Genomic DNA, 56,770 nt, shown 5'->3' on the forward strand with positions numbered 1-56,770 from the left:
AGTTCTCGCAAGCCTTCGCCACGCCCACGCGAGCGGCTGCCAATGCCACAGCACCAATGCGCAACTCACGCAGCACAAGACTGACGCTGAATGGGCTACGTTCAACATGTGTTCCCTGGCTGCTTACTCATCACCTGCATGGACCTCTCATGAAACTCGCTGTCATTCATGTCAACGCCGAGAAGTACTCGGGCCTCTACACCCAACTGATCGACGCTAACTTCCGTCGCGTCAAGGCCGACACCACCGAATTGCGGCATCTGTACGTGCAGCGGCTGCGTCGTGCTACCGACACCGTGTTTGCTTATCCAACGCTGCTCAACAAATTGGATGTGCTCGAACAGGTCGCCGTTGCGCGCGAAGAGGGCGCTGATGCTGTTTTGGTGGCGTGCTCTGGTGATCCAGGGGTGGCCGAAGCGCGGACGTTGCTGGACGTGCCGGTAGTCGGACCAATGGAGGCTGCGCTGCACCTGGCCGCGAACTACGGACGCAAGGTAGGCATAGTTACCGTGCAGGACCGCACGTGGGTGGAATACTGCGAGGCGCTGACGGACGCCAGCGGCTTGGCTGGCCGGCTCGCGGGCGTTCGCTCGATCAGCATCCCATCCAGCCAAGCCTTCACTGACGGATTCACGCAGCCGCAGTCCATCGCCACCGAGGTCGCGGCGCAAGCGCGCAAGCTCGTTGAGGAAGATGGTGCCAACGCTATCGTCATCGGCAGTGCCGGACTCAGTGTGATGTCCAGCGCTGCCGGACTGGCGGCGGTGCCAGAAACGGGTGTGCCGATCTTCGACTGCCTGAGCGCTGGCCTGAAGGTGGCCGAGCTGCGTGCGGCACTGCAGCAGCGTCTGGGTGTGCCACCGTACAGCCGAATCGGATGGGGCGAGCGCCTTCCTGACGGCGACATTGCCAGGTTGCGCAAGCTCTTCGGTCTGAGTACCGGCACAGCCGGCACGGCCTGAGGTGGGCGCTCTCAACAATTGGATCCGGAGTACGCATGTCCACCCTCCCCATCACCTCCTTGCTTGACGAAGACGAGCTCGCCCTTCAGCACGCGGTGCGTCGCTTCATGCTGCAGGAGGTCGAGCCGTTATCAGAAAAAATGGAGCGTGAGGGGCAGCCGCCGCGCGAGCTGTTCCGCAAGCTGGGCGACATGGGCTTTCTGGGCTCGTTCCTGCCCGAGGAATACGGCGGCGGCGGCATGTCGATCGCCACGCGCGCGATCATCAGCGAGGAGACTGCCCGCGTGAACGCGGGACTGGATATCTCGCTCTTTGCTGACATCGTCCTCTTCGCTCGCGCGGTAGCCGCCTACGGCACGCATGAGCAGAAGCTGAAGTACCTAGTGCCTGTGCTGACGGGAGAGAAGGTCGGCTCGATGGCCATCACAGAGACCAAGGGGGGGTCGAACGCACTGGGGGCGCGAACCACGGCGCGTCCGGTAGGTCAGGACTGGGTCATCAACGGAACCAAGACCTTTATCACCAATGCTCCCATCGCCGACTTCATTCTCGTTCTGACTCGCACCAGCGGCGCTGAGCGTGAGCTGGAAGGCGGCACCTGGTTCATTGTTGAACGAGGCACGCCAGGCATGGAGACAGGCAAGCCCTTCGACAAGCTGGGTATGCGCAGTTCGCCCACCTCGGAGGTGTTTCTGCAAGACGCGCGGGTCGGCGCCGAACAGGTGCTGGGCGAAGTAGGCCAAGGCTTCCATTATCTGCTGCGCTCACTGGACGTGGAGCGCGTCCTCGAAGGTGCATCCACCATCGGCATCGCTCAGGCTTGCCTGGACGTCGCCGCCAAGTATGCACTTGAGCGGGAGGTGTTCGGCAAGCGGATCTCGCAGTACCAACTGATTCAGGAAAAGATCGCTGCCATGGAGTCCGGGATCGAGCTGTCGCGCACGATGCTGGTTCGTCTGCTGCGTGCCATTGACCGGGGCGAAAAGGTGACCCGCGAGGCGGCGATCCTCAAGCTGTATTCCTCGCAAATGACCGTGCAGGCCGCCAGTGACTCGGTGCAGATCCTGGGCGGTTACGGTTACGTGGAAGACAACAAGGTCGCCCGCTTCTTCCGTGACGCCAAGCATCACGAAATCGGCGCCGGCACCACCGAGATCCAGAAGATCATCATTTCGCGCGAGGCACTGCGCCGCTATGGCTGATGCCACGCATGCCTTGTTCAGGCTGCGCACCCCCCAGGGCGTTCCGGCCGCCTCGCTTCGGGATGTCCTGGAGCCGCAGCGGCAGACATATCCGACACGCGTGGCGCTGTTCGAGGAGGCGCAGCCACTCACCTATGGCCAGCTGGCCGGCGGGGTGGCCGGCGTGGCCCAGGCGCTGCTGGCCGGTGGCATCGTCGCCGGCGACCGCGTTGCCATGCTGATGCCAAACGGCGCAGCCTTTCTCGAATGCTTCTTCGGCATCACCGCCGTCGGCGCCATCGTGGTGCCGCTGAACACTCGGCTACACCCCAATGAGCATGCCGGCCTGCTGCGCGACTGCCGGCCGCGTCTGCTCGTTGCCCACGGCGATTATCAGGAATCAATCGACGCGGTCCGCGCCGCCTTGCCTCAAGTGAGCGTGGTGGTGCATGGTGCGGCGCCGGCGTGCATGGCGTTGCGGCAGTATGAGCAGTGGCGAGTTGCGGATGCCACGTTGCCGCCAGTCTTCGTGGACGCTGCGCAGCCCGCGGCGCTGCTCTACACCAGCGGCACCACGTCCTCGCCGAAGGGCGTGGTGCTCACGCACGGCAACTACCTGTCCATGATCGCCCAGTTGCTCGATGAGCTACACCTGACACCGGACAGCGTCAACCTGCAACTGAGTCCGCTGTACCACGCGGCCTCGATCCACACGCTGATGCATCTGGCCGTAGGCGGCGCCACGGTACTGCAGTCGCGCTTCGAGCCGGCGCAGGTGATGGCAGCTGTGGAGCGCCACCGCGTCACCTATTTCTTCGCGGTGCCAACCATGCTCTACCAGTTGCTCGACCACCCGGACCGCGAGCACTACGACCTCAGCTCGCTGCGCTGCATCTCGTACGGTGCTGCCGCCATCACCGGCGCACGGTTGGAGCAGGCGCAGGTCTTCTTCGGCAACAAGCTACTGCACGCCTACGGCATGACGGAGACGACCTCGCATGCGTCGGTGCTGGGGCCCGACGGTCATCAGGTGGCGCAAGGCTCCATCGGGCGCGGCTTGGCTGGCGTGGCATTGCGCGTAGTTGATGACGAGGACCGTGACGTTGCACCGGGCGAAGTCGGCGAGATACTGGTGCGTGGCCCCAACGTCATGCACGGGTATTGGGAACGCCCGGAGGAAACGGCTAGGGCGCTGGCCGGCGGCTGGATGCACACCGGCGACCTGGCCCGCGTCGATCCACGCGGCTACCTGTTCATCGTCGACCGCAAGAAAGACATGATCATCAGCGGAGGCGTCAACGTCTACCCGCGCGAAGCCGAGGAAGTGCTGGCCCGCCATCCCGCTGTGGCCGAGGTTGCTGTCTATGGCGTGGCCGACCAGCTGTGGGGTGAGGCGCTGGCCGCCACAGTAGTGCTCAAACCCGGTGCCCAGGCCAATCCGTCGGAGCTGATCGAATTTGCCCGCGGCCAGCTGGCCGGCTTCAAACTGCCCAAGCAGGTGCAGATGGCTGGTGAATTGCCCAAGACTGGTAGCGGCAAGGTGCAAAAGACTGTGCTGCGCCTGCGCCACGCGGCCACCCCCCGTCCTGAGAAGCTGTGAACGAAGCGAAATTCGCCGGGGGAATGCCGCGCCGGCGTATTCATCGAGGTTCGGGTAAGCAGATGTCGCGTTTGCAGCCGGCTCACGGCTTCGCATCGGTCACGGCCGGTCTGGGCGGTTCCGTTGTCGGCCTATGGGGCGGCATCGCGAGGCGTCATTCCCCTTCATATCGCGAACGCGAAGTTCAGGGATCGCATGCGCATGAGGTTGTGTGCCAGGGCATGCCACAGCGCGACGGCGCGCGCCTTGCGCAACCCACGCACGTTGAGCTGCTGCAATCCTTGCCTTCGCAGCTGGGCATTGACGTATTCAACTGTGGCGCCACGCTGGACGTACAGGTCCTTGCCCCAAGCAGTTCACATCAGCTATCGCCACTGGACCTGCGCCGGGGTGTTGTCTGGTGTGGGCTGCAGACAGTCGATGGCGGGATTGCGGCTCCTGGGCGGCGGCACGACCGGCTGCGTGCCGCGCTCGGTGAGTTCGTTGATGGCTTCGGGTGTGGTGAAACCTCCATCGGCCTGCCAGTGACCGGGAGTGCAGTCGTAGCGTTGCCGGAGTGCTTCGTGCATTGGAGCCATGAGTTCCATATCGCTGCCGGTGTTGACCACTTCCACACAGGAAATGAGGTGCGTCTCGGCGTCCACGGTCAGTTGCACGTTGTATGCAGGCCGGAAGCCTCGATCGCCCATCTTCATGACGCGCGCTTCGGCGTCCGTGGTACTCACCCTCGGTTCGGCGGGCGCCTTGGGTTTGCTGCTGCCAGCGCCGGAACCGTCGTCCTTCTTGCCGCGCCGCTTGGACGGGTTGGGTTGCTTGGCGGGCTTGATCTTCTTCATGACGTCCAGCGCGTTGACCAAGCGCTGCTGCCGATCCCGGGCGGCGCGCTCGCGGGCAGCTTGCTTGCGCCGCGTACTCGCCCCCGCGTCTTCTTCCAGCTCCTGCTTAAGAGCCTGAACCTGCCCCTCCGCCTGCGCGTGCAGTCGTGCGAGCTTGTCCTGCCTGCGGAAGCTGGCAGCCTTGTTCGAAGCGCGCACACGCATGCCGTCCTGGGAGACGATGTCCAGCTTGACCAGTTGCTAGTCCATCAGGGAGAGGATCGGTGCCGTCGGATGCGCATCGAGCCAGGCTTCCTGGCTGGTGCGAAAGTCCGACAGGCTATGGTGATTGACGCCCACGCCCACGCCCACGCCCACGCAGATGCAGATGCAGATGCAGCGGTAGGCGTCGTCTCGCTCGCACAGGCGAGGGAACTCACGAGCCGAGCCGACGCCCTCGATGGTGGTCAGCAGCCACAGCCCCACCAGCATGGCCGGGTCCATCGCCGGAGAGCCGCGGCCTCCCTGGACCGATTTGATTCGCGCGCACAACGGCTCAAGGTCCAGCGCCTGCACGAATGCCCAGACGCTGCGTCCCGGGTGATCCGTCGCCAACAGCGTGTCCAGATCGACGGCGCGCAATTCGATCCGATCGCCCTTCGGCGTCATAAAGCGAGCAGGAACTGGCATTGCAGCGGGTACTTCCCGTGGCGCACTCGCCGGCAGTTCCCCTCATCGAACAGGCCCACGCCCTTGTTCACCTGTCGAACCTTTGGTGCGGGCGCTCATCGCCTATCAACGGTTCAGCCGGCCATTTCGTTCAGAGGTTCCGAGTCCTCGAGCGTTCACTCCATTCAACCCACGGTATAGGCATGGGCATTTCCACCACTACCTCCTCCCCTGGCCCAGGTTCGTCGCCGCTGGGCGTGCTGGTCGTAGGTGCCAGCGGCGCGCTGGGCCAGGCCATCTGTGATCGGCTGGCCGACGACGGTTACCACCTGCTGGTCACCTACCGTAACAACTCTGCGGCTACCGAAGCGCTTCAACCGCGCTTGGCAGACCGCGTCACGGTTTCGACCGTGCAACTGGACTTGACCGACGAGGACTCGGTGGCGGCCGCGCGCGGATTCGTCGAGACGCGGGGCATGCCCTTGCACGGAGTGGTGTTTGCCTCTGGCGTGAATATCGAGCAGCCTTGGGTTGCCGACGCCTCGATGGCACAGTGGCGTGCTGTCGTTGAAACAGAACTGCTCGGTTTTGCCGCTCTGGCGCATCATTTCATCCCCCTACTTCGGGCAGCGGGCGGTGGTGCGGTCGTTTGCGTGTCTACCTTCGCCAACTATGCCCATCAACTGGGCGATGCGCTGTCGAGTGTACCCAAGGCTGGTGTCGAATCCCTGATGCGTTCGATTGCTCTGGAGTATGGCCGTTATGGCGTGCGTGCCAACGCCGTAGCGCCGGGCATCATCAACGCCGGCTTGGGTGCCGAGTTCCAGCGCAAGTTCCACACCCCTGAGGCCTGGGAGGGCATCCGCAAGAAGGTACCCATGCGCCGCTTCGGCGAGGCGGACGATATCGCCCGGGCGGTACGGTTCCTGATTTCCCCCGACTCTGGCTACATCACCGGCAATACGCTGATTGTCGATGGGGGCATGCATTTGTAGGCGCGTCGATCGCATCCCTCGATGTAGGGGTGACAACTGTTCCTATCCAGCGCAAGGCGGCCGGAGTGACGCGGCCGATCGCCAGCGCCCAATTTTCGAGGAGCCAAGAATCATGAGAATCCTGAATGCGTTGGTTGCCGTAGCCGTAACCGGCGCGCTGCCATTTGCCGCCGTTGGTCAGACCGCGGCAAACGCGCCGCTGAAGATCGGCGTGATGACTGACCTCAGCAGCCTGTACAGCCCGATTGGCGGCAAGGGCTCAGGCGTGGCAACGCGCATGGCTGTCGAGGATTTTGGCGGAAAGGTGCTTGGTCGCCCCATTGAGGTGGTGGTGGGCGACCATCAGAACAAGGTCGATGTCGCAACTGCGCTGGCCAAGCGCTGGGTAGATGTTGATGGTGTAAGAGCGTTCTCGGACGTGGCGGCTTCGTCCACCGCGATCGCGGTGCAGGCACAGGAACGCGATCGGCAGAAGGCGGTGGTGCTGATCTCAGGCGGCGGCGCGCGCCCGCTCGCCGATGAAGAGTGCTCGCCGGTGGGCACGCTATGGAGCTGGAACACCTACTCGGTGGGATCTTCGACCGCTAGGGCCCTTGTGGAGCGGGGAGCGAAGAAGTGGTTCTTCATCACCGCGGACTATGCGTTCGGGCATTCGCTGGAGAAGGCGGTTGGTGATGTCGTCAAAGCTTCGGGCGGCACGGTCGTCGGCTCCGTGCGACACCCGCTCAACTCGCCGGATTTTTCATCCTACCTGCTGCGGGCGCAAAGCTCCGGTGCCGATGTCATCGCGCTGGCCAATGCTGGCGGTGACATGATCAATGGCGTCAAGCAGGCGGGCGAGTTCGGCATCACTGAATCGGGCAAGAAACTGGCCACGTTGCTGACCTTTATTACAGATATCCACGGTATCGGCCTGAAGCAGGCCCAGGGCCTGACGTTGACGACTTCCTTCTACTGGAACCGTACGCCGGAGACGCGCGCTTGGTCTCAGCGCTTCTTCAAGCAGCAGGGTGCCATGCCGACGATGGTCCAGGCCAGCACCTATTCCAGTGTGCTTCACTACCTCAAAGCCGTGCAGGCTGCCGGCACCGATGAACCCAAGGCAGTGATGGCCAAGATGCGCGAGCTGCGCGTAAATGACAAGGTTTTCGCCGAGAACGGCTGGATCCGGGAGGACGGCATCATGATGCACGACTTCTACCTGGCGCAGGTGAAGAAGCCGGCCGAGTCCAAAGAGCCTTGGGATTATTACGACATCGTTGCAACGATACCGGCGGAAAAGGCTTTCTGGCCTTTGTCGGAGTCCAAATGCAAGATGGTCAAGAAGTGACTACGCTGGAGCAGACGATGGGGCTGAAGGAGATGTTCAGCCTGGGCGGCCAGGTAGCACTGGTCACCGGGGGGTCGCGCGGGCTGGGCCTGCAGATCGCCGAAGGCTTGGGCGAAATGGGGGCACGCGTAGCCATCACCGCTCGTCGTGCGGACGAACTGGACCGGGCGGTGGCCCACTTGGCCGAGTGCGGCGTGGAGGCATTTCCTGTGCGGTCCGACCTCTCTGCACCCGGCGCGGCCGGGCCTCTAGTAGATCAGGTGCTGGCGCACTTCGGCCGCATCGACATTTTGGTAAACAACGCAGGCGCGACATGGGGGGCGCCGGCCGAGGACTACCCGGCGGATGCCTGGCGTAAGGTGATGGGGTTGAACATGGATGCCGTGTTCTTTCTGACCCAGGAAGTGGGGCGGCGAGAGTTCATCCCGCGCCGCGCCGGAAAGGTTCTCAATGTCGGCTCCATCACAGGATTGGGCGGCAATCCGCCTGGACAGCAGATGTACACGATTGCCTATAACACCAGCAAGGGGGCGCTGCTGAACTTCACGCGGACCCTGGCTGCCGAATGGGGGCGTTACGGCATCAACGTCAATGCGGTCTGCCCGGGCTTCTTCTCGACCAAGATGACGCGGCAAACAGTTGATCGTCACGGGGAGGAAATGGTGGCGGCTACGCCGCTGGGGCGGTTAGGTGGCGACGAAGATCTCAAGGGCGCCGCAGCGTTCCTGGTCTCCGACGCTGCGCGCCATATCACCGGTCAGTTCTTGGCAGTCGATGGGGGTGTCAGCGCCTGCTGATGCTGCTTCTCAGAGCACGAAGATGGGTAGCGTGCCTCTTTTGGAAAGAGAGAGTAAGGATGAGTAAACAAGGTCAGGCCGTGGCCTTAGTCACTGGTGGGGCGGGCGCCCTTGGTGCCGTCACCGGTGCCACACTTGCCCGGCGCGGTGATGCTGTGTACCTGCTGGATGCGGATGGTGCACGCGCTGAGGCTGTCGCATCAAAGATGGCGCGCCAGGGACTGAGCGTGAGGGGACGTGCATTGGATGTCACGCGTGCCGAGGACTGCAACGCGGTGATGGCCGAGATCGCAGCGGAACATGGAGCCATCGACACGCTGGTCAACATGGCGGGTGTGGTACGCAATGCGGCTTTCAGCCGTATCACCGATGAAGATTTCGACTTGACGTTCAAGACGCACGTGTCCGGCACGATGCACTGCATGAGAGCAGTTGGCGCCGTGATGCGTGATCGGCAGTACGGCCGTATTGTCAATATCAGCTCGATCGCGTCGCTCGGCTCTGTCGGTGGCGCAGCCTATGGTGCGGCCAAAGGAGCGATCGAGGCCATGTCGCGTACCGCCGCAATCGAATGGGCAACGCGCGGGATTACCGTCAACTGTGTGGCGCCCGGCCTGATTGCTGCCGGCATGACATTAGGCGTGCCCAAGGAGTTCCAAGACGCAGGGATCGCCAGGACCCCGATGAAGCGCAACGGTGCTGCGGAGGAGGTTGCTCATGCGATCGCGTTCTTCGCTTCACGAGAGGCGAGTTTCATCACGGGACAAACGTTGTTTGTTTGTGGCGGAATATCGATCGGATTTTGACGCCGTTATAAACAAAGCACCAATACAAAACCGAGTTTCAGTCACGCCAACACGCTGTTCACGCGGCGTCGAACGTGTCTGCGGGAAGCCAGGGCAGCGGCCGCGCCAGAACCGGCGCTGCTGCCGGTGCGGCTCGAGCCGCAGGAGACGCCTATCACAGCGGGCGGGCTCATTGAGCCGAGATCGCGGAAGCGAAGCTGCGCCGTGAACCTGGAAGACATTTGAATTCTTGGCCAGATCGAGGCCGACTGTCGTAATCTGCATGGTGGACGCTCCTTCCGGTACGAGTGGTCGATGACACGTTCACTCTGGCACATCAATGCCGTCATCGGCGGCGCCCATCCCATTTTTTACATTCCATGACGGCCACGAGATTGATTGACGCAAGGCACCGGTTGGCCCGTCACGGCACGTCGACAATGTCCTGGTCCGGATCGTCGTGCGGCCGGGCTGGGTGGGGCGAGCGAAGCGGCTCGCCGTGCACCGGGACCGCCCGCGCGAGAAATTCGATGACGGCGTTGGCGAAGATGTCGTTGCGATCGCCGGCCACCATATGGGCCGCCCCGGTGACGCTGATGTATTCCGCTGTCGGGCACAGCTTCAGGAAAGCCTGCGCGCCTTGTTCGCTCAGCAGGTCCGACAGACCGCCGCGCACCAGCAGGGTCGGCAGGTCCAGATTCGCCGCGCAGGTTTCGAGGCGCTTGGTGCGCTGTTCGACGTTGCGCGTGGCAACGCGAAACAGCGGATCCCAGTGCCAGTGGAACTTGCCGTCGGCGCCCAGCCGCACGTTTTTGGCTAGGCCATCGAGATTGCGCCGGCGCCTGCGGTGCGGCTGGTAAGACGCGATCGCCTGCGCTACCTCCTCGAGCGAATCGAAGCCTTCCGGCTTCAGATTCATGAAAGCCTGGATGTTCTTGACGCCCTCGGATTCGATGTTGGGTGCGATGTCCACCAGCACCAGCGCCGTCGCATCGACATGCTGCTCACCGACGGCGACCAGGCTGGTGCCGCCCCCCATCGAGGCTCCCACAAGCACCGGACGGCGATTGCCCAGGGCTGCGACGACGCATTCGAGGTCCCGCACCATCACATCCTGCCCGTAGTGGCCGTCCGGCGCCCAGTCGCTGTCGCCATGGCCCCGCGCATCGAAGGCAACGGCACAATAACCGGCTGCACCCAGTGCTTCGCCGGCGCCCTTCCAGGCGTGGCGTGTCTGGCCGCCGCCGTGCTGCAGCAGAACCAGCGGCCCGTCCCGGGGACCCCACGAATCGCCGGCGATGCGGATGCCGCCAGAGCCCCGCCAGTAATGCATCGGCTCGGGGGTTCCCGGCAAGCGGGCGTTGCGGGCGTTAATAAAGTTCATGAATTCGAATCCTTTCAAAAATCGTTGTGGCGCGCCAGCCTCGCCAGGCGACGCGCAACAGCAGCCCCTGCGAACGCTGTGAGCCCTTGGCCCCCCGTGGCCGACGCCTACGCGGGCGGGCAGTGTTACTGCCTGTCGCTGTCGAAGCTCGGTCGCTCACATCATCACGGAATCCGACCTGGACGGCGCGACGAACACATGCACCCGCCCTAAGGCCACAGGCGCATCCGGATCTTGCTGCCAGCAACGAATTCCGACCGCCGCGACGCGCTTGCCGACGCGATGCATCTCACAGCGTGCGAACAAATCCAAAGGCCCGGCCGAACTCAGGTAGTCGATAGAGAAGTCCACCAGCTTGGGCGGCCTGTCCTCGTCATGAAGAACATAGGTCGCGGTCAAGGCGGCGACCTGCATGAAGGTCGCAACAACGCCGCCATGGTACGCAGGCAAGGTGACGTTACCTATCAAGCGCGCGTCGAACGGAAGGTGAAACACCACCGCGCCCGTCCCGTCGACCTGAGCGAGGCGAATGCCGAGGTGGCGCGCATAGGGCAGCGCGGCCAGCGTCGAGGAAATTCTGTCGCGTGTCGGTACATCGACGCCCTCGCCTGCCGCCTTCTTGCTCATGACCTCCGTCCTCCCGCAAACCTGGTGATGTCGGGCGCCTTGGCAGAACTGGACGAGAGCATGAACGTACCCACAGCGATGGCAGCCACCCGGCGCTGGGGGCCGCTCAGCAGCTCGCAACGCGCAAAAGCGACGGGTTTGGTCAATCGGTAACACTCGGCCACGGCGATCAGGTCGGCATCCATCGTGGCAGGCGACAGGTGGTCGATGCGCATGTCCAGTGTGGCAATGGGCACGAAACGCCCCAGCGCACGAAAAACCGCCAGGCCGCAGGCCGAGTCGGCGAGGCTGAACATCACGCCCGGAAAGAAGAAGCTTGCCCCCGCATCCCCTGCAAGAAAAGCTTTAGCGGGCAGGCTCATGCGGGTCTTGCCGTCGGCGGCAAGGTCTTCCAGGCGCATCCCGATGTCGCGCCCATGCGGCATGTGCTGCGCGAACAGGCGCGCCAGTTCCTCGATGGACAAGACGGGATTCGGCGAGTCGTTCACGTTCTGCAGGACCCAGTAGAACACGTCGATTTTGTGCTTGATGCCCGCGCGCGAACCGCTGCGGTCCACTGAGCGATCTTGTCTTCCCAGAACACCATTGTCTCCGTATCAGATTAGAATTAGATCGGCCCACGACCCAATCGCCGCTCGAATTGAGGAGCGCGGCTGCGGTCCTGCGATACCGCTGATCGCAGAGCCGGCGCAACTGGGATTGCGTCCACGACGGCAGGACAGGTCCGTCAAGAGGAAGGCGCTGGCGCCTCGCGAGGCTTGGCCACAAGCAGGCTGCACGGCGATCGGTCCAGCAGGGAATGTCCAACCGAGCCGTGCCACCATCGATCGATCGCAGAGCGCCGGTGGTGCCCCACGATGACGAGGTCGGCGCCGATTGCGCTGGCGAACAAACCGATGGCTTCGGCCGGCTCTTCCCATATTTTTACGGCGCCAACCGCATCCAGGCCGGCCTGGCGCAGCAGCGCAAGCCCTTCTTCAAGCACGTCGCCGATGCCGGCTTGCGCGTTCTCCAAATAGTTGTCGGGCAGCGGTCCGGCCGCCAGCGCCAGTGCGGGGGGCGGTGGAACTACCGCCAGCAAATGACAGCGAGCGTTGAGACGGCTCGCGAGATCGACCCCCTCCCTGAGCGCGTCGCGGCATTCAGGGCTCCCGTCATAGGCAAAGACGATGGTCTGGAACATGATCAACTCTCCCTTTCAGCGTGCCGGTCGCATCCACATTGCCGGCAGGATGCCCACCCAGAAAACGATAGCCACCAGCGCGAAGCCGTCGCCATAAGCCTGACTCTGCGCCTGGGCGGCAACCATCTGGCCCAGGTAGTTCAGAGCCCCAGCGGATGCCTGGGTCACGGGCACCCCCCACGAGCTATCCAACCCGGCGACCCGACTGACGAGTTCCAGTGTGGTCCCGTTGCCTGCGGTCTGGGTCACCGCCAACGTGTCCGCATGGAAGGCAAAGCGCACCTCCGTCGTGGCAGCCAGCAGGCTGACGCCAAACGCACCGCCCAACTGGCGCACGAAGTTGATGGTTCCGGTGCCTTGGGCCAGCATGCCGGGTGGCAGCACCGACAGTGCGCCTGCGTTCAATGCCGGCATCATCACGCCGAGGCCGACGCGGCCGAGCAGAACGAGTAATGCCATGCGCCAGAAGCCAGTGTCTGCATTCACGTCGTACATCAGCATGTTGGAAAGCCCGAAGACGAACAATCCCGTGCCGACCATGATGTACGCCGGAAATCGGTCCGTCAGCCGTCCGGCGATGGGAAAAACGAGACCCAGAATCAGCCCGCCCGGAATCAGGAGCTCACCCGCGAGCGTCGGCGTGTAGCCCTGGACGGTCTGCACGAACAATGGCACCAGATAGGAGGAGCCGAAGATGCCGGCCCCGAAGATCAGTGCCACCAGTGTCGCCGCGGCGTACCGCGAAACACTGAAGACCGCGAGATTGACCAGCGGCTGCGCATTCTTTAGTTCCCAGACGATGAAGGCGAGCATGAGAAGGACGCCGAGGCTCGACAGCCCAACAATGAGGTTCGAGTCCCATCCGGCGCGCTGGCCGTTGGCCACTGCATAAAGAGATACCACCAGGAACAGCGTGAGCAGCAACAGGCCGAAGAAATCGAAGCGCATCGGTTTGCCGTTGCCGAGGCGTCCGGGCAGAAACACCGAGCCCAGCAACATCCCGGCGACCGAGGTCGGCAGGCCCATGTAGAAGACCCAGCGCCAACTCAAGTTGTCGGTGAGCCAGCCACCCAGCGTGGGGCCGAGGGCCGGGGCCAGCACCACCGCGATGCCATAGATGCCCATCGCGCGCCCGCGCTCGTTCGGGAACACCCGGAAGATCATGATCATCGCCAAGGGCTGAACGATGCCGGCGGCGATGCCTTGGCCCACGCGCGCAAAGGTCAGCACATCTTCGTTGGGCGCCAGCCCGCCGGCGACCGAGGCGGCAGAAAACAGAGCGAGCGATGCGACGAAGGTGGCGCGCACACCGATTGCTTCGTTCAGCCATGCGTTGAGCAGCATGGACCCCGTCATCGCCGCGAGAAAGCCGGTGGACATCCATTGGACCTGGTCCTGCCCGATCCCGAAGACACCCATGATGTCGGGCAAGGCAACGTTCACGACGGTGGACGACAGGACCACCGTGATGGTGGCCATCATGGTGGTGGAAATCACCAGCCACCGGTAAGCCGGTCCGTAGCGCTCGAAATAGGGAGCGAGCCCGGCGTCAGCGCTGGAGGGTGTCAATCGATACCTCGACCATCATTCCGGGCTTGAGAAGCAAGCCCTCCTGGCGGACTGTCAAGCGGATCGGAATGCGCTGGGTGATCTTGGTGAAATTGCCCGAAGGGTTCGGGTTGGGCAATAGCGCGAACGTGCTGGTGGCACTGTTGCCGATCAGGCTCACCCGGCCTTCAAACGTTCGTCCGGGGTAGGCGTCGACACGGACCTGCGCAGGCTGGCAAAGCCGGATGTCGGCCAAGTCCGTTTCCTTGATGTTGGCTTCCACCCAGATGGCTTCGGGATCGTGCATCAGCAGCACGCGTTGCCCGGCGGCAAGATAATCGCCGGTATTGGCGAAGGTGCGGTCCACCACCCCATCGACGGGAGCGACCAACCGCAGGTCATGCACATCCAGACGCGAGAGCCGCAGTCGGGCCCGAAGAGCTTCGGCGTCCGCTCTCGCCCGCTGCGCTTGAGTTGCCAATGAATCAAGGCGCGCCGCGGCCTGCGCCTTCGCCAGCCGCGCTTGAGCGGCCCTGGCTTCGGATGTCAATCTTTGCTGCTCGCGCTGCGCAATCTTGTAAGCCGTCTCGCTGCGCTGCACGCGCTGTTCGGACACAAAATGCCGGTCTACCAGATCCCGGTCACGCAGGTAATCGGCCCGCGTGTTGGCCTCCTTCAGGCGTGCCTGCTCCTGCGCAAGCGCGACGGAGTCCAACTGGCTCCTCGCTTCGCTCACGGCAGCCTGGGTTGAAGCGCGCGTTTCCGCAATCAACTGCTCCAGGCGCAGGACCTCAGCCTCGGCACTTTGCAAGCTGGCCGCCTGGGCGCTCGCGGCCAGGCTGGCATTTTCGGCATAGATCTCGCCCAGCGTCTGGCCCCGACGGACCCTGTCGCCTTCCCCGACCGGGCGGGCCGCCAGCCAACCGGGTGAGCGGCTGGCCACTGCGATCATTTCGGAGGCGATACGCGCATCGGTCACATCCAGATGCGTCATCCGGTGCTGGACGAACCGGCCACCTATGACCAATGCTGCCACGGCGAGCACCGCAAGGAAGGTATGGCGCAGGCCCCGCCGGTCGGCCAGCGATTGTCTGAATTTTCGCAGCCGCTCAATCACGCAGCCTCCCGCGAGCCTGCGCCACCGAGCCCAGAGCCGGGCTTCGAGCGACAGCGTGCCGTTCTTGCACGCCAAAACCTCGGATTGGCGCGCGCTCCGGCTGGGCGGATGGCGACAAAGTCCTGGTCTGGGTGTGAGTCATGGGCGCAGCGCCTACGAAGGAGACGAGGCATCAGCGATTGCGGCTTGAAGCCAGATTGCGGCGCATCTTGGCTAGCGCGATCAGGACCGCTGCGGCCTCCTGTTTGTCGAGCCCGCGCATGACGTCGGCTTGGATCGCCGCGCCAACTTCTCTGATCGCAGCCAGATGTGGCGTCGCGGCAGCTGTCAGGAACATTCGATAAGCCCGTCTGTCTGCGGCATCGGCGTGACGCTCCACCAGTCCCGCTTCGGTCAATTGGTCGACCAAGCGGGCGAGTGTGATCGGCTGCACTTCCAGCATCTCTGCCAGGTCGATCTGGCGAACGCCCTGGTGGCGGGCCAGGTAAACGAGTGCCCGCGCCTGCGCCAGGGTGAGCGAGCTGCCATCCAGTCGCTTCTGGAAAGCCTGCCGCATCATCCGGGAAACGTCAGCCAGCAAGAAACCTAGAGTGTCTTGTTCCGATACCATGCACGGCATATAGTGTGGTATGCGTATTATTCGGTTGGGGCAAAGGCACTGTCAAGTGAAGGGTGTGCGGTCGATGAACCCCGTCCTTCCTCCCGAGTCGCTGGTGGGTCAGGAGCCGTTCACACGGCGGTCAGGGCAATGCGCCAGAACAGGAGTGCGGCGTACTCGTGACCGTCTGGGCCTTAGGTGCGGTGAACAGCGCTCGCAGGTAGCGGTAGCCGTTGATCCCGTTGACTTGGCATGTCCGCAGCAGCGAGCACAGGTTTGCACTGGCGTTGGCGCCGGCCACGGTGTCGGCGAAGGGGCAATTTCGCCTGCCGACGCAGAAGGAACGAATCGCGTTTTCCTGGACGTTGTTGTCGTTCACAGCATTGCCGTACCGTTGGGAGGAGCTGCGCGACGTCGGCGGCCGGGGCTCGGCTCCGAGCAGCCGGATCGCGTGCTTGCGGTGGTACCCCGTTGTGGCCACGAACTCGCCCAAGAACGCCCCTGGGTTCACTCAGTTGATTTCCCTTCTTTTGCGCTGGCCTGGTTAACCAGGCCAGCGCGCCGCTTTGTCCTCAGGCGGTAGCTGTCGCCGCGGATCGTGATGACATGGCTGTGGTGCAGCAGCCGGTCCAGAATTGCCGTGGCCACCACTGGGTCGCCGAAGACCCCTCCCCATTCCGAGACCGACCGGTTGCTGGTCACCAGCATCGAGCCGTGCTCATAGCGCCGGCTGACCAGCTGGAAGAACAGGTGGGCGGCGTTCGGCTCGAACGGCAAGTATCCGAGCTCGTCGACGATGAGCAGCTTGGGCTTGGAGAAGTGCAGCAGCTTGTCTTCGAGCCGCCCCTCGGCAAGCGCCCGCGCGAGCTGGGTGACCAAGCCGGTTGCCGGAACGAACAGGGTCGAGTACCTGTCACTTCTCACCGTTTTCAAGCCAATCCGTTTCCGGCATATTCAGGCCAGTCTGGGCCGCAAACGGGCATCTGGAGCGAGGGTTAAGCATGGCCGTTTTTTCGACGTGGTGGCAACCGGCTGGCGAGGCTTGGGCGCCACCGGCGAGAGCTTGGGCGCGCGGTAGGACTGGCCGTCCAGCACCATGCAGTAGGCGTTGTCCCGCAGGCGGTCCAGCGTGGCTGAGGCCAGCAGCCGGTTGGCCGGGAACGCCTGGTCCCATTCGGTGAAGTCCAGATTGCTCGTCACGATGGTGGCCGCCTGCTCGTAGCGCTCGGCGACCAGGTCGTGCAGGTCTTCGTCCGCCGGCGGTCGAAGCGGCTTGAGCCCGAAGTCGTCGACGATCAGCAGCGGCACGCGCGCAAGGCTCGCCAGCCGCCGCTCGTAGCTGCTGTCAATGCCGACGTTCTTCTCCCCACTTGGGGAGTATTCATCCGGCGGTGACACTTCGTGCTGAAAACGCCGGTGCTGCACGCCGACGAGACGCCGGTAGCCATGCTCGATCCCGGCTCGGGCAAGACCAAACGAACCTACGTGTGGGCATACGCCAGGGGCGAGTTCGACAGCCAGCGCGGCGTGATCTTCGAGTTCTGCCTAGGGCGAGGATCTCAGTACCCGACCTTGTTCCTGGACGGCGGCAGCGGCCCGCCCGGACGCGAGCAGCCGCCCTGGCGCGGCACGTTGCTGACCGACCAGTATTCGGTCTACGACTCGGTGCTCAGTGAGCGCACCTGCAGCGGGCGCATTGCCGCAGCGTGCGCCGCTCATGCGCGCAGGAAGTTCGAGGAGTTGATCAAGACGGGCACCAGTGAGGTGGCGCAGGAGGCGATCCGGCGCTTCGCGCTGATCTACCACGCCGAAGGGCAGTTCGCGGACCTGGATCACCAGCAGCGCCTTCAAGCGCGCACAGAGGTGACCAAGCCGAAGTGGGAGAACCTGCACGAGTGGTTGCGGCTTGAGCGCCGGCGCGTCGCCGACGGGGGCGCCACGGCCAAGGCCATCGATTACAGCCTGAATTGCTGGCCGGCGCTCACGCGCCACCTCCAAGACGGCGCTGTGTGCCTGGACAACAACTTCCTCGAGCGGCAGATCAAGCCTTGGCAGATGGGCCGGCGCGCCTGGCTCTTCGCAGGCAGCGAACTGGCCGGGCAGCGCGCTGCCGTGGTGATGAGCCTGGTGCAATCGGCCAGGATGAACGGACACGATCCGTGGCAGTACCTGCGCGACGTGCTCGCGCGCCTGCCCACTCACCTGAACTCTCGCATCGAGGAATTGCTGCCGGACCGCTGGCAGCCGAACTGACGAAGATGGGATTGATCACGCAGGCCGCATTGGTCCAGGCCGCCATCGACGTCAACGCAATGAGCCACGATCAAAAGGTGCGCTTGGCCGACGAGGTCTACGCGCAACAGCCCAACATGCTCGCCTCCATCCTGGTGCTGCCGCGCATGGGGGTCAGCATGGCGCAGCTCGAAGTGTCGCTGCACATCCTGCTGGTGACGTTCCAGGCCATGAAGCGAAGCGGTCGCACATGGCCGATCATCTCCGAGGCGATGCAGGAGACGTGCCTGCAGAGATTGACAGCTCGCGCACGATTCAACGACGGGCTGCCGGACCAACTTGCGACCAAGGTCGTCAAGCAATTCTACGACGAGCACCCCGAGCGCTACTTACTGGCGTTCGTCTATGGCTACTTGGGCGATCACGACCTTCTGAGCGTACGCACCGACGCCGAGAAGTTCCTACTGCTTGCCGCCCTCAACCTCGTGGACTGCGTCGCCTTCGTCACCCCCAAAACCTAGTCGGGTGACTGCGGTAGCCCGACATGGTCAAGATGGGATGGCTGGACGCTCACGATGCCGCACTCGATCGGACTCGTCAATTGGGCTGTGGCTACCAAGGGCTGTCAGATTTGACGCTATCGTCATCTCGGTCCCAGTCGTCCGAACTCTCCCTGGGATAGCGTGATGCTCTGTCAAGCCTCACTGCATGCGAGCGAAGGATGGCAATCGGCAGCCAGCCCTTCGAGCCGGATCCGTAGCGTGCGCGGCCATACGTCTTCTGTTGGTCGTCGCTGATGTGGCCCAAAAGGTGGGCAAGCTCTTCTGCTCCTACGCCCGCCTGCTTCAAATCAGAAGCCACCTGATTCCGAAATGCGTATGCCGAAACTGGCGGGCTCAGTTTTGGAAATGCCCGCTGACTCGCACGTCGCAACACGTTTTCTATTTGCTTGGGCGTAATGTGGCTGAACGGGGTGGCCAATCGAGTTCCACTGGGTTGCGCGAGATCGACCAGGATTGACGAAATAGCGTCAATTTCAAAGATTGCGCCGCGTGTTCTCACCTCTGCCTGTCCCAGCGATTTGTCGGATTCGACCGTCAACTCCAGCTTCCTGTCGGCAGTCATCCCGATATGTGCGCTCGCCACCTCGCAAGGCCTGCACCCAAGAAGAGCCATCAAGGCAAGCGCTTGGGGCATTTGAGGTATTTCAGTCCGGACCGCGGCCAGCAGCGTATCGCGCCATCCTGCAGACAACGCCCTCAAGCGCTGCACGCGTCCCTTTCTTTTCGGAAAGATCCCGTCGGGTGGTCCCGAGACTGAAAAACCGCGTGTCCGCAAGAATGCCGCCAACGTGTGGAAGCCAGAGTCCTGGGTTTCTTGAGTCCGCCGACTCTCTGCTTGCAGCACCTCTCGCTCAAATGCCTGCAGTTCCTTGAAGGCCTTCAGCAACGCGAGTTCGTCGAACCGCTCGATACTGACGAAGCACCGCTGCAGTCCATACCGGTACGCGGCCCGGGTGATCCGGACCGTGGAGCGACTGGCCATCGTGATGGCCTTCTCCCCGAGCACTTTGCAGTACAGCCGCCAATAGCGGCGGTGAGTCGCGCCCCCCTGCTCTGACCATCCACTTCGCAGCTGCCGCTGGGCGCTCTCCGCCTCCTTCAGCAGGGCCTGCCACGAGGACAAGTCGACCGGACTTGCTTGCTTGGGGTACGTTCTTCCTGTCAGGGAAACAGAAGGTACAGGTGCTGTTTCGCTGCTGGAGGAAACACTCTGGGGAGTACGACCGTCGTTCGGCAAGGTGGCGCCTCTTTACGTTGCTGAAAGAATCTGGCGGTGGTCAAGCCCCGGTTGGCGACGCAACTCAATGCCACGGCAGTCTGTGTCGCCAAGCCACCGCGAGGCTGCTCAGAGCACCAGTGCTGCAGTGCGTCTGCGGGGACAATCCCGGGGACAAATGTGGGGAAGACTGGGGAATGCAGGGGGCTGCGCACACGTAAGTCGTTGATGTATCTGCCCAAGCTTCCCCTGGCATCCCCGTTGAAGAGGTTCGAATCCTCTCACCCCGACCAGGAATCCAGGAAAGCCGCCAGGCCTCGCCCGGCGGCTTTTTTTCGCCCGGCTCACCTGGTCATGTACCCCATCCATGGCCAGTACGTGAGAGCGAACAGCACCAGCAGCGCCATGGCCGCCGCCGTCAGCGCGAGGCCGGTGCGGATGAAGTCGCGGGCGTCGAAGGTATCCGTGCCGTAGGCGATCATGTTCTGCGGCGCATTCACCGGCAGGATGAATCCGAAGCTCACGACGAACTGCAGCAGCATGGTCATGCCGATCACGTTGATGCCTGGCGTCTGCACCGTGGTGAGCACGCTGATCACGATCGGGATCATGGTCGACGCCAGGGCCGTCGCGCTGGCGAATCCCAGGTGGATCACGATCAGGAACATCGACAGCAGCATCAGGATGGCGAACGCGCTCGCCTGCTGCAGCCCCAGGCTGGTCACGATCAGGTTCGCCAGCCACGCCGCGGCGTTGGTGCGCAGCAGTGCCGTTCCGACGCTGATGCCCACCGCGAACAGGATCACCGTGCCCCACGGAAAGTCGCGCTGCGACTCCTTCCAGTTCATGACGCCCAGCCCCGGCAGCAACATCAGCGCGATGGCGGCGATGGTGGTCGACGAAGTGTCGAAGTCGTGCAGCACCTTCTCGGTGGACCAGAAGCCCAGCAGCGCCAGCACCAGCGCCAGCAGCTTCCATTCGCGCCGCGTCATCGGGCCGATGGCCTGCAGCTGCTGGCGGATGGCGGCCTGCCCGCCGGCGATCTCCTGCGTGTCGGGACGCATCATGCGCGTCATGATGAAGTAGAGCGCGATCGTGAGCAGGGCCGAGAACGGCGCGCCGGCGACGAACCACTCGGTCCAGGTGATGCCGGTGCCGAACTGCTTCTCCACGAAGCCGATCGCCACCATGTTCTGCGCCGCTGCGGTCTTGACGCCGACGTTCCAGACGCTGGCGGTCTGCGCCGCGGTGATCACCAGCAGCCCGGCGAAGCGGCTGCGCCGGTCGACCTTGAAGGCGAGTATGAAGCCCATCATGATCGGCATCAGGCAGGCAGTGCGCGCCGTCGTGCTCGGCACCACGAACGCCAGCAGGAAGCCGACCACGATCGCGCCGATGACGATGTGGTTGACCCGGGCGCGCGCGTCCACCTTGGACAGCACGACCAGCGCGAGGCGGCGGTCCAGGCCGGTGGCCGTCATCGCCGCGGCGATGAAGCAGGCGGCGGCGACCAGCGCCACGGCACTGCTGGAGAAGCCCCCGAGCGCGAGGTTGAGCGCAGCGCTGGTGCCCATGTCGCGGCCCGGCTTGGCCATGTCCGGCGCGAACGCCAGCAGGAACACCATCAGCGCGGCGATCACCAGCGAACTCACCGCGTAATCAAGCGCCTCGGTCATCCAGACGATGACCGCGAACGCCAGCACGCCGAGCATCACATGGCCGGCGACCGGCAGCCCCTGCGGGGTCGGCAGCCACAGGATCAGCAGCAAGGCGGCCACCGCGGCCGCGAGCCCGGTGCGTTTGACGAGGTTGCCGGCCGAGGGCGCGCTCGCCGCCGGCGCCGGCAGATGAACTGAAGGTGTGCTCATGACAGCTTTCTGAAGGGAAAAATGGGGCGGCGCAGGGCCGCGCCGGCGGTGCCGGCTCGGCACATGGCGGCTCCGGCGACGGGCCGCCGCTTCACTGTGGATCGGGTGCCCCGAACGGCGGCCCACACGGCCAGTGGTGCGGCCCCGCGGCACGGACGATTGCGGAGCGGGCGGACATTCTCGTGCGTTCGGTGCGACAGCGTTGTTGCTCAACACTAGGTGCATGGGATGCAGAAAACATGCGCCAGATCAAGAGTGCGGCCAGGGCCGCGCTCCGGGCCGCACCGGTGCAGGCCGACCGCCCGCCGCGGGCCGCATGCGAGCGCGCCGGCGCGGCTCGTATGATCCGCGCCATGCCTGCAGCCAAGAAGCCCGCGCCGTCTGCCGCCCCACCCCTTCCCGCCGCCGCCGCCAGGCGCCGCGAGTCCGCCGCGCGCGTCCTGCGCCAGTTCCGCATCGTGTTCAATGCCGTCAAGAGCCACTTCCGCGCCGTCGAGAAGAAGGCGGGGGTCGCCGGGGCGCAGCTCTGGGCGCTGAGCGCCATCCACGAGTCGCCCGGGCTCGGCATGAACGAGCTGGCCGCCGCGATGGACGTGCACCAGTCCACCGCCAGCAACCTCGTGCGCGCGCTGGCCGCGCAGGGCCTGGTGGTGGTCAGGAAGGATGCCGCTGACCGGCGCACCGTGCAACTGCATGTGCTGCCGGCGGGGGTGCGGGTGCTGCGGCGCGCGCCGGGCCCGTTCGCCGGCGTGCTGCCGGCAGCGCTCGCCGACCTCGACCCGCGCACGCTCAGGCGCCTGGAGCAGGATCTCGCGAAGCTGATCGCGACGCTCGACGTGGACGAGGAAGCCGGCTCCATCCCCCTCGGCGACGCCTGAGTCGCTGCGCCGCGGCAGCGGCGCCGCCATGTTCCAGCCGCCGAACGGCAGGGACGCCTTCACGCTCGAGCACATCCCGGCCGCGCCCCGTAGTACATTGCTACAAATGCATCTGGCGACCAACCGGCGCCGGCGACCACTTGCGGACGAAGCGCGCGACCGATGAACACCATCCGTCTTCAACTCAGATTCCTGCTGCCGCTGCTGCTGGCGCTCGGCGGCGCGGCCTACCTCGCGTCGGGGCTGCTCGATCGCCTGACCTGGCAGTGGTTCGCCCGGGACCTCAACAATCGCGGCGCGCTGATCGCGAACACGCTTGCCGACTCGGTGAACGACTCCCTCGTGGAGCGGCGCGGCATGCGCCTGCAGGCGCTGTTCGACCGCGCGGCGAAGGACGAGCGCCTGTTCGCGATCGGCCTGTGCGGCGAGAACGGCAAGCTGATCCGCAAGACTGCCAGCTTTCCGCGCACCCTCACCTGCGGCAGCGCGGACGAGCTTGCCCGGCAGAAGGATCCCCGGTTGCTGGTCGAAGGCGGGCCGGTGTACGTCGGCGTCCACCAGTTGCAGCTCGACAGCGGGCAGAAGGGCTCCCTGGTCCTGCTGCACGACGTCAGTTATGCCGAGCTGCGCAGCCAGGACACCCAGCGCTACCTGCTGATCTTCATGGGCGTGCTCGGCATCGCGGTCGCGCTCATCACCGTGGTGGTGGCGCAATTGAGCTGGCGCGGCTGGGTGTCGGGAGCCCGCGCGCTGCTGCGGGGCGAAGGCCTGCTGCGTCCGGTGAGCGGATCCAGCCCGGAACTGGAGCCGCTGGCGGCGGACCTGCGCGCCAGGCTGCGCGACCTGGAGGACGAATACCGCCGCGCCCAGGGCCAGGAGACCGGCTGGAACCCGGAGCGCCTGCGCGCGCTGCTGCAGACGCAGTTGCGCGGCGACCAGGTGATCGTCGTCTCCAACCGCGAGCCGTACATCCACGACCGGACCGCCGACGGCATCGCCGTCAAGCGGCCGGCGAGCGGCCTCGTCACGGCCGTCGAGCCCGTGATGCGCGCCTGCTCGGGCACCTGGATCGCGCACGGCAGCGGCAGCGCCGATCGCGACGTCGTCGACGCGCACGACCGCGTCGGCCTGCCGCCGGGACACGAGGAGTACGCGCTGCGCCGCGTGTGGCTGACGACCGAGGAGGAGCAGGGCTATTACTACGGCTTCGCCAACGAAGGCATGTGGCCGCTGTGCCACGTGGCGCACGTGCGCCCGGTGTTCCGGGAATCCGACTGGCAGCACTACCGCGCCGTGAACCAGCGCTTCGCCGACGCGGTGGTGGCCGAAGCGCGCAGCGAGGATCCGATCGTCCTGGTGCAGGACTACCACTTCGCCCTGCTGCCCGCGATGGTGCGCGCGAAGCTGCCGCGCGCCACCATCCTGACCTTCTGGCACATTCCCTGGCCGAATCCTGAATCCTTCGGCATCTGCCCATGGCGGCGCGAGATCCTGGAGGGCATGCTGGGCAGCACGATCCTGGGGTTCCACACCCGCTTCCACTGCAAGAACTTCATCGAGACGGTCGACCGCTTCCTGGAGGCGCGCATCGAGCACGAGCACTCGGTGATCGCGGCGGGCGGGGAAGAAACGCTGATCGAGAGCTATCCGATCTCCATCGAATGGCCGCAGGAATCCGAGCGCTCGGGCTGGAAGCCGGTCGAGGCGTGCCGCCGCGCCGTCTTCGCCCGCCTCGGCCTCGCGCGCGACTCGTACCTGGCGGTGGGCGTCGACCGCTTCGACTACACCAAGGGCATCCTCGAGCGGTTCCACGCCGTGGAGCGGCTGCTCGAGAAGCGGCCGGAGTGGGTGGGCAGGTTCAGCCTGGTGCAGGTGGCGGCGCCGACGCGCTCGGCGCTGGAGGAGTACCACTCGTTCCAGGAGCGCATCCAGCGCGTGACGCAGCGGATCAACGCGCGCTTCGGCCGGCCCGGCTACCAGCCGATCCACCTGCTGGCGACGCATCACGACCACGACGCCGTCAACGAGCTGTTCCGCGCCGCCGACGCGTGTCTCGTCACCAGCCTGCACGACGGCATGAACCTGGTGTGCAAGGAATTCGTGGCGGCCCGCGACGACGAGCGCGGCGTCCTGATCCTCAGCCGCTTTGCCGGCGCGGCGCGCGAAATGCGCGAGGCGCTGGTCGTGAATCCGTACCACGTCGAAGAGACGGCCGACGCCCTGCACCGCGCGCTGACCATGCCCGGCTCCGAACAGCGCGAGCGCATGGCGAGCCTGCGCATGACCGTGCAGGAGTTCAACGTCTACCGCTGGGCGGGCCGCATGCTGGCCGACGCCGGCCGCCTGCGGCTGCGCGAGCGGATCCAGGCCCGCGTGGAACGCGGACAGCTCGACGACGAGGTGCCCGCCCGCGGGAGCCGGCGCCTGACCGCGGTGCGCTGAGGCGCGGCTGCCGGGCAGCCCTACATCACTTCCTGCAGGCTCGCGCGCAGGCGGGCGATCGCCTGGTTGTGCAGCTGGCTCGCCCTGGAGGGACTGACTTCGAGGATGCTGGCGATCTCGCGCATGTTCATCTCGTCGTCGTAGTGCAGGCTCAGCACCTGTGCCTCGCGCTCCGGGAGCTGGCCGATGGCGGCGGCGAGCCGCCCGCGGAACTCGCCCGTGAGGAGGATGCGCACCGGATCGTCGCCGTCGTCCTCGTCCGGACCGGCCCGCCGGTCGAAGACGGACCCATCCGAGTCATCGTGCTTCAGGTCCTCGGCGTACACCAGCTGGCAGCCCTGGATCTTCAGCAGCTGCTCGCGGTATTCGGCCAGCGTGAGCTTCAGCTCCGCGGCGATGTCCGCCTCGGACGGCGCCCGCCCGGCGCGCTGCGCCGCAGCCTGGATCGCGCGCTCCACCTCGCGCGCCGATTGCCGCACGCGCCGCGGCGCCCAGTCCATGGCCCGCAGCTCGTCGAGCATCGCGCCCCGGATGCGCTGCGAGGCGAAGGTCTCGAACGATGCCGCCGCGTTCTCCTCGAAGCGGGACCATGCGTCCAGCAGGCCGATGCGGCCGGCCTGGATCAGGTCGTCGAGCTCGACGTTGGCCGGCAGCCTGGCCATCATCTGCACGGCGATGCGCCGCACGATCGGCAGGTACTCGTCCAGCAGGTGTGATTTGTCGATCGTGCCCCGTGCGGTATACATGTGCTGTTCCGGAAAGGTCAGGCGGCGGCTGCGGCAGCGACGGCGGTGGCCGGCGGCCGCACGCCGTCCACGGCAAACGGCGCGGTCCGCTCGCCGCCGGGCTCAAGCAGCGCGGCCGCCAGCAGCCGGAACTGCGCCGCCGCCTGGCTGGCCGGGCGCGCGACGCAGACCGGCTGGCGCAGTCGCGCCGCCTCGCGCACCTGCCCGTCCAGGCTGATGCACCCCAGCGCGCTCAGCGAGACCGCGAGGAAGCGGCTGCTGGTGCGGACCACGTTGGCGATCACGACCTCGGCCTCCCGCGGCGAAGACGCACCGTTGACGACGAAGCGGAAGGTCTGGAGCGCGTGCGCGAACTGGAGGCGCTTGAGTCCCGCGTACGTGGCCGTGATCGAGCCCACGGTCGGCTGCATGACCACCGCCACCTCGTCGGCGAGCCGCGCCAGCGGCGACAGCTGACCCTGGGCGTCGAGCGCGACGTCGATGAGGATCACGCCTTCCGGGCACAGCGCGCGGGCGCTGAACGGCGCCGCCGAAACGGCGGGCGGGGCCGGCAGCACCTGCACGCCGGCCATGGGCCGCGCCGCTGCCGCGGCCAGCGGCATCCCCCGGCCGACGTCGGCCAGCGTTCCCGCGGGCGTCACGCCCCATGCCGCGCACAGCGAGTCCGGCCGCTGCCACTGCTCGTCCAGCACCAGCACCGGCCTGCCGCCCTGCGCGAAAGCCGCCGCCAGGTTCATCGCGGCCGTCGTCGCGCCGACGCCGGCGCACAGCCCGGCCACCGCCACGATGCGGGGACGGCCCGCCGTCAGCAACCGCCGCAGCCCGTCGGCCTGGTCCGCCGGCGCACTCATGCCGGGCTCCCGACCGGGCTGGCTTCCGCGACGTCGGCGGCCAGCGCCTCCAGCAGGGGGAACAGCTTGGCCAGCCCTTCGTACAGGACCGCGCCCGAATGGGGCCGGTCGAGGCGCACCTGGCGCCCGGCCAGTTCGGTGAGCAGGATGCGCGTGCGGTCGGCGCGCTCGCCCTCCAGCTGCAGCAGGCGCGAAGCCGTCGTCGCCACCTGCCCCGCGACCAGCAGCCGGTTCATCATCGCCGGATCGCCCAGCTCGCCCACGCCGCCCAGCAGCGAGAGCCCCTTGGCCGTCAGCCGCATGCAGCCGTCCAGCCTGGCGGCCCACTCCTGCCACTGCGCCAGCCGCTGCGGCGGTACTTCCGGGCCGACGTTCGTGAGCAGCCAGGACTGCTGCAGGATCTTCCCCGAGCCGGCCGCGACCGTGCGCATGAAGACGCAGCGCAGCGGCAGCTGGATGCCGCTGGCGGTCGCCACCGTCACCGGCAACTCGGCCACCGCGCGGCGCGCCGCCTGGCCCTTGCACGTCACGTCCTCGCCGGGCCCGAACTCCGGCTGCAGGCGCGAGAGCGCCGTCGGCTCGCCGCACCCGGCCGGCGTCGCGAGGGTCGTGGCGCTGGCACGGGCGACCCAGCGCAGCCGCTGCTCCTGCCAGGCGACGAGGTCCTCGGCCGGCGCGAGCCGCGGCAGCAGCGCCACCACCGGCCTGCCGAACTCCATCGTGCGCAGCCACTGCACCTGGCGGCCGCCCCAGCGGTCGTCGCCCGGCATCGCCAGCCACTGGTTGGGCGCCGCCAGCGGCAGCCCGGTGCGGTCGGACGCGAGCAGGCAGCTCTCGATGTCGTAGGTCTCCTGCCGCTCGTTCGGATCGAGCCGGGCCCGTCCGCACACGGCCAGCACGTGGGCGTCGCAACTGGTCCCGATCTCGCCGCGGGCAACGTCCGCCAGCTCCTGGAGCAGGCTCGCCACCGGCCGCGCCGCTGCGTCCGCGTCGTTCCACAGCGCCCGTGCCGCGTCGAAGCCGACGTCCGACTGCTGCAGCGCCGCCGCCGCGGCGGCGACTTCCTCGGCGTCGTGGGCCATGGCCCGGATCAGGCGCTGGTACTGCTGGCGCAGGCGGTCGGCCTGGGCCCGCGCACGCTCGATCTCCAGGGCGGCACCCTCGGACGCATCGCCGCCGAGCGGCTCGCAGGTGAACAGGGAGCCCGCCGGCGGCGACCGCAGCACGGCATCGACGAACTGCTCGGGGTCCATGACGGCCAGGTTTTCCGGCACCTTCTGGCCGTCGGACAGGTAGTGCACCGGCAGCCGGTGGCGGATCACGGTGTCCAGCAGGGCGCCGTGCAGCGGCGCTTCGTCCAGCTTGGTGAAGATGCAGCCGACGAGGGCGTTTTCGCGGTCGGCACGCTGGTACGCATAGACGACCTCGTTGAGCGTGTCGCCGTGCGCCGCCGCATTCAGCAGCAGCAGGCGGTTGACGGGGCGCCCGGCGTTGCACAGCATCGCGATCTGGTCAGACACCGACCGGTCCCGCTGGCTCATGCCGACGGTGTCGACCAGCACCATGTGCTTGTCGCGCAGTTCCTCGAGCACCGTCTGCAGGTGGGCGGCGTCCTTCACGGCATACACCGGCACGCCCAGGATCTGGCCATAGATGCGCAGCTGCTCGTAGGCGCCGATCCGGTAGCCGTCGGTCGTGACGAGGGCCATCCGTTCGGCGCCGAAGCGCATCACGCAGCGCGCCGCCAGCTTCGCGGTGGTCGTGGTCTTCCCCACCCCCGTCGGGCCGACGAGCGCGTACACCCCGCCGCGCCCCAGCACCTGCGCCTCGTCCTCCTGGACCGGCACGGCGCGCACGAGCTCGGCGCGCACGAAGGCCAGGCCTTCGGCATAGCTGTGCCCGGCCGGCAGCTTCTCGAGCAGCGCCCGCGACAGGCGGGTGCTGAAGCCACAGCCCAGCATCGTGCGCAGCAGCCGGCCGCGCACCGGGTCGCGCCGCTGCTGGTCGTTCCACACGACGCCGGCCAGCCGCTCCTCGATCATGCTGCGCATCGAATGCAGCTCGCTCAGCACCGAGTCGGGAGCGGACGCACCCGGCGCCGGGCCGGCCGGCAGCGGCGGCGCGGCCGCGGCCTGCTCGACCAGCAGCGCCGTGTCGCCGTCGCCCATGGCGACGACCTCGAAACCGTCGGCATGGGTCCGGCTGGCGAGCACCAGCGCGCCGTCTCCCAGCGCCGCGCGCGCGAGGCGCAGCGCCTGCCTGCTGGTGGGCGCCACGAACCGGCGCGGTGCCGGCGTGACCATCTCGGTTGAATTCAAGCTCTGGCTCCAATGGTGGCCGTGATGCGCAAGGTGCGCGCATCCGGGATTTCTGCGTTCGAAAGGACTTTCAGCTGCGGCAGGCTGCGCCGCAGGAACCGCGACAGCAGCACCCGCAGCGGGTGCTGCACGACCAGCACCGGCGCGATGCCGATCTGCTCCTGCCGCTCGATCGCGGCCTGGGCCTGCCGCACCAGGCTGTCGGCCAGCCCCGGCTCGATGCCGCTGTTGCTGGCCAGGGCCTGCATCAGCACGCGATCGAGGTCAGGCTCGAGGGTGATGACCTGCATCTCGCCGTCACCCGGGAACACCTGCTGCGCGATGGCCCGCCCGAGCGCCAGCCGCACCAGCGAGGTGAGCTCCAGCGGGTCCTTCACGACCGCCGCCTGGTCGGCCAGGACGTCGAGGATGGTGCGCATGTCGCGGATCGGCACCTCCTCCTCCAGCAGGTTCTGCAGCACCTTCTGCAGCGTGCTGATCGTGACCAGCTTCGGCACCAGGTCCTCGGTCAGCTTGGGCGCCTGCCTGGCGATCTGGTCGATCAGCTGCTGCACCTCCTGCCGCCCGAGCAGCTCGGAGGTATGGGTGGTGATCACGTGGTTCAGGTGGGTCGCGATCACGGTGCAGGCGTCGACCACCGTGTAGCCGTACATCTGCGCCTGCTGCCGCAAGCCGGCGTCGATCCACACCGCCGGCAGCCCGAAGGCCGGGTCCTTGGTGCGTGCGCCCGGCAAGGTCCCCGTGACCTGGCCCGGGTCGATCGCCAGCCACTGGTTCGGGAACGCCTCGCCGGTGGCGACCGGCACGCCCTTGAGACTGATCAGGTAGGCGTTCGGCTTGATTTCCAGGTTGTCGCGGATGTGCACCACCGGCACCAGGAAGCCGACCTCCTGGGCGATCTTCTTGCGGATGCTCCTGATGCGGCCGAGCAGTTCGCCTTGCTGGGCCCGGTCGACCATGGGGATCAGGCGGTAGCCGACCTCCAGGCCCAGCGGATCGACCAGCGAGACGTCGTCCCAGGACACGTCGGCATTCTCGGCGGGCGCAGCGCCATCGGCCTGCCCGGTGGCAGCCCGCGCCGCGCCGGCCGCCGCCGCGGCGCCGCGCTGCGCCTGGTGCCGGCCGAACCAGACCAGGCCCGCCGCGAACAGCAGGAAGGCGAAGTGCGGCATCCCCGGGATCAGCCCCAGGATGCCGACGATGCCGCCGGTGAGGTACAGCACCTGCGGATTGGCGAACAACTGGCTCGTGAGCTGGCGGCCGACGTCCTCCTCGGTCGTCACCCGCGAGACCATCACGCCGGCCGCCGTGGAGATCACCAGGGCGGGGATCTGCGCCACCAGGCCGTCGCCGATCGCCAGCAGCGTGTAGGTCTGGGCGGCGGTGCCGAAATCCAGCCCGTGCTGCACCATGCCGACGATCAGGCCGCCGACGATGTTGATCACCATGATCAGCAGCCCGGCGATGGCGTCCCCGCGCACGAACTTGCTGGCGCCGTCCATCGAGCCGTAGAAGTCGGCCTCCTGCGCCACCTCGGTGCGGCGCTTGCGCGCCACGTCCTCGCCGATCAGGCCGGCGTTGAGGTCGGCGTCGATCGCCATCTGCTTGCCCGGCATCGCGTCGAGCATGAAGCGCGCGCCCACCTCGGCGATCCGGCCCGCGCCCTTGGTGATCACCATGAAGTTGATCAGCACCAGGATGATGAACACCATCACGCCGACCGCGAAGTTGCCGCCCACCAGGAAATGGCCGAAGGCCTCGATCACCTGGCCGGCCGCATCCGGCCCCGTGTGGCCGTGCATCAGCACCACGCGGGTGGATGCCACGTTCAGCGAGAGCCGCAGCAGCGTCGTGAACAGCAGCACCGCCGGGAAGGCCGCGAAGTCCAGCGCCTTCATGGTGTACATGCTGACCAGCAGCACCATCACCGCCAGCGCGATGTTGAACGTGAACAGGATGTCCAGCAGGAATGGCGGCAGCGGCAACACCATCATGCTCAGGATCATGATGATGAGGATGGGCCCCGTGAGGCCCTGCATCTTCTGGCCGGAGAAGGCGCCCGGCGGAAGGCGCAGCAGCGCCGCGAGCTGGTTCATGCGGTCTGTACCCCCGTCCACTGCAGGGCTTCGGGAATGACGGGCGCGGCCGGCGCGGCCGGCGCGGCGGCGGCGCCGCCGGCGCGCCAGCGCCGCAGCTGATAGACCCAGGCCAGCAGCTCGGCGACCGCCGTGTACAGCCCGCCTGGGATTTCCCGGCCCAGGTCGGTGTGCCGGTAGAGCGAGCGCGCCAGCGCCGGCGACTCAACCACCTCCACCCGGTGCTCGCGCGCGAGCTCGCGAATGCGCTGGGCCACCAGGTCGGTCCCCTTGGCGACCACCTTCGGCGCCGCCATCGCGCGCTCGTCGTAGCGCAGCGCCACGGCGAAATGCGTCGGGTTGGTCAGGACCAGGTCCGCCTTGGGGACCTCGGCCATCATCCGGCGGCGCGCCAGCGCCTGCTGCTGCCGCTTGATCCGGCCCTTGACGTGGGGATCGCCCTCGGACTCCTTGTGCTCCTGCTTCAGGTCCTCGCGCGACATCCGCAGTTTCTTGTTGAGGGCCCACACCTGGTAGGGCACGTCCACCAGCGCGATCAGCAGCAGCGCCCCGATGATCCACGCGCAGCTGCGCGCCACGATCGCCAGCATGTGGGCGATGCCGGCGGCGGGCGCCTCGCGCATGGCCCCCAGCATGGCGTCCAGGCCATTCCTGATCACGAGGAAGCCGACGATGCCGATCACGAGCGATTTCGCGATCGCCTTGAGCAGTTCGGCCAGGGACTGGGCGGAGAACATGCGCCCCAGCCCGGCCAGCGGATCGAGCTTCTTGAAGTCCGGCGCCAGCGACTTGGGCGCGAACAGCAGCCCGCCCAGCAGCGTCGGGGCCACCAGCGCGGACAGCAACATCATCCCGAGGAAGGGGGCGATCGCCAGCAGCCCCTGGACGGCCATCTCCTGCGCCGTGGCGAGCATCAGCGCCGGATCGAAGGCCACCCCGCGATCGAACGCCAGGCCATGCCGCACGACCGAGCCGACCCGGGCCTCGAGCAGGCCGGCCGTCGTCCACAGGCCGGCCGCGGCGGTGGCGAGCAGGACGAACGTGACCAGTTCGCGGGAGCGGGCGACCTGCCCTTCCTCGCGCGCCTTTTCCAGGCGCCGCGGTGACGGTTGCTCGGTCTTTTCCAGGTCGCTTTCGTCAGCCATTCGGTATGTTCCGCGCCGCGGCGCATGGCCGCGGGGATGGCTGATTATTCGAGGGCCCGCCGCCTGGCAATCGGCCAATCAAGGGTGTCTTGCGCCCCTTGCTCGACCGATCGTCAGAACCCGAGGCTCTCGAGCAAGGCGTCGGCTTCGGCCTGGCTGGACACGCCGGACGAGTGCCCCGGCTTGATCTGCGGGCCGTTCTGCAGGCTGGCCTCGGCTTGCGGCAGGCTGCCCTTGGGCGCATGGTCGACCAGAACCCGCAGCAGCTCGGTCTCCACCTCGCTGATGACGTCCATCAGCTTCTTGATCACCTGGCCCGTGAGGTCCTGGAAATCCTGCGCCATGGTGATTTCCAGCAGCTGGCCGTTGATCGCGGCGGCCGTCGGCGGCACCTGGGCCAGGTACGCGCGGGTGTCCGCCACGAGCGCGTGGGCCGTGTCCAGCTGGTGCGGATCGGCGAACCACTGCGACCAGCGCGCGCCCAGGCCCTTGGCGTCGGCGGCGAGGCGCTCCTGCAGCGGCTGCGCGACGTCGACGGCGTTGAGCACCCGGTCGGCCGCCCGCTCGGTCATCGACGCCACGTAGGCCAGCCGCTCCCGCGCATCGGGGATCGCCTCGGCCGCCAGCGCCACGTGGCGGTCCAGGCCGAGCTCGCGCAGGCCGTCGCGCAGCTGCCGGGTCAGCTGCCCGACGCGCGTGAGGATGCTGGCGGCGTCGGCCGCCTCGGTTTGGGTCTGCTCGTCGCTCATGGTGCCCTCACGCCTTCGCCAGCTTCTCGAAGATCTTGGTCAGCTTCTCCTCCAGCGTCGCCGCAGTGAACGGCTTGACCACGTAGCCGCTGGCGCCGGCCTGGGCCGCGGCGATGATGTTTTCCTTCTTCGCCTCCGCCGTCACCATCAGCACGGGCAGGCTCGCCAGCGCCGCGTCGGCGCGGATCGCCTGGAGCATCGACAGCCCGTCCATGTTGGGCATGTTCCAGTCCGACACGACGAAGCCGAAGCTGCCCCCGCGCAACTTGGCGAGCGCCGCCGCCCCGTCCTCGGCTTCGTCGATGTTGTCGAATCCGAGCTCCTTGAGCAGGTTGCGCACGATGCGGCGCATGGTCGGGAAGTCGTCCACGACCAGGATGCGGATGTTCTTGTCGATCACGTTACCTCCATGTATTTCATACGCGGCTCACCCGCTCGCCGAACGTGCTGAGGTGACCCAGGACCGCGCCGGCCATCTCGTGCAGCGGCCGGACCTCGTTGACGGCGCCGAGTGCGATGGCTTCGCGCGGCATGCCGAAGACGATGCAACTCGCTTCGTCCTGCGCGAACGTGTACGCCCCGGCCTGCCGCATCCGCGCGAGTCCGGCCGCGCCGTCGCGCCCCATGCCGGTCAGCAGCACGCCCACCGCGTTCACGCCGGCGTTGCGGGCGACCGAGTCGAACAGCACGTCGACCGAGGGGCGGTGCCGGTTCACGGCCTCGTCCTGGTTCAACTGGGCCACGTAGTTGGCGCCGCTGCGGCCCAGGGCCAGGTGCCAGCCGCCGGGCGCGATGTAGGCATGGCCGGGCAGCACCCGCTCGCCATGCTCGGCCTCCTTGACCTGGATGCGGCACAGGCTGTCCAGCCGCTGCGCGAACGACCGGGTGAAGCCGGGCGGCATGTGCTGCGCGATGAGGACCGCCGGCGAGTCGGCGGGCAGCGGCTGCAGCACCTCGCGGATCGCCTCGGTGCCGCCGGTCGACGCGCCGATGACGATCAGCTTCTCGGTGCTGAGAAAGGGCTTGCGCAGGGGCTCGATGCCCGCGGTCGCGACAGCGGGCGCAAGGGCCGCGCCGCGCGGCGGGACGGCGCGCACGCGAGCGCATGCGGCGGCCCGGATCTTCTCGCCGATCTCGTCGGCGTACTGCAGCAGGCCGTCGCGCATGCCCAGCCGCGGCTTGGTGACGAAGTCGACCGCGCCCAGTTCCAGCGCCCGCATCGCGATCTCCGAGCCGCGCTCGGTGAGCGACGACACCATCACGACCGGCATCGGCCGCAGGCGCATCAGTTTCTCGAGAAACTCGAGGCCGTCCATGCGCGGCATCTCGACGTCCAGGGTCAGCACGTCGGGGTTGAGCGCCTTGATCATGTCGCGCGCGACCAGCGGGTCGGCCGCCACGCCGATGACCTGCAGGTCCGGCTGGCTGTTGATGATCTCGGCCATCACCTGCCGGATCAGCGCCGAATCGTCGACGCACAGCACGGTGATCTTCCTGGTCACAGGGAAGCCTCCGCCTTGCGGGCCTCGAGGTCCCGAAGCTGGGCAACGGCGGCCCGCTCCGCGCCGGCGCGGGCCGCCGCCAGGCCGCGCAGGAGTTCGGCCTCCTGCGTTTGCACCTGGTCCACGTCCTGCGCCGCGCGCAGCTTGCGGACCACGACCTTCCCGCTGTCGGCCATGAAGCCGACGCGCCGGGCATGGTTGCCACCGAGATCCTGCGCGTAGAGGTTGATTTTCTGCTCCTGGAGGTAACGCAGCACGAACTCGGCGTTGCGGTCGCCGACGTTGAGGAACGGCATGCCGGGCAGCACCGCCGCGCCGCCGAACACCTTCGCCTGCAGCCGCTCGCGCCGCGCGCCGGCCTTCACCAGCTCGCGCACCAGCGTGTCCATCGCGTGCGTGCCGTAGCGCATCGCATCGGGGTCGCCCGGCCCGCACTGCGCCTCGTCGGGCAGCATGAAGTGGTTCATGCCGGCCAGCCCGGCAAGCGGGTCGTGCAGGCAGGCGGCCACGCAGGAGCCGAGCACCGTGAGCATGACGGTGGCCTGGCTGGTGACGTAGTACTCGCTGGGCAGCAGCTTCACCGCCGCGCGGCCGAAGTCGCGGTCGAAGTAGTGGCGCGTGGCCACCGGCCCGGGCAGCTGCGGCGTCAAGCGCGGTCTCCGGCGCGGACCGGCGCCAGCGAATACACGGTCTGGCCGGCCGAGCGGAAGCAGGGGCTGACCAGCGACGCGTTCTCGGAGTGGCCGGCAAACAGCAGCCCGTGCGGTTTGAGCAGCGGCACGAAGCGCTCGAGGACGCGCTTTTGCGTCGGCTTGTCGAAATAGATCATGACGTTGCGGCAGAAGATCGCGTCCTGCTGCTCCTTGACCGGCCACGACGCGTCCAGCAGGTTGAGCCGCTCGAATCGCACCAGCGCCCGCAGCTCGGGCCGCACCTTCACGTAGCCGGCGTTCGCGCCCACGCCGCGGCTGAAGAAGCGCTTGAGCCGCTCCGGCGACAGCGCACCGACCCGCTCCTGGCGGAAGATGCCAGCCTCGGCCCTGGCCAGCACGTCGGTGTCGATGTCCGTGGCGAGGATGCGGGCCGCCGTGGCACGCTCGCCGATGGCCTCGAACAGCGTCATGGCGATCGAGTACGGCTCCTCCCCCGTCGAGGCGGCGGCGCACCAGATCGCGAGCGGCTGGCGGGAGGCCTGGGCCAGCCGCGCCAGCACCGGGAAGTGGTGTTCCTCGCGGTAGAACGAGGTGAGGTTGGTGGTCAGCGAGTTGATGAACAGCTGGCACTCGGCGCTGCCCTCCGCGCTTTCCAGCAGGTCGAGGTAGCCCGCGAAATCCGGCAGGCCGAGCTGCCGCAGCCGCCGCGAGACGCGGCTGTACACCATCTCCCGCTTGTGCGAGCCCAGCGCGATCCCGGCGTGCCGGTGAATCAGGGCACGGATGCGCGCGAAATCGCGCTCGGTCAGTGGAAATTCAGCGGTCACGGCGAGGACGGAACATCGGAGCGTCAATGTACCCAGGCCATCCGCCGGGCAATGGCCGGATCAGAGCGGGAAAAGGGCTCCAGATCCGCATTTCAGCAGGCGGCGTCGGCACGGCCGATCTCCTGCGACCAGGCGATCGCCGCCAGGTGCGCGGCGTTCACGTGGGTGGCCCCCATGCACAGCCGGTCGGCGATGGCTTCGGCCTCGCCGCCTCCCGCTTCGACGGCCAGGGCGAGTTCCAGGAACGGGCCATAGATGCCGCCGCGGTCGGCGATCGCCTGCTGCACGGGCTCCCCAAGCTGCACCTTGGCCAGCAGTTCCGCCATCGGCACCCCGAGCAGTTCCTCGATGACGGAGAACATCCCGGCGAGGAACAGGTTGTCGGCGTGCCGCGGCCCGAGCAGCGCCTGGCCCAGGAGCTCGACGAAGCGGCCGCGGATGATCGCCTTCTTCATCAGGAAGGCCGGTTTCGCCTTCATGTCGGTGGTGGCCAGCAGCATCGACAGCCACCGGAACAGGCGCGCGTAGCCCAGCATGGCGACCGCGTGCCGCAAGGACTCGATCTCGACGCCACTGCCCACGGCCGGGGAGTTGATGTGGCGCAGGAAGCGGTAGGTGATGGCCGCGTCGTGCTTGAGCGCGGCCTCGATCTCGCGGATGTCCTCGTTGCGCTGCACCATCTGCAACAGCCGGATGATCAGCATCGACTCCGGCTCGAGCGACGGCCGCGCGGCGAGCGCCGGGGCCGCCACGTCGGGTTGGACCAGCACCGGCACGCGCCGGCTCGCGCAGGCGTCGAACCCGGACCAGTTCTCCATGCGGGTGGCCACCGGCAGCATCGGCTTCCTGCCGATCGAGCGGCTCGCGGCGAGCAGCGCGGGGTCGCCCGCGTCCACGTCGAAATGCGTGGCCAGTTCGCAAGCCTCGTTGTCCGGCGCCAATGTGCCGCTGACCATGTGCCCGAAGCCCTGCGCCCGCAGCTGCCGCAGCAGCGGCAGGGTGTCCGGGTGCTCGAAATCCGCCGCCCGCCAGCACAGCACGACGTTCTTGGGCGGCAGGCCGCACCAGTCGAGGCGGGCGAGCGCCTGCGGGGTGACGTCGAACAGCAGTCCCATCTTCGCCATGCCCCACTGCCCGTGCCGGTCGATGAAGCCGCTGGCGACCGTGGCGACGAGCGCCTGCAGGCAGGCGGCGGCGTCGCTGGCCTCCTGCGAGCGCACCGGCCGCCAGGCGAGCCGGTAGCCGATGATCTGCTTCTTCGGATCGAGCAGCCATTGATACGACAGCACCCCGGTCCCGTCGGGCGGCACCGGCGCCGCTGCGTCGGCGACCGGCTCGATGACGGTCGGCAGCGCCGACACATCGGGCGTGCGTCGCAGGGATTGGCGAATCATCGAGAGGACCACGGCGTTGCTCCTTGCTGGTTGGCGTCAGGCGGTGGCGACGTCGCGCCGGGCGGCGGCGGCCAGCACCTGCTCGCTCGCCGCGCAGGCGCCTTGCAGCCGCTGCATGGCCGGCACGTCGAGGATCAGCGCGACGCTGCCGTCGCCGAGGATGGTGGCGGCCGAGATCCCCGGCACGCGGCGGTAGTTGGTCTCCAGGTTCTTGACGACGACCTGGTGCTGGCCGACGAGCTCGTCCACCAGCAGCACCAGCCGCGAGTCGCCGACCTGCACGATCACCAGGATGCCGTCCAGGAGTTCGGTGTTGGCGTCCGGCACCAGGAACACCTGGTGCAGCGCGACCAGCGGCAGGTACTCCCCGCGCACCCGGACCACGTGGCGGTCGCCGGTGATCGAGTGCAGGTGCTCGGGCGAGGGCTGCAGCGACTCGACGACGCAGTTCAGGGGCAGGATGTAGATCTCGCGGCCGACCCGCACCGACATGCCGTTCAGGATCGCCAGCGTCAGCGGCAGCACGATGCGGGTGGTGGTGCCCTGGCCGGCGCGCGACGTGAGCTCCACGTGCCCGCCCATGGCCTGGATGTTGCGCTTGACCACGTCCATGCCGACGCCGCGGCCGGAGATGTCGGTGACCACTTCCGCGGTGGAGAAGCCGGGCGCGAAGATCAGCTGCCACACTTCGTCGTCGGACATCTCGTCGCTCACGGGCAGCCCCTGCTGGCGTGCCTTGGCGAGGATCTTCCCGCGGTTGAGGCCCGCCCCGTCGTCGGTGACCTCGATCACGATGTTGCCGCCGCGATGCTGCGCCGCCAGCAGCAGGCGGCCGGTCGGCTCCTTGCCGGCGGCCAGCCGCTGCTGCGGCGTCTCGATCCCGTGGTCGAGGCTGTTGCGAACCAGGTGGGTGAGCGGGTCGACGATGCGCTCGATCAGGCCCTTGTCGAGTTCCGTCTCCTTGCCGGAGGTCTCCAGCCGCACCTGCTTGCCGGTCTTCGCGCTGAAGTCCCGGATCAGGCGCGGATAGCGGCTGAAGACCGAGTCCATGGGCATCATCCGGATCGACATCACCGATTCCTGCAGGTCCAGGGCGTTGCGCTCCAGGTGTCCCAGCCCGCTCAGCAGCCGCTCGTAGAGCACCGGATCGAGCACCGAGGCGGCCTCGGTGAGCATCGCCTGGGTGATCACCAGTTCCCCGACCAGGTTGATCAGCTTGTCGACCTTGCCGACGTCGACGCGGATCGACGCGGCGTCCCGGCCGGACGCTGCCGCCGGCTTCGCGGCAGCGGCACCGGGATCGGGCGCCGGTTGCGGGGCGGCGCCGCCGGGAACGTCGGCGGGCGTGGCAGCGCCGGCCGCCGGTTCGAACCTGATCTGGTCCGGCTCGATGAGGAAGCAGCAGACCGCCTCGATGTCGTCGGGCGTACAGGAGGTTTCGAGTTCCACCCGCAAGGCCGGCCCTTCGCCGCGCGTGTCCAGCACCCGGCCGAGGTTCGCCAGTTCCTGCAGCAGCAGCTCGCGGTCCTTCCCGGACAACCGCTCGAAAGCGATGCCCAGCACGCCGGAGCGGCCCGGCGCCGCGGCGCCGGCCGCGGCGGGCGCCGCGCGGGTGACGGGCGGGCCCGCGGCCTGGTCCAGCCCCCGCAACTGCCCGCAGATGTGCGCCACCGCCGTGGCGTCCGGCTCCTCGCCGGCGCTGTAGGCGGCCAGTTGCTGGCCGAGCGCGTCCTTGGCCTGCAACAGGACGTCGACGATGGCGGGCGTGAGCGCGAGCTGGCCGGTGCGGGCGCGGTCCAGGTGCGACTCCATCAGGTGGGTCGTCTCGGCCAGCGCCTGGAAGCCGAACGTGGCGGCTCCGCCCTTGATCGAGTGGGCGGCGCGGAAGATGGCGTTGAGCTCGTCCGCGCTGGGCGCGCCCGGGTCGATGGCGAGCAGGAGCTGCTCGGCCTCGGCGAGCAGCTCCGCCGCTTCGACGAAGAACGCCTGTGAAAACTGCTGGATGTCCATGGTTGCTTCCCTTCCTCCTATCGGCGCAAGACGGGCGCGCCGGCGTCGACGTGGTGTACCGCGGCCGGCAGCGGCATGGGCGTCGGCCCGGGGCCCGGCAGCACCGGGAACCCCGGCGGCGCGTCCGGCAAAGGGGCGCCGCTGTTCTCGCGCTCGATGCGCTGCTGCGTGCGTGCGTTGAGCACGATGATGCTGATGCGGCGGTTGACCGGATTGTTCGGCTCCGCCTTGTCCAGGTGCATGCTGTCGGCCAGTCCCATCACCCGCAGCACCTTGGCCTCCGACAGCCCGCCGGCCGCCAGCTCGCGCCGCGACGCATTGGCCCGGTCGGCCGACAGCTCCCAGTTGCTGTACGCCTTCTCGCCCATCGCATAGACGATCGAGTCGGTGTGCCCGGCCACCGTGATCTTGTTCGGCCAGTTGTCGAGCATCGGCGCCAGCTCGCGCAGGATCGTCCGCATGTGCGGCGCCACCGTGGCGCTGGCCAGGTCGAACATCGGCCGCTTTTCGCTGTCCACGATCTGCAGCCGCAGGCCCTCGGTGGTGATGTCCACCAGCAGCTGGGAGCGGAACTGCTGGAACACCGGGTCGTCGCGCAGCAGCTGCTCCAGCCGGTCCCTGAGGTCCTGCACGTCGCGGCTGTCCTCGCGCACGTCGGCGTACGCAGCCTCGCCCTCCTTGGTCGCGGGGTCGGCCCCGCCACCGGGAATGACGCTGACGCTGGTGCTGCTCTTGTCGCCGCCTTGCAGGGCCACCTTCAGCGGCATCTTGAAGTGCTCGGCCACCCCCTTGAGCTGCTTGGGCGTGGCGCTCGAGAGCAGCCACATCACCAGGAAGAAGGCCATCATGGCCGTCATGAAGTCCGCGTACGCGATCTTCCAGCCGCCGCCGTGGTGCGCGCCGCCGTGCGCGCCATGCCGCTTGCGGATGACGTGCACTTTGCGTTCCTTGTCCAAGGCGGCTTCTCCTAGGCGGCCGCCGGCGCCTGGCCGGCGGCCAGCACGATGAACAGGTGCGCACGCTGCAGCGGCTCGTCGTGGCCGGTCTGGAGCACGGTGCGCACCAGCTCGCCCATCCGGAATCCGCACAGCAGGCCCCTGGCCGAGGACAGCGTGAGGATCTCGGGGACGGCCAGGCGGCCGATGAACTGCGCCTGCCCGCGGTCGATGCCCAGTTGCAGCATGGCGGCGGCGCGGTCCTCGCGCAGCAGCTTTTGCGCGAGCAGCAGGTACGCGATGTTGAGGTCGGTGATCTCGTTCTCGACTTCCGGGGAAAACATTCGTGGCTCCGCGAGTGCGTCAATGTGTTGAGCGGCCCGGCCGCATCGCCTGGTCCGGCTCGATGGAGCGCGCCACGCGCGCGTCCACCCTCGCCACCCACGCCATCACCTCGGCCACGGCCAGGTACAAGGCCGGCGGAATCTGCCGGTCGAGGTTCACCTGCATCAGCAGGCCGACCAGCTCGCCCGATCCATGCACGTACACGCCGCTGCGGCGGGCGGTGCGGATGATCGCCTCGGCGGTGACGCCGTAGCCCTTCGCCACCACGACGGGCGCCTTGTCGCGGTCGGCGTACGAGAGGGCGACCGCCGACGGCCGCGGCTGGACGTTGCCGCTCACGGCGCGCCCCGCATCCCGATGGCGATCCGCGGCAGGTCCAGTCCCAGTGCCTCGATGCGCTCCTGCAGCTCGCCTGCCCGCTCCCGCAACCGCGGCGCGGCCCCATCGCCGACCTCGAGCGCGGCCGCGAGGGTCGTGCCGGACAGGCGCAGCCGAACGTCCACGACGCCGAGGTCCGGCATGGCGAGCGACAAGGTCGTCGTCCACGAGCGCACGGCGCCCGCCGTGTCGTCCCCAGGGGGCGAACGGTCTTCCTCGACCCGCCACTCCAGCGGCACGCCGGGCCACGCCTCGCCCCGCCACTGGAACACGCCCGACGCCAGGAGGTCGAGCTGCTGCGACACGACGGCGCGCGCCTGGGGATGCACTACGCCCGCCGTCGCGCCGGCGGCGGCCTCGGCGGGCGCACCCGGGCCGGTGCCGGCCGGGCGCGCCGTCGCCGGCGCCTCGGCCGCTGCCGTCGCCATCGGCAGTCGGGCCTGCGGCTCCAGTTCGAGGTCGGACCGCGGCAGCAAGCCGGCGGTGAAGGCGGCCAGGTGCGATTCGTAGAACAGGCCGCTTGCCGACAACGCCATCGCCAGGCTGCGGGCCAGCGCCTGCGGCACGGTGGCGGCGCCAAGCGGCGCCAGCGGGGCACCGCCCTTGACCGGCTGCGGCGGCGCCGCCAGGTCGGCGAGCAAGGCGCTGATCGCGCGGGCCGCGGTGGAGAGCTCGTCGGCCGCTGCGGACATCGGGGTGACCGCCGGCGTGCCCGCCGGCATGCCGGCGGCCGCGAACAGCAGCCGCGCCCGCGCTGCCTCCGACTGGATGCGCACGTCATTGGCCACGGCGGCCACCTGCACGGCGGGATCGAGCCCCGGCACGACCGACGCCGAGGGCAGGCGCACCAGGTCGGAACGCTGCGCCAGCTTGTCCGCCACCGACGTGTCGACCAGTCCCGTGACCCCGCTCATGGTGCCGGCCTCAGGGGGTGCCGCGATAGGTGCTGCGCACCTTCTGCTCGCGCTGCAATTCGTCGATCCGGCGCATCAGGCGCGCGAGCTGGGGCCGGACGATGCCGGCGAGCTCGTCCTGGTCGGCACGGATCCTCGTCATCAGGGCGGTGACGCGTGCGCGCTCGAGCGGCGCCAGCCCGGACGCCGGCGCGAGTTCGCGCAGGCGGTCGACGATGGCGGTGCATTCGCCATCGAGGGCCGGCAGTCCGGTCCAGTCCTTCGCCCGGGCCAGTTCCACCATGCGGCCGACGGTCAGCGCGAGCCGCGAGTAGCAGTGGACGACCTCGTTCGCGCAAGCCATGGCGGGCGCCACCTCAGGCCGCCACCGGCAAGGGCTGGGCGGCGGGGTCGATCTCGCGCCAGGCCGAGGCGACCTCGCCCAGCAGGCGGGCCGCCTCGTCGAGGGCCGCCGGATCGTTGCGCAGGTTCGCCTGCATCAGGCGCCGCACCACGTAGACGTACAACGCCTCGAGGTTGCTCACGAGGGCCTCGCCGTCGGCGCCGCCGGCCACGGGATCGAGGCTCGCCTTCAGCCCGTTGTCGACGATGTCGATCGCCCGGGAGATCGCTTCGCCCTTGGCCTTCACGTTGTTGCCGGCCATGTGGTGCCTGGCCATCGCGATCGCGCTCGCGGCGCCGTCGAACAGCATCGTGATCAGCTGGTGCGGCGTGGCGCTGAGCGCGGCGGTCTCGATGCCCACCCGTGCGTACATGTTGGCGCCACGGTGTGAAGGTGCGTAACTCATCTCGATTCCTTGCTACTTCGACGTCTGCTTGGCGAGCGCCGCGAACTGCGTGCTCAGGTAACTGCTCGTCGCGTTCATGTTGCTCATGAGCGAGTCAAGCTGGCGGAACTGCGCCCGATAGATCTCGATCTTGGCGTCGACGCGGCCCTCAGCGCGCTCGTAGTCGTCGGCCAGCCGGTCGATGGCCCTCTTCGCGTAGGTGGTGGAGATCGTCAGCAGGCCGTCCTGGTCCTCGCCGTCGTCGTCGACGACCAGTGCCTCGATGGCCGCCGAGAAAGCGTCGGCTAGGCCGCCCGTGTCGTCATCGCCGGCCAACAGGTAGCTCACGCCGTCCGGGTTGGCGATCAGCACCTCCGACAGCGCCGCGCTGTCGACCTTGAGGGACCCGTCCTTCTCGGCGGAGATTCCCAGGTCCGAGAGCAGCGACGGGTCGCCCGCCGCCACGCCGCCCACGGCCTCGAACAGGGCGTCGCGCAGCCGCGTCTGGATGACGCGCGTCGTGTTGTCGCCGGTGAGCACCGCCCCCTGCCCCTTGTCGGAGTTGTAGGCGGTCATCTCCCTGATCTTCGTGTTCAGTTTGTTGTAGGCGTTGACGAAATCGTTGATGGCCGTCTCGACGGCGGATTTGTCGCGCTCCACCTTCACCGTGCTGGCGCCCGCGTCCAGCAGCGTCATGGTCACCCCCTGCATGGCCTCTTCGACGGTGTTGGTCGGGCTGGTCACGTCGATGCCGTTGACCTTCAGCGCCGCATTCTGGGCTTCCACCGTCTGGCGCAGGCGTTGGGCCGTTTCCATGTCGTGGCCCAGCAGCGACTGCAGGTCGGCGTTGCCCGCGACGCTCACTTCCATGCTGGAACCGGCGCCGGTAGCGGTGGAGGTCAGCACCAGGCGGTGGCTGCTGCCGTCGTTGATGATGCTGGCCGTGACTGCGCCGGCCGCCGCCTCGTTGATCGCGTCGCGCACGTCCTCCAGGCTGGTCGCGCCTGCGTCCAGCGACACCGTGATCGGGTCCCGGTCCGCGTCAGGTGCGAACGCGGCGCCGGCGTACTTGCCCGTGGCTGCGTCGAGGGTGCCGGTCACGGTGCCGAAGTCGATGGTGATCGTCGCGGCCGTGGTGCCGATGTCGGCGCCGGCCACGGCCACGAGGCCTTCGGTGACGAGCGACTGCGGCTGGGCGAGCTTCGCCACGTCCACGGTGTAACTGCCGGCCACGGCCGTGCTGCCGGAAGTGACGGTGAGGACGTCCGTCGAGCTCGACGTCGCCTTGTAACTGTTCATGAAGTCCGGCGTGGCGAGCTTGTCGGCCGCCGACTGCAAGGTGCCCAGCATGCTCTTGAGCGTGCCGTAGGCCGAGATCCTGGCGTTGTAGGCCGACTGCCGGCTCTTGATCGCGTTGAGCGGCGCGCGTTCGGCCGCGGCGATCTTGTCCAGGAGGCCGTTGAGGTCCATGCCGGACCCGACGCCGAGACTGCCGATGCTTGCCATGTGCCGCGCTCCTTCAGGCCTCGGTCCTGACCAGGTGGCCGACCATCTTGTCGAGCGAACGGGCGATCCGGATCGTCGCCTCGGACGGGATCTGGCGCAGCACTTCGCCGCTGTCCTGGTCGATGACTTTCACCAAGGTGTGGCCGCTTTCGTCGTCCACCTCGAACCTGAGGCTGGTCGAAAGCGTCTTGAGTGCCTGGTTGATTTCCCTGACGGCGCTGTCCGTCTGCCGGGACCCCACGGCATCGGCGGCGGCGTCGGCCGGCCGGTCGGGGGTGATGTTCTCGCGGCCGTTGTCGCGGGCGACGTCGGTCGCCGTGGCCTGGTTGCGGATGATGGAGAGGACTTCGTCCTGGAGCTGCCGGCGCGAGGCCTGTTGCACTGGGTTGATCTGCATCTTGCTACTCCTGCTGCCTGGCTTGCGCCTCGCTCCTTCGAAAGACCGCCGGGCCGGGGCGGCTGCTGCGCTGCCACGGCCCGCCGGCTGCATCAAACGGACGGGCCGCCGCCGGCGGCACGCCCGTTCTCGTTTACCGCAGGAGCGACAGGACGCCCTGGGTCGTCTGGTTCGCCTGGGCGAGCACCGAGGTGCCGGCCTGCTGCAGGATCTGGGCGCGCGACATGTTCGACACTTCCGTGGCGTAGTCGGCGTCTTCGATACGCGAGCGCGAAGCCTTCAGGTTGTTGATCGTCGTGCCCAGGTTGGAAATCACTGAGTCGAAGCGGTTCTGCACCGCGCCGAGGGAGCCGCGCAGGTTGTCGACTTGCTGCAGGGCGGCGTCGAGCACGTCCAGCGGGTTGGTCGTGGAAGTGGTGCCGCTGCGTGCGTTCAGGGTGAAGTTGCCGGCGCTGGCCGAGTCGTTGTAGACCTTGTTGCCCGAACCGTCGGTCACCACGCCGTTCGACTGCTCGAAGTAGCTCGTCACGGTCGTAGCGTCGGTCGTCAGGGCACCCGCGGCCATGTAGACCGGGGTGGCACCGCCGGTCGTCACGGCACCGCCAGCGGCGACGGCGTAGCCGGGGCCGGCGTTGGTGCTCATCGCGGCACCGGCGGTAGCCCCCTCCAGAGCCGTGGCGCTGATCGACGCGCCCGTGACGTCGATGGTTGCACCGTCGCCGGTATAGGTCGTGCCGCCCACGACGATCTTGTCGCCGGCCGCGGCGGCAACGGCTGCGGCCACGTTGGAGGCAGTCGCGGCCGGGTCGGCACCGGCGTTGTTCTTCGTCAAGTTGCCGGTGGCGTCCAGGTAGAGCGCTGCGCCGTCGTCGGCGGCCGTCATCACGCCGGACGAGTTGATCAGCACGTCCTGCGCGGAGCCGCCGATCGTCACCGTGGCGGCCGTCGAACCGCCGGCGGCCGGCGTGATCTTCGTCGCGACCGTCGCGGCACCGACGTTGGCGACGTCGAACGAATACGAATCGGTCGCCGAAGCGTACGTATACGTGTTGGCCGTGGCAGCCGCACCATAGCCGGTGTTGGCGCCCGCATAGGTCACCGTGTTGCCGTTGGCGACCGCGTCGAACACGTTGGCCCGCGTCGCGGCCGTGTTGTTCACCGTCTTGTCGAACTGCTGCGTGCCGTTCACGGTCGCGCCCGCCACGAAGCCGCCGACCAGCAGGTCGGCCTCGGTGGCCGCGGTGTTCACGGTGCCCGAACCGTTGACGTTGAACCCGGTGATGCTGAGCGAGTCGGCGTTGATCGCCTGCAGGTCGATGTTGATCGTCTCGCCGTCGTTGGCGCCGACCTGGATGGTCAGGCTGCCCACGCCGTCCTTGAGCACCTTGACGCCGTTGAAGTCGGTCTGCTCGGAGGTGCGGTTGATTTCGGCGATGCGCTGGTCGATTTCCGACTGGATGGAATCGAGGTCGCTGTCGCTGTTGGAGCCGTTGGCGGCCTGCACGGCCAGCTCGCGGATGCGCTGCAGGTTGCCGTTGATTTCGCCGAGGGCGCCTTCCGTCGTCTGCGCCAGCGAGATGCCGTCGTTGGCATTGCGCTGGGCTTGCGTCAGGCCGCGAATGTTGGCCGTGAAGCGGTTCGCGATGGCCTGGCCGGCGGCGTCGTCCTTCGCGCTGTTGATGCGCATGCCGGACGACAAGCGCTGGATGGCGCTGTTGAGCGACAGCTGCGAGCTCTTCATGTTCTGCTGCGTGACCAGCGACAGAACGTTCGTGTTGATGACTGTCATGAGATGAATCTCCGAGTTGAGGTTGCCGGCCTGTGCCGTAACGCTCTATCCCCTCCTGAGGCAGGGCCGGTGATGTAGCGTCCCCCTCTTTATCGGCACCGTCTCCGCATCGATGAGCCCCGCTTCATAGGGAAATGGCTTAACCGCTGAAGCACCTCTCGATCGCGCAGCGCGGTACCCACTGGCTTCACGCCGGCAGGTTCATGATTTCCTGGTACGCGGCGACCAGCCGGTTGCGCACCTGGATGCCGGTCTGGAAGGCGACGTTCGCCTTCTGCAGGTCGATCATCACGTCGTTGAGCGACACGCCCGGTGCGCCCAGCTCGAAGGCCTCGGCCTGCGCATGCGCCGCGTTCTGCGCGCCGCTGATGCCGTCCAGGCTGCGCTTCAACTCGGCGCCGAAGCTGCCCGCGGCGGGCGCCGCCTTCTGGGCCGCAGGGGCCATGCCGTTTTCGATGGACGCGGCGCGCATCTGCTGCAGTACGGACTGGATCGCGGGAATGGACATGCGGTCACCTGGAACACGAGACCGGGTGAGCCTACCAGCGGGGTGCGGTGCGGAATTGCCCCAAGTGACGGCAAAACCGGCCCCTGTTCGCCGGATTCAAGCGCGCGGCCGGCCCCCAGAATCGGCACCAGCGCCAAGGCCCCGGGGCCACCCGGGCGGCGCGCTACACCGCATCAAATTGGCAAACGAACTCAGTGCACCCGTTTCCACCGCGGCCGCCGCGGTCCGCCCGGCCGCGCCCGCCGTGCCCGCGCACGGGGCGGCGGCGGGGCTGCCGGCGGTCGGCGCCGTGGTCGAACGCGTGCGTTCCCAGCCGCGGCTCGCCCTCATCGTCGGCGCGGCCGCGATCGCGGCGGCCATCGCCGCCGTGGTCCTCTTGGGCCGCGCGCCTGACTACAAGGTCCTCTACGCCAACGTCTCCGACCGCGACGGCGGCGCGATCATCGCGTCGCTGCAGCAGATGAACGTGCCGTACAAGTTCACCGAAGGCGGCGGCGCGATCCTGGTGCCGGCCGACAAGGTGGCGGAGGCGCGGCTGAAGCTCGCGGCCCAGGGCCTGCCCAAGGCCGGCGCCGCCGGCTTCGAACTGCTGGACAACCAGAAGTTCGGCACCAGCCAGTTCGCCGAGCAGGTGAATTACCAGCGTGGGCTGGAAGGCGAGCTGGCGCGCTCGATCGGCTCGATCGGCGCCGTGGAGTCGGCGCGGGTGCACCTGGCCCTGCCCAAGGCCTCGCTGTTCGTGCGCGACCAGAAGAAGCCCTCGGCGTCGGTCGTGCTCACCTTGCACCGCGGCCGCGGCGTCGACGACGGCCAGGTCAGCGCGATCGTCCACATGGTCTCGAGCAGCGTGCCCGAGCTCGACCCGAAGGCCGTCACCGTGGTCGACCAGCGCGGCAACCTGCTCTCGGCCGCCAATTCGGGCACGCGCGGCCTGGACGGCTCGCAGCTCAAATACGTCGAGAACATCGAGCAGAGCTACGTGCGCCGCATCGAGGCCATCCTGCAGCCGCTGGTCGGCGCCGGCAACGTGCGGGCGCAGGTGGCGGCCGACGTGGACTTCAGCGTCGTCGAGCACACCGACGAGAAATACCGCCCCAACCAGGACGCCGCGACGGCGGCGATCCGCAGCCAGCAGACCAGCGAGTCGTCGCAGGAACGCGGGTCCGGCGCCGGCGGCGTGCCCGGGGCGCTGTCCAACCAGCCGCCGCCGAACGCCGTGGCGCCGCTGGGCGCGGCCAGCGCTCCCACGCGGGGCGCGAGCGGTGCGCTGCCCCCGGCCAAGCCCGCCGGCAACGCACGGCGCGACACCACCACCAACTACGAGCTGGACCGGTCGATCCGGCACACCCAGCAGGGCGCGGGCGCGACCAGGCGGCTGTCGGTGGCCGTCGTGGTCAACCACCGCGAAGTGCGCGCCGCCGACGGCAAGGTGACGATGGCGGCGTTGAGCGCGGCGGAACTGGAACAGGTGCGCAACCTGGTCAAGGAGGCGATGGGCTTCAGCCAGGCGCGCGGCGACTCGCTCAACGTGGTCAACAGCCCGTTCTCGGTCGAAGCCGTGCCCGAGGTCGTCGTGCCGGCGTGGAAGGACCCCGCCACCGTCGAACTGGCCAGGACCGGCGCCGGCGCCCTGCTGGCGGCCCTGGCCCTCCTCCTGGTCTTCGTCGCCGTCATGCGGCAGCGCAAGCGCGCGGCGAAGCAGCCATCCGAACTGGTGGCCGTGGCGCCCCCGGAAGGCGCGGACGCGCAGCAGGCGGCCATCGCCGGCGCGAACGCCACCCTGCAGCTCGTGCAGGCCGAGCGCGATGCGACGCTCGACCGGCTCAACAGCCGGCGCAAGGCCGACATCGAATACGCGCAGCAGGCCGCGGAGAAGGATCCGAAGCTGGTCGCTTCGCTGATCCGCCACTGGATGACGACGACATGAGCGACACCGGCGCGCGCAAGGGCGCGATCCTGCTGATGGCGCTGGGCGAGGACCGCGCGGCGGCCGTCCTCGGCGCCCTCGACACCGGCGAGGTCGAGGCGCTGGGCCTGGCAATGGCCAGGCTGTCCCAGGTCTCCAAGGAGGAACTGGCGGCGGTGATGGCCGAGTTCCGCGACGAGACCGAGCAACTGTCGGTGCTGCACCTCGACTCGGGCGGCTACGTGCGCGCGGTGCTGCAGAAGGCGCTCGGCAGCGACCACGCGAGCGGCCTGCTGGACGAGATCCTGCGCTCCGAGATGCCGCGCGGCGGCATCGCGCGCCTGAACCGGCTGGACTCGGTCGAGATCGTGGAGCTGATCCGCGACGAGCACCCGCAGATCATCGCGACGCTGCTGATCCACCTGGATCGGCTGAAGGCCGCCGAAATCCTGGAGGGACTGCCGGCGCGGCTGCGTACCGACGTGGTCCTGCGCGTGGCCACCTTCGGCGGCGTGCAGCCGACGGCGCTGGCGGAGTTGACCGACGTGCTGACCGAGATGCTCTCCGGCGACGGGTTGAAGCGCAGCCGCCTCGGCGGCGTGCGTACGGCGGCGGAAATCGTCAACCTCATGAGCACGTCACAGGAGGAGGAGGTGCTGACGCAGGTCAGGGACACCGACGAGGCGCTGGCCCAGAAGATCGTGGACGAGATGTTCGTCTTCGAGAACCTGCTGGACGTGGACGACCGCAGCATGCAGCGGCTGCTCAAGGACGTCGACAACGACTCCCTCATCGTGGCACTCAAGGGCGCCACGCCCGAGCTGCGCGAAAAGTTCTTCGGCAACATGTCGCAGCGGGCGGCCGAGGCACTGCGCGAGGACCTCGAACTGCGCGGCCCGGTGCGGGTGTCGCAGGTGGAGGCCGAGCAGAAGGCCATCCTGCAGGTCGTGCGCGGCCTGGCCGATGCCGGCGAGATCGTGATCTCCGCCCCGGGCGCTGATGAACTCGTTGGATGAACTGACGCGCCGCCCGGCGCCGGCCGCGAGCGCCTGGCAGCGCTGGGAAATGGGTTCGGTCGCGCGGCCCGCGCCCGCCCGTGCGGCGCCGGCCGCCGCGGCGCGTCCGCGCGAGCCGGCGGTCGACCCCGCCGAACTCGAACGCCTGCGCCAGCAGGCGCGGGACGCCGGGATGGCCGAAGGCCGCAAGGCGGGCCTCGCGCAAGGCCATGACCAGGGCTATGCGGCCGGGCTCGCCGCCGGCAAGGCGGCCATGGAACAACAGGCCGCGCAGCTGCTGGCGACCGCCGCCAGCCTCCCGGCGGCGTTGCGCCGCGCCGAGGAGGATCTGGCCGAGGCCGTCGTCGCCCTGGCCCTGGACCTCGCGCGGCAGGTGATCCATCGTTCGCTGGACGCCAGGCCTGAGCTGCTCGTGCCCGTGGTGCAAGACCTGCTGCGCCGCGAGCCCGCGTTGCAGGGCGAGCCGCGCCTGCTGCTGCACCCGCTGGACGCCGAACTGGTGGCCGGGGTGCTGGGCGCCGAACTGCGGGCCGCGGGCTGGCAGGTCCTGCCGGACGACACCGTCACGCGCGGCGGCTGCCTTGTCCGGGCCGGCAGCGGCGCCCACGACGCGACCCTGGAAACGCGCTGGACGCGGGTGAGCGCCGCGCTCGCCGGCATGCCGGCGGCCTGAGCCATGCCCGACGCGAGCATCGCCACCCCGGCCGCCAACCCCCACACGCGGGCCTGGCAGGCCCGCCTGGACGGGTGCCGCGCCCAGGTACGCGCCGTCGAGCCCACCGTCACTTCGGGCCGGCTCACGCGCGCGGTCGGCCTGGTGCTGGAGGCGGTGGGCCTGCAACTGCCGGTCGGCAGCGACTGCCTGATCGAACTGGCCACCGGCAACGGGCGCGCGCACGCCGAGGCCGAGGTGGTGGGCTTCGCCGGCGATCGCCTGTTCCTGATGCCGCAGACCGAGGTGGCGGGCCTGTTGCCGGGAGCGCGGGTGTTCGCCGCTGCCACGGTCGCGTCCGCCGGCGCCTCGTTGCCGGCCGCGACCAAGCAGCTGCCGGTCGGAGCCGGCATGCTGGGGCGGGTCGTGGACGCCGGGGGCCGGCCCCTGGACGGTCTCGGCCCGCTGGACGCGACGCGCAAGGTGCCGCTCGGCGCGCCGCCCATCAACCCGCTGACCCGCGCGCCGATCGACTCGGTGCTGGACGTGGGCGTGCGGGCCATCAACGCGATGCTCACCGTGGGCCGCGGCCAGCGCATGGGCCTGTTCGCGGGCTCCGGCGTCGGCAAGAGCGTGCTGCTCGGGATGATGGCGCGCTACACCAGCGCCGAGGTGATCGTCGTCGGCCTGATCGGCGAGCGCGGCCGCGAAGTCAAGGAGTTCATCGAACACACGCTGGGCCCCGAAGGGCTGGCCCGCTCGGTCGTGGTGGCGGCGCCGGCCGACACTTCCCCCTTGCTGCGGCTGCAGGGCGCGGCCTACGCGACGTGCCTGGCCGAGCACTTCCGGGACCAGGGCAAGGACGTGCTGCTGATCATGGATTCGCTCACCCGGTATGCGATGGCGCAGCGCGAGATCGCCCTGGCGGTCGGCGAGCCGCCGGCCACCAAGGGCTATCCGCCATCGGTGTTCGCCAAGCTGCCGGCCCTGGTGGAGCGGGCCGGCAACGCCGACCACGGCGGCGGCTCGATCACGGCGTTCTACACCGTGCTGTCCGAAGGCGACGACCAGCAGGACCCGATCGCCGACGCCGCCCGCGCCATTCTGGACGGCCACATCGTGCTTTCGCGCACGCTCGCCGAGGCCGGCCACTACCCGGCCATCGACATCGAGGCTTCGATCAGCCGGGCGATGACTTCGCTGATCGACCCCGGCCAGTTCGACGTCGTGCGCCGGTTCAAGCAGACGCTCTCGCGCTACCAGCGCAACCGCGACCTGATCAGCGTCGGCGCCTATTCGCCGGGCCATGACCGGCAGCTGGACGAGGCGATCGCCCTGTACCCGCGCCTGGAAGCCTTCCTGCAGCAGCAGATGCACGAACGCACCGACTACGCCCAGTCCATCGCCCGCCTGGGCGCCATCTTCCCGACCAATTGAGAAGCAGCACATGCCTTCGCAACTCCCGATCGGTACCCTCTCCCAGCTCGCGCGCAACCGCACCGACGAGGCGGCACGCAAGCTTGCCGCGCTGCGCGACGCCAACCTCGGCGCGTCGGCGAAACTGGACCTGCTGCTGCAATACCGCCAGGAGTACGCGCGCCAGCTGCACTCGCTGCTGGCGCAAGGCGCCACCACGGCCCAGTGGCGCAACTACCAGGAGTTCATGCGGGCGCTCGATGCCGGCATCGAGCACCAGCGCGCCGCGGCGGCCCAGGCGCAGGCCCGGCTGGAAGGCGGCCGCGTCGACTGGCAACACCAGCGGCGCCGGCTCAATGCCTACGAGACGCTGGCCGACCGCCTCCAGCGGCAGGAGGCGATCGTCCAGGGCCGGCGCGAGCAGCGTGCGAGCGACGAGCAGGCGGCGCGCATGGCACAGGCCGGCGTCGCGCATGCCGGGGAGGTGCGATGACGCCCGCGGTCCTGCAGGCACTGTCGATCGCCGCGCCGGCCGCCTCCGCGCGGCAGGCTGCGGCCGCCACGCCTGGCGATGGGCCGGCCAGCTTCGCGGACACCCTCGATGCCTCGGTCGACGCCCTCTCCGAAGACGGCGAGCTGCAATCCGCCGCCGCGCCCGACGCACTCGCGAGCGAGCTGCCACGACTCGACGCCATGGCCATGATGCTGGCCGCCGCGCTGCCCGCGACCGACGCGGGCCGTCGTGCGGCGCCCGGCGACGGGCAGGCGAGCCTCGCGGCGCTCCTGGACGTCCCGCGCCAGGCCCCCACCGGCCCCGGCGAGCACGCGGCCCGCGAGGCCGACGAGCCGCAAGGTGGCGCCGCGCCGGAAGCCCTCGCGACCGGGCAGGCCCGCTTCGACGCCCTGGCGCTCATGCTGGCCGCCACGCCGGCCGTGCCCGGCCAGGGAGCACCGATGCCGGCTACGACCTTGCCGGGCGCAGGACCACGGGCCCTGCCCGTCGACCCGCGGCCCGGCCTGGACGCCCCCGCCGCGGCGCTGGCCGTGCCGCACGCGGCCGCCGCCCCCGCGGGTCTGCCGCCGCCGCCTGCCGCCCGCGTGCAGGCCGCGCCTGAGCCCGGAATTCCCGCGCCGCAAGGCCAGTGGCGCCAGCTCCCCGCCACGTCGGCCGCAACCTCGGAAGCCACCCCGGACGTCGGCGTCGTCGCCCTGCCCCCGCCGGCAGCCACGGTGGCCGCCGCAGCTGCGGCAACGGCAACGGCACCAGCGGTCGCGGCGAGCGCAACCGCCCGCAACGTTGCGGCGCCGGCGGCCGCGTCGGTCTCGTCCCCCGCCGCGCCGCCACGCGCCCCCATAGAACTCCAGGGCGATCCGGCAGCGCCCTCCGCCGCGCTCGCGTCCGACGTCGAACTGGCGGCGGCGCCCGAGGCCGCGCCGGCGCCGCCCCAGCTGCCGCCGGCCACGGGCCTCCCCGCGCCCACGGTCGCGTCCGCCCCGGCCGGGCCGGCCACCGTGGCGCACCTGGCGCCGCCGGTCGGCGCTCCCGACTGGGCCCCGGCCCTGGCGCAGCAGATCGTGCGGCTGCCGGCCGGCGGCGAAGTTGAACTGCACCTCAATCCGGCGGAGCTCGGCCCCTTGCACGTGAAGCTCTCGCTGGTCGAAAGCCAGGCGCAGGTCCTGTTCGTCACCGAGCACGCCGCGGTGCGCCATGCCCTGGAGGCAGCGCTGCCCCAATTGCGCACGGGCCTCGCGGAGAGCGGGATCAACCTCGGCCAGGCAACGGTCGGCTCCGGTGCCGGCGAGCAGCGGACCGGCCAGGACGGCGGCGAGCGGCCGGCTCGCGGGGAGCAGGCGGCGCCCCGCGACGAGCGCGGGCCGGCCAAGCCGCACGGCGGCGCCGTGCGCGGCGGCCGTGCCGGAGCCGTCGACACCTTCGCCTGAGGCCGGCCGGCGATCCCGCGAGCAGAGGGGATTTCCCGGGCTTCATCGGCGCTTCGGATTCGCCCCGGCCGGCCAAGAATAGCCTCCGACGCGAAGACAAGCAGCACCATGGCCACCCCTTCCCAGCCCGCTCCCGCCGCCACCGGCGCACCGGCTCCCGTCCGCCGCTCGCGCAAGATCGTGCTGGCGCTGGCCGTCCTGTCCACGCTGGCGGCCGCTGGCGGCGCCGCGGTCTTCTTCATGCGCGGCAACGCCGTGCTGGCGGCGCCGGCGCCCAAGCCCGTCAAGCCGATCTTCGTGACGCTGGAGCCGCTCACCGTGAATGTGCTGCCGGACGCGCGGCAGCGCTTCCTGCACGTGGGGCTCACGCTCAAGGTCAACGACGAGAAGGCACAGGCGCGCGTCAACGAGGCGATGCCCGAGTTGCGCAGCCGCCTGCTGCTGCTGCTGTCCAACCGCGATCCGGCCGGCCTCGCCTCGCTCGAGGACAAGCTGGCGCTCGCGGACCAGATCCGGACCGAGCTGAACCGGCCGGTGGCCAAGGGCCTGCCCCCGCAAGGGATCGAGGGCGTCGGCTTCACGGCCTTCGTGCTCCAGTAGAGCGCCGGTACCGACCACCATGGCCTACCAGCAGGTCCTGTCGCAAGAGGAAGTCGACGCGCTCCTCAACGGCGTCACCGGCGACTCCGCCGCCGCCGCCGCCGCGCCCGCCGCGCCCGAGGACGGCCTGCCCGTCTACGACCTCGGCTCGCACGCGCGGGTGGTGCGCGGCCGGATGCAGACGCTCGAACTGATCAACGAGCGTTTCGCGCGCCACCTGCGCGGCGGACTGCTGAATTTCATGCGCCGCAGTCCCGACATCACCAATGGCGGCTTCCAGGTGCAGCAGTACGGCGACTTCATCCGGCACCTGCCGGTGCCCGCCAACATCAACATGCTGCACATGAAGCCGCTGCGCGGCACCGGCCTGGTGGTGTTCGACCCCAAGCTGGTGTTCCTGGTGGTGGACAACCTGTTCGGCAGCGACGGCCGCTACCACATGCGCATCGAGGGCCGCGACTTCACGCGCACCGAGCAGCGCATCATCAAGCGCCTGCTGGACATGGCGCTCGAATGCTACGGCGAGGCCTGGAAGCCGGTGCTGCCGCTCGAGTTCGAATACATCCGCTCGGAAATGCACGGGCGGCTCGCCAACATCGTGGCCCCCAACGAGGTGGTGGTCACCAGCACGCTGCAGATCGAGTTCGGCCCGGTGGGCGGGTTCGTCCACGTCTGCCTGCCGTACTCCATGCTGGAGCCGCTGCGGCACCTGCTCGCCAACCCGATCCAATCCGACGCGATGGAAGTCGACAAGCGCTGGGTCCGGCAGATGGCGCGCCAGGTCCACAGCGCCGACGTGGAACTGGCCGTTGAATTCGTGAGGATTCACGCCACGGTGGGGGAACTCCTCCACCTCAGGAAGGGAGACGTCCTGCCGATCGAGCTGCCCCAGCGCGTCACCGCGCTGGTCGAGCGCACGCCCGTCCTGCAGGGCCGCTACGGAACGTCGGGCGGCCACTACGCAGTGAGCGTCGAGCAGGTCTTCCATCACGCACTCGAGGACCGACTGGAAAATGACTGAAGCTACCGACGCCGACTGGGCCGCCGCGATGGCGGAGCAGGCCGCCGCGCCCGGCCCGGCACCCGCGGCCGCCGCCGGCGGGGACGACTGGGCCGCCGCCCTGGCCGAGCAGACGGCCGCCGCGCGCCCGGCCGCGCCGCCCCCCGCCGCCGTGCAGCCCGCGGCCGCCCACGTGTTCCAGCAGATCGAACCCGCGCGCCCGGTGGGCGGCGTCGACCTGGACATGGAGCGCATCAAGAACATCCCGGTGCAGCTCACGGCCGAACTGGGGCGCACCCGCGTCACCATCAAGAACCTGCTGGGCCTCTCGCAGGGCTCGGTGGTGGAGCTCGACGGCCTGGCCGGCCAGCCGCTGGACGTGTTCATCAACGGTTATCTCATCGCGCAGGGCGAGGTCGTGGTGGTCAACGACAAGTACGGCATCCGCCTGACGGACATCGTCGTGCCCTCCGAGCGCATCCAGAAGCTCGCACGCTCATGACCGCCTTTCGTTGCATCGCGGCGCTGGCGGGCCTGGCCGGGGCACCCGCCCTCGCGGCCCTGCCGACGGTGGCGAGCGCGCCGCCGCCCCCGCCGGCCGGCGGCGGGATGCTGCAGGCGCTGGCGGGCCTGCTGGTAGTGGTCGGACTGATCTTCCTGCTGGCGTGGGCCGCCCGCCGCATCGGCCTGCAGCGGCTCACCGGCTCCGGCATCGTGAAGGTGGTGTCCAGCACCGCGGTCGGCACCCGCGAACGCGTGGTGGTGGTGGAGGTGGCGGGAAGCTGGCTGGTCCTCGGCGTCACCGCCAGCCAGGTGAACACGCTGCATACCTTGCCCGCGCAGGCTGCCGGCGCGGCAGCCGCTGCCGGTCAGCCTGCAAGCCCGATGGTCGGGATGTTTTCGGCCAGGCTGCGCCACGCCCTGACCGGCAGCGGTCCCGCGGCATGACACCCCGGATCCGCCGCTTCCTCGCCTGCGCCGCCCTGGCCGCGGCGGCCATCCTGCCCACGCTGGCGGCGGCCCAGGGGCTGCCCGGCGTCGTCGTCAGGCCGGGGCCGGGCGGCACGCAGACGTGGTCGCTCAGCGTGCAGACGCTGGTGCTGCTGACGTCGCTCACCTTCCTGCCGGCGCTGATGCTGTCGATGACCAGCTTCACCCGCATCCTGATCGTGCTGGGCCTGCTGCGCACCGCCATCGGCACCCAGTCCTCGCCGCCCAACCAGATCCTGGTCGGCCTCTCGCTGTTCCTCACCTTCTTCGTCATGTCCCCGGTCTTCGAGCGGGCCTACGCCGATGCGTACCGGCCGTTCTCGGAAAACCGCATCAGCGCCGAGCAGGCGCTGGAGCGCGGCGCGGCGCCGTTCAAGTCGTTCATGCTGAAGCAGACCCGCGAGAACGACCTGGCGCTGTTCGCGGGCCTGGCGAAGGTGCCGGCCATGCAGGGGCCCGAGGACGTGCCGTTCCGGATCCTGCTGCCCTCGTTCGTGATCAGCGAGCTGAAGACCGCGTTCCAGATCGGGTTCACGATCTTCATCCCCTTCCTCATCATCGACCTCGTCGTCGCCAGCGTGCTGATGTCGATGGGCATGATGATGGTGCCGCCCGCCTCGATCGCGCTG

53 protein-coding genes and 4 pseudogenes (1 of these 57 cut by a window edge) are annotated in these 56,770 nt (G+C 68.5%); 22 read left to right on the forward strand and 35 right to left on the reverse strand.

The window, feature by feature from the left end:
• The first annotated feature begins 149 nt into the window (after window positions 1-149).
• From RAMLITH_RS09840 to RAMLITH_RS09850, 3 genes are read left to right on the forward strand one after another with little or no spacing between them, the layout of a single operon-like run.
• Window positions 150-962, forward strand: coding sequence for an aspartate/glutamate racemase family protein (locus tag RAMLITH_RS09840; RefSeq protein WP_168107240.1), 813 nt, complete (start codon window positions 150-152; stop codon window positions 960-962).
• Between the two features lie 35 nt (window positions 963-997).
• Window positions 998-2,164 carry an acyl-CoA dehydrogenase family protein gene (locus tag RAMLITH_RS09845; RefSeq protein ID WP_168107241.1) on the forward strand — a complete coding sequence of 389 codons (1,167 nt, stop codon included), beginning with the start codon at window positions 998-1,000 and terminating at the stop codon, window positions 2,162-2,164.
• Window positions 2,157-3,743, forward strand: a complete 1,587-nt coding sequence (locus RAMLITH_RS09850) for a class I adenylate-forming enzyme family protein (RefSeq protein ID WP_168107242.1) — start codon at window positions 2,157-2,159, stop codon at window positions 3,741-3,743. The genes RAMLITH_RS09845 and RAMLITH_RS09850 overlap by 8 nt, the downstream gene beginning before the upstream one ends.
• Before the next feature lie 164 nt (window positions 3,744-3,907).
• Here the strand turns inward: RAMLITH_RS09850 and RAMLITH_RS09855 are convergent.
• Window positions 3,908-5,248: pseudogene (locus RAMLITH_RS09855) on the reverse strand (transposase).
• Window positions 5,249-5,430: 182 nt separating this feature from the next.
• Between RAMLITH_RS09855 and RAMLITH_RS09860 the strand changes: the two are divergent.
• The 4 genes from RAMLITH_RS09860 (at window position 5,431) to RAMLITH_RS09875 (ending at window position 9,155) form a co-directional block, all read left to right on the forward strand.
• Window positions 5,431-6,222, forward strand: coding sequence for an SDR family NAD(P)-dependent oxidoreductase (locus tag RAMLITH_RS09860; RefSeq protein ID WP_168107243.1), 792 nt, complete (start codon window positions 5,431-5,433; stop codon window positions 6,220-6,222).
• A 112-nt stretch (window positions 6,223-6,334) separates the two neighbouring features.
• The gene (locus RAMLITH_RS09865; protein ID WP_168107244.1) at window positions 6,335-7,552 is read left to right on the forward strand and encodes an ABC transporter substrate-binding protein; all 1,218 of its coding nucleotides are present in this window, start codon (window positions 6,335-6,337) and stop codon (window positions 7,550-7,552) included.
• 17 nt (window positions 7,553-7,569) lie between these two features.
• Entirely contained in the window at window positions 7,570-8,349 is a 780-nt protein-coding gene (locus RAMLITH_RS09870) for an SDR family oxidoreductase (protein ID WP_168107716.1), read from the forward strand.
• A gap of 59 nt (window positions 8,350-8,408) precedes the next feature.
• A complete protein-coding gene (locus RAMLITH_RS09875; RefSeq protein WP_168107245.1) occupies window positions 8,409-9,155 on the forward strand; it encodes an SDR family NAD(P)-dependent oxidoreductase in 747 nt (248 codons plus the stop codon).
• Window positions 9,156-9,558: 403 nt separating this feature from the next.
• Here RAMLITH_RS09875 and RAMLITH_RS09880 read toward each other — a convergent pair whose 3' ends face one another.
• From RAMLITH_RS09880 to RAMLITH_RS09925, 10 genes and pseudogenes are all read right to left on the reverse strand, one after another.
• Window positions 9,559-10,518, reverse strand: coding sequence for an alpha/beta fold hydrolase (locus RAMLITH_RS09880; protein WP_168107246.1), 960 nt, complete (start codon window positions 10,516-10,518; stop codon window positions 9,559-9,561).
• Between the two features lie 156 nt (window positions 10,519-10,674).
• Entirely contained in the window at window positions 10,675-11,145 is a 471-nt protein-coding gene (locus RAMLITH_RS09885) for a PaaI family thioesterase (protein WP_168107247.1), read from the reverse strand.
• On the reverse strand, window positions 11,142-11,702 hold the full coding sequence (locus RAMLITH_RS26185) for a hotdog domain-containing protein (RefSeq protein ID WP_168107248.1): 561 nt from the start codon (window positions 11,700-11,702) through the stop codon (window positions 11,142-11,144). The genes RAMLITH_RS09885 and RAMLITH_RS26185 overlap by 4 nt, the downstream gene beginning before the upstream one ends.
• Window positions 11,703-11,872: 170 nt before the next feature.
• Window positions 11,873-12,328 carry a universal stress protein gene (locus RAMLITH_RS09895; protein WP_168107249.1) on the reverse strand — a complete coding sequence of 152 codons (456 nt, stop codon included), beginning with the start codon at window positions 12,326-12,328 and terminating at the stop codon, window positions 11,873-11,875.
• A gap of 15 nt (window positions 12,329-12,343) precedes the next feature.
• Complete coding sequence (locus RAMLITH_RS09900; RefSeq protein WP_202883258.1) at window positions 12,344-13,825, reverse strand: DHA2 family efflux MFS transporter permease subunit; 1,482 nt, start codon at window positions 13,823-13,825, stop codon at window positions 12,344-12,346.
• Between the two features lie 52 nt (window positions 13,826-13,877).
• Window positions 13,878-14,993 (reverse strand): HlyD family secretion protein, encoded by a 1,116-nt coding sequence (locus tag RAMLITH_RS09905; RefSeq protein WP_168107250.1) that lies wholly within the window; start codon window positions 14,991-14,993, stop codon window positions 13,878-13,880.
• Window positions 14,994-15,165: 172 nt separating this feature from the next.
• Window positions 15,166-15,603 (reverse strand): MarR family winged helix-turn-helix transcriptional regulator, encoded by a 438-nt coding sequence (locus RAMLITH_RS09910; protein ID WP_168107251.1) that lies wholly within the window; start codon window positions 15,601-15,603, stop codon window positions 15,166-15,168.
• A 119-nt stretch (window positions 15,604-15,722) separates the two neighbouring features.
• Window positions 15,723-15,964, reverse strand: a pseudogene (locus RAMLITH_RS25720) (transposase domain-containing protein); the annotation flags it as partial.
• Between the two features lie 134 nt (window positions 15,965-16,098).
• Window positions 16,099-16,515, reverse strand: coding sequence for an ATP-binding protein (locus tag RAMLITH_RS09920; protein WP_337786144.1), 417 nt, complete (start codon window positions 16,513-16,515; stop codon window positions 16,099-16,101).
• Between the two features lie 30 nt (window positions 16,516-16,545).
• Window positions 16,546-16,932: pseudogene (locus tag RAMLITH_RS09925) on the reverse strand (ATP-binding protein); the annotation flags it as partial.
• 60 nt (window positions 16,933-16,992) lie between these two features.
• Here RAMLITH_RS09925 and tnpC point away from each other — a divergent pair.
• Window positions 16,993-17,844 (forward strand): annotated as a pseudogene (tnpC, locus tag RAMLITH_RS09930) (IS66 family transposase); the annotation flags it as partial.
• A gap of 5 nt (window positions 17,845-17,849) precedes the next feature.
• Window positions 17,850-18,344, forward strand: coding sequence for a hypothetical protein (locus RAMLITH_RS09935; RefSeq protein WP_168107254.1), 495 nt, complete (start codon window positions 17,850-17,852; stop codon window positions 18,342-18,344).
• Window positions 18,345-18,435: 91 nt separating this feature from the next.
• On the opposite strand, the gene RAMLITH_RS09940 is transcribed toward RAMLITH_RS09935, so the two are convergent.
• Together RAMLITH_RS09940 and RAMLITH_RS09945 are read right to left on the reverse strand one after the other, a co-directional pair.
• Window positions 18,436-19,623: a site-specific integrase gene (locus tag RAMLITH_RS09940; RefSeq protein ID WP_168107255.1), complete on the reverse strand. Its 1,188-nt coding sequence runs from the start codon at window positions 19,621-19,623 to the stop codon at window positions 18,436-18,438.
• A gap of 323 nt (window positions 19,624-19,946) precedes the next feature.
• A complete protein-coding gene (locus RAMLITH_RS09945; RefSeq protein ID WP_168107256.1) occupies window positions 19,947-21,470 on the reverse strand; it encodes an SLC13 family permease in 1,524 nt (507 codons plus the stop codon).
• A 353-nt stretch (window positions 21,471-21,823) separates the two neighbouring features.
• Here RAMLITH_RS09945 and RAMLITH_RS09950 point away from each other — a divergent pair, with 353 nt between their 5' ends.
• Window positions 21,824-22,348: a MarR family winged helix-turn-helix transcriptional regulator gene (locus RAMLITH_RS09950; protein WP_168107257.1), complete on the forward strand. Its 525-nt coding sequence runs from the start codon at window positions 21,824-21,826 to the stop codon at window positions 22,346-22,348.
• Between the two features lie 162 nt (window positions 22,349-22,510).
• Entirely contained in the window at window positions 22,511-24,790 is a 2,280-nt protein-coding gene (locus tag RAMLITH_RS09955) for an alpha,alpha-trehalose-phosphate synthase (UDP-forming) (RefSeq protein ID WP_168107258.1), read from the forward strand.
• A gap of 20 nt (window positions 24,791-24,810) precedes the next feature.
• Here the strand turns inward: RAMLITH_RS09955 and fliA are convergent, their stop codons facing one another.
• The 22 genes from fliA to fliE form a co-directional block, all read right to left on the reverse strand.
• Window positions 24,811-25,536 (reverse strand): RNA polymerase sigma factor FliA, encoded by a 726-nt coding sequence (gene fliA / locus RAMLITH_RS09960; protein WP_168107259.1) that lies wholly within the window; start codon window positions 25,534-25,536, stop codon window positions 24,811-24,813.
• A gap of 17 nt (window positions 25,537-25,553) precedes the next feature.
• Complete coding sequence (locus RAMLITH_RS09965) at window positions 25,554-26,387, reverse strand: MinD/ParA family ATP-binding protein (protein ID WP_168107260.1); 834 nt, start codon at window positions 26,385-26,387, stop codon at window positions 25,554-25,556.
• Window positions 26,384-28,705 carry a flagellar biosynthesis GTPase FlhF gene (gene flhF, locus RAMLITH_RS26050; protein WP_420376901.1) on the reverse strand — a complete coding sequence of 774 codons (2,322 nt, stop codon included), beginning with the start codon at window positions 28,703-28,705 and terminating at the stop codon, window positions 26,384-26,386. The genes RAMLITH_RS09965 and flhF overlap by 4 nt, the downstream gene beginning before the upstream one ends.
• On the reverse strand, window positions 28,702-30,801 hold the full coding sequence (flhA, locus tag RAMLITH_RS09975) for a flagellar biosynthesis protein FlhA (RefSeq protein ID WP_168107261.1): 2,100 nt from the start codon (window positions 30,799-30,801) through the stop codon (window positions 28,702-28,704). Before flhA ends, flhF begins: the two co-directional genes overlap by 4 nt.
• Window positions 30,798-31,946 carry a flagellar biosynthesis protein FlhB gene (gene flhB / locus RAMLITH_RS09980; RefSeq protein ID WP_168107262.1) on the reverse strand — a complete coding sequence of 383 codons (1,149 nt, stop codon included), beginning with the start codon at window positions 31,944-31,946 and terminating at the stop codon, window positions 30,798-30,800. The genes flhA and flhB overlap by 4 nt, the downstream gene beginning before the upstream one ends.
• Before the next feature lie 113 nt (window positions 31,947-32,059).
• Entirely contained in the window at window positions 32,060-32,695 is a 636-nt protein-coding gene (gene cheZ / locus RAMLITH_RS09985) for a protein phosphatase CheZ (protein WP_168107263.1), read from the reverse strand.
• Window positions 32,696-32,702: 7 nt separating this feature from the next.
• Window positions 32,703-33,095, reverse strand: a complete 393-nt coding sequence (gene cheY / locus RAMLITH_RS09990) for a chemotaxis response regulator CheY (RefSeq protein ID WP_168107264.1) — start codon at window positions 33,093-33,095, stop codon at window positions 32,703-32,705.
• A gap of 16 nt (window positions 33,096-33,111) precedes the next feature.
• Window positions 33,112-34,197 (reverse strand): chemotaxis-specific protein-glutamate methyltransferase CheB, encoded by a 1,086-nt coding sequence (locus RAMLITH_RS09995; RefSeq protein ID WP_168107265.1) that lies wholly within the window; start codon window positions 34,195-34,197, stop codon window positions 33,112-33,114.
• Window positions 34,194-34,847 (reverse strand): chemoreceptor glutamine deamidase CheD, encoded by a 654-nt coding sequence (gene cheD, locus RAMLITH_RS10000; RefSeq protein WP_238344127.1) that lies wholly within the window; start codon window positions 34,845-34,847, stop codon window positions 34,194-34,196. Before cheD ends, RAMLITH_RS09995 begins: the two co-directional genes overlap by 4 nt.
• Window positions 34,844-35,677 (reverse strand): CheR family methyltransferase, encoded by an 834-nt coding sequence (locus RAMLITH_RS10005; protein WP_168107266.1) that lies wholly within the window; start codon window positions 35,675-35,677, stop codon window positions 34,844-34,846. The genes cheD and RAMLITH_RS10005 overlap by 4 nt, the downstream gene beginning before the upstream one ends.
• Window positions 35,678-35,769: 92 nt before the next feature.
• Complete coding sequence (locus tag RAMLITH_RS10010; protein ID WP_337786139.1) at window positions 35,770-37,083, reverse strand: EAL and HDOD domain-containing protein; 1,314 nt, start codon at window positions 37,081-37,083, stop codon at window positions 35,770-35,772.
• 24 nt (window positions 37,084-37,107) lie between these two features.
• Window positions 37,108-39,081: a chemotaxis protein CheA gene (gene cheA / locus RAMLITH_RS10015; RefSeq protein ID WP_168107267.1), complete on the reverse strand. Its 1,974-nt coding sequence runs from the start codon at window positions 39,079-39,081 to the stop codon at window positions 37,108-37,110.
• A gap of 17 nt (window positions 39,082-39,098) precedes the next feature.
• A complete protein-coding gene (gene motB / locus RAMLITH_RS10020; RefSeq protein ID WP_168107268.1) occupies window positions 39,099-40,037 on the reverse strand; it encodes a flagellar motor protein MotB in 939 nt (312 codons plus the stop codon).
• An 11-nt stretch (window positions 40,038-40,048) separates the two neighbouring features.
• Window positions 40,049-40,360, reverse strand: a complete 312-nt coding sequence (locus RAMLITH_RS10025) for a flagellar transcriptional regulator FlhD (RefSeq protein ID WP_168107269.1) — start codon at window positions 40,358-40,360, stop codon at window positions 40,049-40,051.
• A gap of 19 nt (window positions 40,361-40,379) precedes the next feature.
• A complete protein-coding gene (locus RAMLITH_RS10030) occupies window positions 40,380-40,700 on the reverse strand; it encodes an EscU/YscU/HrcU family type III secretion system export apparatus switch protein (protein ID WP_168107270.1) in 321 nt (106 codons plus the stop codon).
• Window positions 40,697-41,653: a flagellar hook-length control protein FliK gene (gene fliK / locus RAMLITH_RS10035; protein WP_168107271.1), complete on the reverse strand. Its 957-nt coding sequence runs from the start codon at window positions 41,651-41,653 to the stop codon at window positions 40,697-40,699. Before fliK ends, RAMLITH_RS10030 begins: the two co-directional genes overlap by 4 nt.
• 10 nt (window positions 41,654-41,663) lie before the next feature.
• Window positions 41,664-41,996: a flagellar protein FliT gene (locus RAMLITH_RS10040; protein WP_168107272.1), complete on the reverse strand. Its 333-nt coding sequence runs from the start codon at window positions 41,994-41,996 to the stop codon at window positions 41,664-41,666.
• 13 nt (window positions 41,997-42,009) lie between these two features.
• Window positions 42,010-42,441, reverse strand: coding sequence for a flagellar export chaperone FliS (gene fliS / locus RAMLITH_RS10045; RefSeq protein WP_168107273.1), 432 nt, complete (start codon window positions 42,439-42,441; stop codon window positions 42,010-42,012).
• Between the two features lie 12 nt (window positions 42,442-42,453).
• Window positions 42,454-43,926, reverse strand: a complete 1,473-nt coding sequence (gene fliD / locus RAMLITH_RS10050) for a flagellar filament capping protein FliD (RefSeq protein ID WP_168107274.1) — start codon at window positions 43,924-43,926, stop codon at window positions 42,454-42,456.
• 13 nt (window positions 43,927-43,939) lie between these two features.
• Window positions 43,940-44,323 (reverse strand): flagellar protein FlaG, encoded by a 384-nt coding sequence (locus tag RAMLITH_RS10055; protein ID WP_168107275.1) that lies wholly within the window; start codon window positions 44,321-44,323, stop codon window positions 43,940-43,942.
• A gap of 133 nt (window positions 44,324-44,456) precedes the next feature.
• Entirely contained in the window at window positions 44,457-46,112 is a 1,656-nt protein-coding gene (locus RAMLITH_RS10060; RefSeq protein WP_168107276.1) for a flagellin N-terminal helical domain-containing protein, read from the reverse strand.
• 187 nt (window positions 46,113-46,299) lie between these two features.
• Window positions 46,300-46,620 (reverse strand): flagellar hook-basal body complex protein FliE, encoded by a 321-nt coding sequence (fliE, locus tag RAMLITH_RS10065; RefSeq protein ID WP_168107277.1) that lies wholly within the window; start codon window positions 46,618-46,620, stop codon window positions 46,300-46,302.
• Window positions 46,621-46,864: 244 nt separating this feature from the next.
• On the opposite strand from fliE, the gene fliF reads away from it, so the two are divergent.
• The 11 genes from fliF to fliP form a co-directional block, all read left to right on the forward strand.
• A complete protein-coding gene (fliF, locus tag RAMLITH_RS10070; protein WP_337786145.1) occupies window positions 46,865-48,547 on the forward strand; it encodes a flagellar basal-body MS-ring/collar protein FliF in 1,683 nt (560 codons plus the stop codon).
• Window positions 48,544-49,542, forward strand: a complete 999-nt coding sequence (fliG, locus tag RAMLITH_RS10075) for a flagellar motor switch protein FliG (RefSeq protein ID WP_168107279.1) — start codon at window positions 48,544-48,546, stop codon at window positions 49,540-49,542. Before fliF ends, fliG begins: the two co-directional genes overlap by 4 nt.
• Window positions 49,526-50,215, forward strand: a complete 690-nt coding sequence (gene fliH / locus RAMLITH_RS10080; protein ID WP_168107280.1) for a flagellar assembly protein FliH — start codon at window positions 49,526-49,528, stop codon at window positions 50,213-50,215. Before fliG ends, fliH begins: the two co-directional genes overlap by 17 nt.
• A gap of 3 nt (window positions 50,216-50,218) precedes the next feature.
• A complete protein-coding gene (fliI, locus tag RAMLITH_RS10085; RefSeq protein WP_168107281.1) occupies window positions 50,219-51,631 on the forward strand; it encodes a flagellar protein export ATPase FliI in 1,413 nt (470 codons plus the stop codon).
• A gap of 10 nt (window positions 51,632-51,641) precedes the next feature.
• Window positions 51,642-52,103 carry a flagellar export protein FliJ gene (gene fliJ / locus RAMLITH_RS10090; protein WP_168107282.1) on the forward strand — a complete coding sequence of 154 codons (462 nt, stop codon included), beginning with the start codon at window positions 51,642-51,644 and terminating at the stop codon, window positions 52,101-52,103.
• Window positions 52,100-53,551, forward strand: a complete 1,452-nt coding sequence (locus RAMLITH_RS10095; RefSeq protein WP_168107283.1) for a flagellar hook-length control protein FliK — start codon at window positions 52,100-52,102, stop codon at window positions 53,549-53,551. The genes fliJ and RAMLITH_RS10095 overlap by 4 nt, the downstream gene beginning before the upstream one ends.
• 108 nt (window positions 53,552-53,659) lie before the next feature.
• Entirely contained in the window at window positions 53,660-54,151 is a 492-nt protein-coding gene (gene fliL / locus RAMLITH_RS10100; protein ID WP_168107284.1) for a flagellar basal body-associated protein FliL, read from the forward strand.
• 19 nt (window positions 54,152-54,170) lie between these two features.
• Window positions 54,171-55,172 (forward strand): flagellar motor switch protein FliM, encoded by a 1,002-nt coding sequence (gene fliM / locus RAMLITH_RS10105; RefSeq protein ID WP_168107285.1) that lies wholly within the window; start codon window positions 54,171-54,173, stop codon window positions 55,170-55,172.
• The gene (fliN, locus tag RAMLITH_RS10110) at window positions 55,165-55,653 is read left to right on the forward strand and encodes a flagellar motor switch protein FliN (RefSeq protein ID WP_168107286.1); all 489 of its coding nucleotides are present in this window, start codon (window positions 55,165-55,167) and stop codon (window positions 55,651-55,653) included. The genes fliM and fliN overlap by 8 nt, the downstream gene beginning before the upstream one ends.
• Entirely contained in the window at window positions 55,650-56,099 is a 450-nt protein-coding gene (fliO, locus tag RAMLITH_RS10115) for a flagellar biosynthetic protein FliO (protein ID WP_168107287.1), read from the forward strand. The genes fliN and fliO overlap by 4 nt, the downstream gene beginning before the upstream one ends.
• Window positions 56,096-56,770: the 5' portion of a flagellar type III secretion system pore protein FliP gene (fliP, locus tag RAMLITH_RS10120; protein WP_168107288.1), read on the forward strand. 81 nt of this gene lie beyond the right edge of the window; the window shows 675 of its 756 coding nt (coding positions 1-675); the start codon lies at window positions 56,096-56,098; its stop codon lies off the right edge, out of view. Before fliO ends, fliP begins: the two co-directional genes overlap by 4 nt.

Origin of the sequence: Ramlibacter lithotrophicus, assembly GCF_012184415.1 — a bacterium.
Taxonomy (GTDB): Bacteria; Pseudomonadota; Gammaproteobacteria; order Burkholderiales; family Burkholderiaceae_C; genus Ramlibacter; species Ramlibacter lithotrophicus.

Coding starts and splice junctions, on each gene's coding strand:
- fliL (WP_168107284.1), top strand. CDS start 53,660: ATGGCCACCCCTTCCCAGCCCGCTCCCGCCGCCACCGGCGCACCGGCT.
- RAMLITH_RS09885 (WP_168107247.1), bottom strand. CDS start 11,145: ATGAGCAAGAAGGCGGCAGGCGAGGGCGTCGATGTACCGACACGCGAC.
- cheA (WP_168107267.1), bottom strand. CDS start 39,081: ATGGACATCCAGCAGTTTTCACAGGCGTTCTTCGTCGAAGCGGCGGAG.
- fliH (WP_168107280.1), top strand. CDS start 49,526: ATGAACTCGTTGGATGAACTGACGCGCCGCCCGGCGCCGGCCGCGAGC.
- fliJ (WP_168107282.1), top strand. CDS start 51,642: ATGCCTTCGCAACTCCCGATCGGTACCCTCTCCCAGCTCGCGCGCAAC.
- cheZ (WP_168107263.1), bottom strand. CDS start 32,695: ATGAGCGACGAGCAGACCCAAACCGAGGCGGCCGACGCCGCCAGCATC.
- fliI (WP_168107281.1), top strand. CDS start 50,219: ATGCCCGACGCGAGCATCGCCACCCCGGCCGCCAACCCCCACACGCGG.
- fliA (WP_168107259.1), bottom strand. CDS start 25,536: ATGTATACCGCACGGGGCACGATCGACAAATCACACCTGCTGGACGAG.
- fliS (WP_168107273.1), bottom strand. CDS start 42,441: ATGAGTTACGCACCTTCACACCGTGGCGCCAACATGTACGCACGGGTG.
- fliO (WP_168107287.1), top strand. CDS start 55,650: ATGACCGCCTTTCGTTGCATCGCGGCGCTGGCGGGCCTGGCCGGGGCA.
- RAMLITH_RS09910 (WP_168107251.1), bottom strand. CDS start 15,603: ATGGTATCGGAACAAGACACTCTAGGTTTCTTGCTGGCTGACGTTTCC.
- fliE (WP_168107277.1), bottom strand. CDS start 46,620: ATGTCCATTCCCGCGATCCAGTCCGTACTGCAGCAGATGCGCGCCGCG.
- RAMLITH_RS10025 (WP_168107269.1), bottom strand. CDS start 40,360: ATGTTTTCCCCGGAAGTCGAGAACGAGATCACCGACCTCAACATCGCG.
- RAMLITH_RS09865 (WP_168107244.1), top strand. CDS start 6,335: ATGAGAATCCTGAATGCGTTGGTTGCCGTAGCCGTAACCGGCGCGCTG.
- RAMLITH_RS09955 (WP_168107258.1), top strand. CDS start 22,511: ATGAACACCATCCGTCTTCAACTCAGATTCCTGCTGCCGCTGCTGCTG.
- fliM (WP_168107285.1), top strand. CDS start 54,171: ATGGCCTACCAGCAGGTCCTGTCGCAAGAGGAAGTCGACGCGCTCCTC.
- RAMLITH_RS09845 (WP_168107241.1), top strand. CDS start 998: ATGTCCACCCTCCCCATCACCTCCTTGCTTGACGAAGACGAGCTCGCC.
- flhB (WP_168107262.1), bottom strand. CDS start 31,946: ATGGCTGACGAAAGCGACCTGGAAAAGACCGAGCAACCGTCACCGCGG.
- fliD (WP_168107274.1), bottom strand. CDS start 43,926: ATGGCAAGCATCGGCAGTCTCGGCGTCGGGTCCGGCATGGACCTCAAC.
- RAMLITH_RS09875 (WP_168107245.1), top strand. CDS start 8,409: ATGAGTAAACAAGGTCAGGCCGTGGCCTTAGTCACTGGTGGGGCGGGC.
- RAMLITH_RS09840 (WP_168107240.1), top strand. CDS start 150: ATGAAACTCGCTGTCATTCATGTCAACGCCGAGAAGTACTCGGGCCTC.
- RAMLITH_RS09850 (WP_168107242.1), top strand. CDS start 2,157: ATGGCTGATGCCACGCATGCCTTGTTCAGGCTGCGCACCCCCCAGGGC.
- RAMLITH_RS09965 (WP_168107260.1), bottom strand. CDS start 26,387: ATGAGTGCGCCGGCGGACCAGGCCGACGGGCTGCGGCGGTTGCTGACG.
- RAMLITH_RS09860 (WP_168107243.1), top strand. CDS start 5,431: ATGGGCATTTCCACCACTACCTCCTCCCCTGGCCCAGGTTCGTCGCCG.
- RAMLITH_RS10095 (WP_168107283.1), top strand. CDS start 52,100: ATGACGCCCGCGGTCCTGCAGGCACTGTCGATCGCCGCGCCGGCCGCC.
- RAMLITH_RS09945 (WP_168107256.1), bottom strand. CDS start 21,470: ATGAGCACACCTTCAGTTCATCTGCCGGCGCCGGCGGCGAGCGCGCCC.
- fliN (WP_168107286.1), top strand. CDS start 55,165: ATGACTGAAGCTACCGACGCCGACTGGGCCGCCGCGATGGCGGAGCAG.
- RAMLITH_RS10040 (WP_168107272.1), bottom strand. CDS start 41,996: ATGGCTTGCGCGAACGAGGTCGTCCACTGCTACTCGCGGCTCGCGCTG.
- RAMLITH_RS09935 (WP_168107254.1), top strand. CDS start 17,850: ATGGGATTGATCACGCAGGCCGCATTGGTCCAGGCCGCCATCGACGTC.
- RAMLITH_RS10060 (WP_168107276.1), bottom strand. CDS start 46,112: ATGACAGTCATCAACACGAACGTTCTGTCGCTGGTCACGCAGCAGAAC.
- RAMLITH_RS09895 (WP_168107249.1), bottom strand. CDS start 12,328: ATGTTCCAGACCATCGTCTTTGCCTATGACGGGAGCCCTGAATGCCGC.
- fliK (WP_168107271.1), bottom strand. CDS start 41,653: ATGAGCGGGGTCACGGGACTGGTCGACACGTCGGTGGCGGACAAGCTG.
- RAMLITH_RS09950 (WP_168107257.1), top strand. CDS start 21,824: ATGCCTGCAGCCAAGAAGCCCGCGCCGTCTGCCGCCCCACCCCTTCCC.
- RAMLITH_RS10055 (WP_168107275.1), bottom strand. CDS start 44,323: ATGCAGATCAACCCAGTGCAACAGGCCTCGCGCCGGCAGCTCCAGGAC.
- fliG (WP_168107279.1), top strand. CDS start 48,544: ATGAGCGACACCGGCGCGCGCAAGGGCGCGATCCTGCTGATGGCGCTG.
- RAMLITH_RS09880 (WP_168107246.1), bottom strand. CDS start 10,518: ATGAACTTTATTAACGCCCGCAACGCCCGCTTGCCGGGAACCCCCGAG.
- RAMLITH_RS09870 (WP_168107716.1), top strand. CDS start 7,570: ATGGGGCTGAAGGAGATGTTCAGCCTGGGCGGCCAGGTAGCACTGGTC.
- flhA (WP_168107261.1), bottom strand. CDS start 30,801: ATGAACCAGCTCGCGGCGCTGCTGCGCCTTCCGCCGGGCGCCTTCTCC.